The sequence below is a fragment of the Herbaspirillum rubrisubalbicans genome, assembly GCF_003719195.1.
GTDB lineage: Bacteria > Pseudomonadota > Gammaproteobacteria > Burkholderiales > Burkholderiaceae_D > Herbaspirillum > Herbaspirillum rubrisubalbicans.
Genome location: NZ_CP024996.1, coordinates 2,414,261 through 2,471,295, shown reverse-complemented (window position 1 = coordinate 2,471,295; position 57,035 = coordinate 2,414,261). Strand labels below are relative to the sequence as shown.

53 protein-coding genes (1 of these 53 cut by a window edge) are annotated in these 57,035 nt (G+C 62.2%); 16 read left to right on the top strand and 37 right to left on the bottom strand.

Annotated features, from left to right (window positions below; genetic code table 11):
* Positions 1-94: 94 nt before the first annotated feature.
* The gene (locus tag RC54_RS25615) at positions 95-556 is read right to left on the bottom strand and encodes a hypothetical protein (RefSeq protein ID WP_208652675.1); all 462 of its coding nucleotides are present in this window, start codon (positions 554-556) and stop codon (positions 95-97) included.
* On the opposite strand from RC54_RS25615, the gene RC54_RS11175 reads away from it, so the two are divergent.
* Positions 555-2,216: an MFS transporter gene (locus tag RC54_RS11175; RefSeq protein WP_058895323.1), complete on the top strand. Its 1,662-nt coding sequence runs from the start codon at positions 555-557 to the stop codon at positions 2,214-2,216. The genes RC54_RS25615 and RC54_RS11175 overlap by 2 nt on opposite strands.
* 42 nt (positions 2,217-2,258) lie before the next feature.
* Here RC54_RS11175 and RC54_RS11170 read toward each other — a convergent pair whose 3' ends face one another.
* Positions 2,259-3,248 (bottom strand): LysR family transcriptional regulator, encoded by a 990-nt coding sequence (locus tag RC54_RS11170; protein ID WP_058895322.1) that lies wholly within the window; start codon positions 3,246-3,248, stop codon positions 2,259-2,261.
* Positions 3,249-3,444: 196 nt separating this feature from the next.
* On the opposite strand from RC54_RS11170, the gene RC54_RS11165 reads away from it, so the two are divergent.
* The 6 genes from RC54_RS11165 to RC54_RS11140 all read left to right on the top strand — a co-directional run bounded on the left by RC54_RS11165 (position 3,445) and on the right by RC54_RS11140 (position 12,059).
* Positions 3,445-4,746, top strand: coding sequence for a CitMHS family transporter (locus RC54_RS11165; protein ID WP_058895321.1), 1,302 nt, complete (start codon positions 3,445-3,447; stop codon positions 4,744-4,746).
* A gap of 42 nt (positions 4,747-4,788) precedes the next feature.
* Positions 4,789-6,153, top strand: coding sequence for an acyclic terpene utilization AtuA family protein (locus RC54_RS11160; protein WP_061789195.1), 1,365 nt, complete (start codon positions 4,789-4,791; stop codon positions 6,151-6,153).
* 1 nt (position 6,154) lies between these two features.
* Positions 6,155-6,454 (top strand): AtuA-related protein, encoded by a 300-nt coding sequence (locus tag RC54_RS11155; protein WP_061789196.1) that lies wholly within the window; start codon positions 6,155-6,157, stop codon positions 6,452-6,454.
* A gap of 277 nt (positions 6,455-6,731) precedes the next feature.
* Positions 6,732-7,943, top strand: a complete 1,212-nt coding sequence (purT, locus tag RC54_RS11150) for a formate-dependent phosphoribosylglycinamide formyltransferase (RefSeq protein ID WP_061789197.1) — start codon at positions 6,732-6,734, stop codon at positions 7,941-7,943.
* Positions 7,944-8,158: 215 nt separating this feature from the next.
* A complete protein-coding gene (gene nadB / locus RC54_RS11145) occupies positions 8,159-9,763 on the top strand; it encodes an L-aspartate oxidase (protein ID WP_061789198.1) in 1,605 nt (534 codons plus the stop codon).
* Positions 9,764-9,797: 34 nt separating this feature from the next.
* Entirely contained in the window at positions 9,798-12,059 is a 2,262-nt protein-coding gene (locus RC54_RS11140; protein ID WP_058895318.1) for a patatin-like phospholipase family protein, read from the top strand.
* 24 nt (positions 12,060-12,083) lie between these two features.
* Here the strand turns inward: RC54_RS11140 and nadC are convergent, their stop codons facing one another.
* The 3 genes from nadC to RC54_RS11125 are packed head-to-tail and all read right to left on the bottom strand — an operon-like array spanning position 12,084 to position 15,761.
* Positions 12,084-12,989 carry a carboxylating nicotinate-nucleotide diphosphorylase gene (gene nadC / locus RC54_RS11135; RefSeq protein WP_058895317.1) on the bottom strand — a complete coding sequence of 302 codons (906 nt, stop codon included), beginning with the start codon at positions 12,987-12,989 and terminating at the stop codon, positions 12,084-12,086.
* Complete coding sequence (gene nadA / locus RC54_RS11130; protein ID WP_058897547.1) at positions 12,986-14,125, bottom strand: quinolinate synthase NadA; 1,140 nt, start codon at positions 14,123-14,125, stop codon at positions 12,986-12,988. Before nadA ends, nadC begins: the two co-directional genes overlap by 4 nt.
* 37 nt (positions 14,126-14,162) lie before the next feature.
* Positions 14,163-15,761, bottom strand: coding sequence for an ABC-F family ATPase (locus tag RC54_RS11125; protein ID WP_082686021.1), 1,599 nt, complete (start codon positions 15,759-15,761; stop codon positions 14,163-14,165).
* Positions 15,762-16,008: 247 nt separating this feature from the next.
* Between RC54_RS11125 and RC54_RS11120 the strand changes: the two genes are divergently transcribed.
* A complete protein-coding gene (locus RC54_RS11120; RefSeq protein WP_058895315.1) occupies positions 16,009-16,581 on the top strand; it encodes a DUF1439 domain-containing protein in 573 nt (190 codons plus the stop codon).
* Between the two features lie 38 nt (positions 16,582-16,619).
* On the opposite strand, the gene ldcA is transcribed toward RC54_RS11120, so the two are convergent.
* From ldcA to RC54_RS11095, 5 genes are all read right to left on the bottom strand, one after another.
* Positions 16,620-17,624 carry a muramoyltetrapeptide carboxypeptidase gene (gene ldcA / locus RC54_RS11115; RefSeq protein ID WP_061789199.1) on the bottom strand — a complete coding sequence of 335 codons (1,005 nt, stop codon included), beginning with the start codon at positions 17,622-17,624 and terminating at the stop codon, positions 16,620-16,622.
* Positions 17,621-18,178 (bottom strand): tRNA adenosine(34) deaminase TadA, encoded by a 558-nt coding sequence (gene tadA / locus RC54_RS11110; RefSeq protein WP_058895313.1) that lies wholly within the window; start codon positions 18,176-18,178, stop codon positions 17,621-17,623. The genes ldcA and tadA overlap by 4 nt, the downstream gene beginning before the upstream one ends.
* Positions 18,178-18,624 carry a 6-carboxytetrahydropterin synthase QueD gene (queD, locus tag RC54_RS11105; protein ID WP_013234189.1) on the bottom strand — a complete coding sequence of 149 codons (447 nt, stop codon included), beginning with the start codon at positions 18,622-18,624 and terminating at the stop codon, positions 18,178-18,180. The genes tadA and queD overlap by 1 nt, the downstream gene beginning before the upstream one ends.
* Before the next feature lie 95 nt (positions 18,625-18,719).
* Positions 18,720-19,355 (bottom strand): 7-carboxy-7-deazaguanine synthase, encoded by a 636-nt coding sequence (queE, locus tag RC54_RS11100; RefSeq protein ID WP_061789200.1) that lies wholly within the window; start codon positions 19,353-19,355, stop codon positions 18,720-18,722.
* A gap of 153 nt (positions 19,356-19,508) precedes the next feature.
* Complete coding sequence (locus RC54_RS11095; RefSeq protein ID WP_061789201.1) at positions 19,509-20,423, bottom strand: DUF72 domain-containing protein; 915 nt, start codon at positions 20,421-20,423, stop codon at positions 19,509-19,511.
* A 133-nt stretch (positions 20,424-20,556) separates the two neighbouring features.
* On the opposite strand from RC54_RS11095, the gene RC54_RS11090 reads away from it, so the two are divergent.
* Positions 20,557-20,922, top strand: coding sequence for a cupin domain-containing protein (locus RC54_RS11090; protein ID WP_058895310.1), 366 nt, complete (start codon positions 20,557-20,559; stop codon positions 20,920-20,922).
* Between the two features lie 9 nt (positions 20,923-20,931).
* A complete protein-coding gene (locus RC54_RS11085) occupies positions 20,932-21,153 on the top strand; it encodes a hypothetical protein (RefSeq protein WP_061789202.1) in 222 nt (73 codons plus the stop codon).
* A gap of 190 nt (positions 21,154-21,343) precedes the next feature.
* Here the strand turns inward: RC54_RS11085 and guaA are convergent, their stop codons facing one another.
* The 4 genes from guaA to RC54_RS11065 all read right to left on the bottom strand — a co-directional run bounded on the left by guaA (position 21,344) and on the right by RC54_RS11065 (position 25,382).
* On the bottom strand, positions 21,344-22,936 hold the full coding sequence (gene guaA, locus RC54_RS11080; RefSeq protein WP_017451091.1) for a glutamine-hydrolyzing GMP synthase: 1,593 nt from the start codon (positions 22,934-22,936) through the stop codon (positions 21,344-21,346).
* Between the two features lie 105 nt (positions 22,937-23,041).
* Positions 23,042-24,511 carry an IMP dehydrogenase gene (gene guaB, locus RC54_RS11075; protein ID WP_017451090.1) on the bottom strand — a complete coding sequence of 490 codons (1,470 nt, stop codon included), beginning with the start codon at positions 24,509-24,511 and terminating at the stop codon, positions 23,042-23,044.
* A gap of 141 nt (positions 24,512-24,652) precedes the next feature.
* Positions 24,653-24,958 carry an RnfH family protein gene (locus tag RC54_RS11070; RefSeq protein WP_058895308.1) on the bottom strand — a complete coding sequence of 102 codons (306 nt, stop codon included), beginning with the start codon at positions 24,956-24,958 and terminating at the stop codon, positions 24,653-24,655.
* A complete protein-coding gene (locus RC54_RS11065; RefSeq protein ID WP_017451088.1) occupies positions 24,951-25,382 on the bottom strand; it encodes a type II toxin-antitoxin system RatA family toxin in 432 nt (143 codons plus the stop codon). Before RC54_RS11065 ends, RC54_RS11070 begins: the two co-directional genes overlap by 8 nt.
* 67 nt (positions 25,383-25,449) lie before the next feature.
* Between RC54_RS11065 and smpB the strand changes: the two genes are divergently transcribed.
* The gene (smpB, locus tag RC54_RS11060) at positions 25,450-25,899 is read left to right on the top strand and encodes an SsrA-binding protein SmpB (RefSeq protein WP_008328521.1); all 450 of its coding nucleotides are present in this window, start codon (positions 25,450-25,452) and stop codon (positions 25,897-25,899) included.
* A gap of 105 nt (positions 25,900-26,004) precedes the next feature.
* On the opposite strand, the gene RC54_RS11055 is transcribed toward smpB, so the two are convergent.
* Positions 26,005-27,591, bottom strand: a complete 1,587-nt coding sequence (locus tag RC54_RS11055; RefSeq protein ID WP_061789203.1) for a tetratricopeptide repeat protein — start codon at positions 27,589-27,591, stop codon at positions 26,005-26,007.
* A 380-nt stretch (positions 27,592-27,971) separates the two neighbouring features.
* Between RC54_RS11055 and RC54_RS11050 the strand changes: the two genes are divergently transcribed.
* Both RC54_RS11050 and RC54_RS11045 read left to right on the top strand, forming a co-directional pair.
* Positions 27,972-28,661 (top strand): response regulator transcription factor, encoded by a 690-nt coding sequence (locus RC54_RS11050; protein WP_017451085.1) that lies wholly within the window; start codon positions 27,972-27,974, stop codon positions 28,659-28,661.
* Between the two features lies 1 nt (position 28,662).
* A complete protein-coding gene (locus RC54_RS11045) occupies positions 28,663-30,087 on the top strand; it encodes an ATP-binding protein (RefSeq protein WP_061789204.1) in 1,425 nt (474 codons plus the stop codon).
* A gap of 26 nt (positions 30,088-30,113) precedes the next feature.
* On the opposite strand, the gene RC54_RS11040 is transcribed toward RC54_RS11045, so the two are convergent.
* From RC54_RS11040 to RC54_RS11020, 5 genes are all read right to left on the bottom strand, one after another.
* Positions 30,114-31,394, bottom strand: a complete 1,281-nt coding sequence (locus RC54_RS11040) for a serine hydrolase domain-containing protein (protein WP_061789205.1) — start codon at positions 31,392-31,394, stop codon at positions 30,114-30,116.
* A gap of 3 nt (positions 31,395-31,397) precedes the next feature.
* Positions 31,398-32,309: an SPFH domain-containing protein gene (locus RC54_RS11035; RefSeq protein WP_017451082.1), complete on the bottom strand. Its 912-nt coding sequence runs from the start codon at positions 32,307-32,309 to the stop codon at positions 31,398-31,400.
* Between the two features lie 54 nt (positions 32,310-32,363).
* The gene (locus RC54_RS11030) at positions 32,364-32,798 is read right to left on the bottom strand and encodes an NfeD family protein (RefSeq protein ID WP_017451081.1); all 435 of its coding nucleotides are present in this window, start codon (positions 32,796-32,798) and stop codon (positions 32,364-32,366) included.
* 147 nt (positions 32,799-32,945) lie between these two features.
* Positions 32,946-35,300, bottom strand: a complete 2,355-nt coding sequence (ppsA, locus tag RC54_RS11025; protein ID WP_058895305.1) for a phosphoenolpyruvate synthase — start codon at positions 35,298-35,300, stop codon at positions 32,946-32,948.
* Between the two features lie 10 nt (positions 35,301-35,310).
* Positions 35,311-35,598, bottom strand: coding sequence for a hypothetical protein (locus tag RC54_RS11020; RefSeq protein WP_244216468.1), 288 nt, complete (start codon positions 35,596-35,598; stop codon positions 35,311-35,313).
* A gap of 66 nt (positions 35,599-35,664) precedes the next feature.
* Between RC54_RS11020 and ppsR the strand changes: the two genes are divergently transcribed.
* The gene (gene ppsR, locus RC54_RS11015; RefSeq protein ID WP_061789207.1) at positions 35,665-36,519 is read left to right on the top strand and encodes a posphoenolpyruvate synthetase regulatory kinase/phosphorylase PpsR; all 855 of its coding nucleotides are present in this window, start codon (positions 35,665-35,667) and stop codon (positions 36,517-36,519) included.
* On the opposite strand, the gene RC54_RS11010 is transcribed toward ppsR, so the two are convergent.
* The 17 genes from RC54_RS11010 to rpsB all read right to left on the bottom strand — a co-directional run bounded on the left by RC54_RS11010 (position 36,500) and on the right by rpsB (position 53,206).
* Entirely contained in the window at positions 36,500-37,003 is a 504-nt protein-coding gene (locus RC54_RS11010; RefSeq protein WP_061789208.1) for a DUF6314 family protein, read from the bottom strand. The two genes, ppsR and RC54_RS11010, sit on opposite strands and share 20 nt — an antisense overlap.
* 14 nt (positions 37,004-37,017) lie before the next feature.
* Positions 37,018-37,809 (bottom strand): TrmH family RNA methyltransferase, encoded by a 792-nt coding sequence (locus tag RC54_RS11005; RefSeq protein ID WP_058897545.1) that lies wholly within the window; start codon positions 37,807-37,809, stop codon positions 37,018-37,020.
* An 11-nt stretch (positions 37,810-37,820) separates the two neighbouring features.
* A complete protein-coding gene (gene rnhB / locus RC54_RS11000) occupies positions 37,821-38,453 on the bottom strand; it encodes a ribonuclease HII (protein WP_017451075.1) in 633 nt (210 codons plus the stop codon).
* A 60-nt stretch (positions 38,454-38,513) separates the two neighbouring features.
* The gene (gene lpxB / locus RC54_RS10995; RefSeq protein WP_058895300.1) at positions 38,514-39,689 is read right to left on the bottom strand and encodes a lipid-A-disaccharide synthase; all 1,176 of its coding nucleotides are present in this window, start codon (positions 39,687-39,689) and stop codon (positions 38,514-38,516) included.
* Entirely contained in the window at positions 39,673-40,461 is a 789-nt protein-coding gene (gene lpxA, locus RC54_RS10990) for an acyl-ACP--UDP-N-acetylglucosamine O-acyltransferase (RefSeq protein WP_058895299.1), read from the bottom strand. Before lpxA ends, lpxB begins: the two co-directional genes overlap by 17 nt.
* A 145-nt stretch (positions 40,462-40,606) precedes the next feature.
* Positions 40,607-41,071: a 3-hydroxyacyl-ACP dehydratase FabZ gene (gene fabZ, locus RC54_RS10985; RefSeq protein ID WP_017451072.1), complete on the bottom strand. Its 465-nt coding sequence runs from the start codon at positions 41,069-41,071 to the stop codon at positions 40,607-40,609.
* Entirely contained in the window at positions 41,064-42,152 is a 1,089-nt protein-coding gene (lpxD, locus tag RC54_RS10980) for a UDP-3-O-(3-hydroxymyristoyl)glucosamine N-acyltransferase (protein ID WP_061789209.1), read from the bottom strand. The genes fabZ and lpxD overlap by 8 nt, the downstream gene beginning before the upstream one ends.
* A 129-nt stretch (positions 42,153-42,281) precedes the next feature.
* On the bottom strand, positions 42,282-42,791 hold the full coding sequence (locus RC54_RS10975) for an OmpH/Skp family outer membrane protein (RefSeq protein WP_231739064.1): 510 nt from the start codon (positions 42,789-42,791) through the stop codon (positions 42,282-42,284).
* A 45-nt stretch (positions 42,792-42,836) separates the two neighbouring features.
* Positions 42,837-45,218 carry an outer membrane protein assembly factor BamA gene (gene bamA, locus RC54_RS10970; RefSeq protein WP_061789210.1) on the bottom strand — a complete coding sequence of 794 codons (2,382 nt, stop codon included), beginning with the start codon at positions 45,216-45,218 and terminating at the stop codon, positions 42,837-42,839.
* A 187-nt stretch (positions 45,219-45,405) separates the two neighbouring features.
* Positions 45,406-46,779 carry an RIP metalloprotease RseP gene (gene rseP, locus RC54_RS10965; protein WP_061789211.1) on the bottom strand — a complete coding sequence of 458 codons (1,374 nt, stop codon included), beginning with the start codon at positions 46,777-46,779 and terminating at the stop codon, positions 45,406-45,408.
* On the bottom strand, positions 46,776-47,948 hold the full coding sequence (ispC, locus tag RC54_RS10960; protein ID WP_061789212.1) for a 1-deoxy-D-xylulose-5-phosphate reductoisomerase: 1,173 nt from the start codon (positions 47,946-47,948) through the stop codon (positions 46,776-46,778). The genes rseP and ispC overlap by 4 nt, the downstream gene beginning before the upstream one ends.
* Positions 47,949-47,974: 26 nt before the next feature.
* The gene (locus RC54_RS10955) at positions 47,975-48,802 is read right to left on the bottom strand and encodes a phosphatidate cytidylyltransferase (RefSeq protein WP_058895294.1); all 828 of its coding nucleotides are present in this window, start codon (positions 48,800-48,802) and stop codon (positions 47,975-47,977) included.
* Positions 48,802-49,560, bottom strand: a complete 759-nt coding sequence (gene uppS / locus RC54_RS10950) for a polyprenyl diphosphate synthase (protein WP_017451065.1) — start codon at positions 49,558-49,560, stop codon at positions 48,802-48,804. Before uppS ends, RC54_RS10955 begins: the two co-directional genes overlap by 1 nt.
* Positions 49,561-49,762: 202 nt before the next feature.
* Positions 49,763-50,323, bottom strand: coding sequence for a ribosome recycling factor (frr, locus tag RC54_RS10945; protein WP_017451064.1), 561 nt, complete (start codon positions 50,321-50,323; stop codon positions 49,763-49,765).
* 116 nt (positions 50,324-50,439) lie between these two features.
* Complete coding sequence (gene pyrH, locus RC54_RS10940) at positions 50,440-51,156, bottom strand: UMP kinase (RefSeq protein ID WP_017451063.1); 717 nt, start codon at positions 51,154-51,156, stop codon at positions 50,440-50,442.
* A 284-nt stretch (positions 51,157-51,440) separates the two neighbouring features.
* A complete protein-coding gene (tsf, locus tag RC54_RS10935) occupies positions 51,441-52,328 on the bottom strand; it encodes a translation elongation factor Ts (protein WP_061789213.1) in 888 nt (295 codons plus the stop codon).
* A 137-nt stretch (positions 52,329-52,465) separates the two neighbouring features.
* Positions 52,466-53,206: a 30S ribosomal protein S2 gene (gene rpsB, locus RC54_RS10930; RefSeq protein ID WP_017451061.1), complete on the bottom strand. Its 741-nt coding sequence runs from the start codon at positions 53,204-53,206 to the stop codon at positions 52,466-52,468.
* 353 nt (positions 53,207-53,559) lie between these two features.
* On the opposite strand from rpsB, the gene map reads away from it, so the two are divergent.
* Positions 53,560-54,384, top strand: a complete 825-nt coding sequence (gene map, locus RC54_RS10925; RefSeq protein ID WP_058895293.1) for a type I methionyl aminopeptidase — start codon at positions 53,560-53,562, stop codon at positions 54,382-54,384.
* A gap of 147 nt (positions 54,385-54,531) precedes the next feature.
* Positions 54,532-57,035: the 5' portion of a [protein-PII] uridylyltransferase gene (locus RC54_RS10920; RefSeq protein WP_058895292.1), read on the top strand. The gene runs 49 nt beyond the window's last position; only the first 2,504 of its 2,553 coding nucleotides appear in the window; its start codon is at positions 54,532-54,534; the stop codon falls past the right edge of the window.

The following is a 57,035-nucleotide window of genomic DNA, read 5'->3' as shown; positions in this document are numbered from 1 at the left end:
TTGACTGCGGTTGTACCCGGTACGGTGGCCAACGCTGCCGTACCGCCTCGTAGCCACCCATCTGATCTGCCCTTGCGGCCAATAGGGCAACCCGCTAAGCCGCCTGTTTGGCAAGATACTTCACTTGCCCACCTTCATTCCTGACAGAAAATTTTTTTCTGGCATCTTTTCCCAACGCGCAATCACTCCCGCATGTCGCTGCGGCGCAATATCCCCCGACACCCGCAAAGCCTTGGTAGAAGCGGCTTTCCCTGCTGCGTCGCAACCGAAAACAGGCTTGCTGCGCTGTAAGCTTGTGTAAGTTTGGAGCAAGTCCTGCGTAAGCTTGGCGTCGCACACTCGGCGCATGGACAAGTGGGTCCTTACGCAAGCAATGCGAAGCCAATATCGCGGTTTGTGTCAGACCGGGGAAGCCAGGGGGTGTCGGTTCTTCAAACTCTGCTCTTCCGGTGCGTTCTTGCATAACGCCCCATTCGACCATCTGTTGCATCGTTGCCCGAGTACCTGGTTGCACACCATGCATGAGCACATTCATTAAAACCAAGGAGACAAACATGACCACAGCATCCGTCAATACGACGACGCGCGGCATCACCAAGGAGGAAAAGAAAGTCATCTTCGCCTCGTCGCTAGGCACCGTTTTCGAATGGTATGACTTCTATCTCTACGGCTCGCTGGCCGCCATCATCGCCAAGCAGTTCTTTGCCGGCACCGATCCCAATACCGCCTTCATCTTCGCCCTGCTGGCCTTTGCCGCCGGCTTCATCGTGCGCCCGTTCGGCGCGCTGGTGTTCGGCCGCCTGGGTGACCTGGTCGGTCGTAAATACACTTTCCTGGTGACCATCCTCATCATGGGTGCCTCGACCTTTATCGTCGGCGTACTGCCCAACTACAACTCCATCGGCATCACCGCCCCGATCATCCTGATCATCCTGCGCATCCTGCAGGGTCTGGCGCTGGGCGGCGAATACGGCGGTGCGGCCACTTACGTGGCCGAGCACGCACCAGAAGGCCGCCGCGGCTCCTTCACCGCCTGGATCCAGACCACTGCCACGATGGGCCTGTTCCTGTCGCTGCTGGTGATCCTGGGCGTGCGCACCTCGGTGGGTGAAGCCGCCTTTGCCGACTGGGGCTGGCGCATTCCCTTCCTGGTCTCGATCCTGCTCTTGGCCATCTCGGTGTGGATTCGCATGTCCATGAACGAGTCGCCGGCCTTCCTGAAGATGAAGGCTGAAGGCAAGACCTCCAAGGCACCGCTGACCGAAGCCTTCGGCCAGTGGAAGAACCTGAAGCTGGTGATCCTGGCGCTGGTGGGTCTGACCGCCGGTCAAGCCGTGGTGTGGTACACCGGCCAGTTCTACGCCCTGTTCTTCCTGACCCAGACGCTCAAGGTCGATGGCCCCACCGCCAACCTGCTGATCGCCGCTGCTCTGCTGTTGGCCACGCCCTTCTTCCTGTTCTTCGGTTCACTGTCCGACAAGATCGGTCGCAAGCCCATCATCCTGGGTGGCTGCCTGATCGCCGCCGTAACCTACTTCCCGATCTTCAACGGCCTGACCCACTTCGCCAACCCGGCGCTGGAAGCCGCCCTGCAAAAGTCGCCGGTGATCGTCACCGCTGACCCGGCCAGCTGCCAGTTCCAGTTCAACCCGACCGGCACCAAGAAGTTCACTTCCTCGTGCGACATCGTCAAGGCCAAGCTGTCGGCTGCTTCGGTGAACTACCAGAACGTGGCTGGTGCCCCGGGTTCGGTGGCCACCGTCAAGATCGGCGAGCGCATCATCACCTCCTATGACGCTACCGGCCTGTCCAAGGAAGAAGCTGCCGCCAAGGACAAGGAACTGTCCAAGGCTCTGGCTGACGACATCAAGGCCGCAGGCTACCCGGCCAAGGCTGATCCGGAGCAGATCAACAAGCCCATGGTCTTGCTGCTGCTGTTCATCCTGGTGATCTACGTGACCATGGTCTACGGCCCGATTGCCGCCTGCCTGGTGGAAATGTTCCCGACCCGCATCCGCTACACCTCCATGTCAATGCCCTACCACATCGGCAACGGCTGGTTCGGCGGCCTGCTGCCCACCACCTCCTTCGCGCTGGTGGCCTTCAAGGGCGACATCTACTACGGCCTGTGGTATCCGATCGTGATCGCCCTGATCACCTTCGTGATCGGTATGCTGTTCGTCAAGGAAACCGTGCGTAACAATATCCACGACTGACCGCATCAGACCTGACTGCAACAAGCCTGGACCGGACGGAAATCATTTCCGCCCGGTCTTTTTCATGGCCCCGCGCCTGGTCGCGGGGCTTTTTGTTGGGGCATCGCCCTTGTCATTGCGGCCGTCATCGCCCGGCGCACGTCCTTCCGCCTTCTGCCGCACCAGCTCCAGCAAGCCCTGCGCCGCCATCGACAAGCTGCGTTCCTTGGGCGTGACGATCAAGAGCGGCCGCCGCAATTCCGGTGCCTCCAGCGGGATCGCCACCAGCTTGGGCAGGCGGAACTGGAACAGGGTCAACTCCGGCACCACGCTCACCCCCAGGCCGCTTTCGATGAGGGCCGCGACGGTGGCCAGGTGCTCCACTTCCAGCCCGGTATGGATCACGCCACCGGGGCGCAGTACTGCATCCAGATGCTGGCGCACACTGGTGGAGCGGGCCAGGTGGATCATCTCGCAACCGGCCAGTTGCGCCACCTTGATACGGCGCTTGCCGGCCAGCTTGTGGTCCTGGCGGCAAACCAGGTAGAACGGGTCCGAACAGAGCGCACGGGTATCGAACTCCACCAGATTTGGCCCCGCGGCGGTGAGGGCGATATCGGCCTTGCCCTGGCGCAGCAGGTCCAGGCAATGATCAGAGATGGCGTCGAACAATTCCACGGTGACGCCCGGATAGCGCTGCCGATAATCGGCCAGCACCGGCGGCAACCAGCCCGCCGCCAGTGAGGGCAAGGCGGCAATGGCCACCCTGCCCTTGCGCCGGGCCACGTAATCGCTCATGTCAGCCAAGGCGGCTTCAATGTCCGTCACCAGTTGGCGCGCGACCTGTACGAACAATTCACCTTCGGGGGTCAAGCTTACATTGCGCGTGTCGCGTTCGAACAGGCGCGCACCGGTCGCGGCTTCCAGCTTCTGGATCATGGCGCTGAAGGCCGATTGCGAGACGTGGCAGCGCTCGGCCGCGTGGCCGAAATGGCGGCAATCAGCCAGCGCCAGGAAGGCTTGCAGCAGGCGGGTGGAGATGTTGGATTGCATGGTGTCGGGGCCGGGATGATTATGCGTAAAAGCCGGTCAATCAATCGAAAAAAGCGACTTTACAACAAAATCCACCGCCACCTACACTCGCCCTGCTCACTTCCCGCAGCTCCTAACGGAACCAAGCCGAGAACAACAAACGGCGTGCTGGATGTGCTGACACAACAAGAACATCACACAAAAAACGGAGACACGCATGTTAGCCCTGCTCGGCTTTGTCACGATCGTATCCTTGTTCACGGCCATCCTCACCAAGAAGATGTCGCCGCTGGTGGCGTTGATCGCCATCCCCATCATCGCCGCGCTGGTCGGCGGTTTCGGCTTGCAGACCTCGAAGTTCATCGTGCAGGGCGTGACCGCCATTGCGCCGGTGGCGGGCATGTTCGTCTTCGCCATCCTGTTCTTCGGCATCGTCACCGATGCCGGCATGTTGGACCCCATCATCAGCCGCATCCTCAAGACGGTGGGCAGCCGCCCGACCCGCATCGTGCCGGGTACCGCATTGCTGGCCCTGCTGATCCACCTCGATGGCTCCGGCGCGGTGACCTTCCTCATCACCATCCCGGCCATGCTGCCGCTCTATACGCGCCTGGGCATCGACAAGCGCATCCTGGCCTGTGTGGCCTCGATGGCGGCCGGCGTGAACTTCCTGCCCTGGACCGGGCCGATGATCCGCGCCTCGGCCGCGCTGCACATCCCGGTCTCGGATATCTTCACGCCGCTGGTGCCGGTGCAACTGGTGGGGCTGGCGTTCGTATTCATCGCCTCCTACCTGCTGGGCCTGAAGGAAGAACGCCGCCTCGGATTGGGCCAGGGCGCCACGGTGGACTTCGTGCAGCAGCATGAGCTGACCGAGGCCCAACTGAAGATCCGCCGCCCGCAGAATTTCTGGGCCAACATCGTGCTCACCCTCTTCGTGCTGGGCGTAATGATCAGCGGCAAGGTCGATCCGGTGGTGATGTTCATGATCGGCGTGGTACTGGCACTGATGCTCAACTATCGCGACGTGGCCCAGCAGCGCGAGCGCATCGATGCCCACGCCAAGGCCGCCTTGCTGATGGCCAGCATCCTGTTTGCGGCGGGCGTGTTCACCGGCATCATGACCAAGTCGGGAATGCTCTCGGCCATGGCCAAGACGGCGGTCGGTTTCGTGCCGCCCGAGATGGCGGGGCATATCCCGGTGGTGCTGGGCTTGCTGTCCATGCCGCTGTCACTGCTGTTCGACCCCGATTCCTTCTACTTCGGCGTCTTGCCGGTGATTGCCGAAGTCAGCCACATGCTGGGCGTGCCCACCCTGCAGGTGGCGCAGGCGGCGCTGTTGGGACAGATGACCACCGGCTTCCCGGTCAGCCCGCTGACCCCCGCCACCTTCCTGGTCTGCGGCCTGGCCGGCATCGAACTGGCCGACCACCAGAAATACACCATCCCCTTCCTCTTCGGCGCCTCGGTGGTGATGACCATTGCCTGCGTGGTGCTGGGTCTGTTCCCGCTGTTCTGAAGCACGACCCGCGATGAGCACTGACATCTTTTGGAGCATTGCATGACCCACGACCCGCAACGTAGCGTGCGTACCATCCGTATCGGCGCCGGTGCCGGCTACTCGGGCGACCGCATCGAACCGGCCGCCGAACTGGCCGAGAAAGGCCAGCTGGATTACCTGATCTTCGAATGCCTGGCCGAGCGCACCATCGCCATCGGACAGCAGGCGCGCCTGGCCGACCCGAGCAAGGGCTACGACCCGCTGCTGGCCGAGCGGATGCACGCAGTCCTGAAGACCTGCGCCCACCAAGGCGTGCGCATCATCACCAACATGGGCGCCGCCAATCCCTTGGCCGCCGCCCAACGCATCCGCGAGATCGCCCGCGAACTGGGTCTGGCAGGGTTGAAGGTGGCTGCGGTGATCGGTGACGATGTGTTGCAGGCAGTACAAGAGGGCGACTTCAGGATCGAAGACAATGGCCAGCCGGTGGCGAGCCTGGGTGACCGGCTCATTTCGGCCAATGCCTATCTGGGCAGCGCCCCTATCGTAGAGGCCCTGCAAGCCGGTGCCCAGGTCATCGTCACCGGCCGTGTCGCCGATCCGGCGCTGGTGCTGGCGCCGCTGGTGCATGAATTCGGCTGGGCCATGGATGACTGGGACAAGCTGGGCCAAGGCACGCTGATCGGCCATCTGCTGGAGTGCGCCGGCCAGATCACGGGCGGGTATTTCGCCGACCCTGGCAAGAAGGATGTGGCCGCTCTGGCGCGCCTGGGCTTTCCCATCGGTGAAGTGCGCGCCGATGGCAGTGCCGTCATCACCAAGGTCGCCGGCTCCGGCGGCCAGGTCACGGCGCAGACCTGCAAGGAACAACTGCTCTATGAAATCCACGATCCCAGCGCCTATCTCACGCCGGACGTGATCGCCGACTTTTCGCAGGTACAGATCACCGAACTGGGCGCGGATCGCGTGGCGGTGACGGGCGCACGTGGCCGCGCGCGACCGGCGACCTTGAAGACCACACTGGGCTATCGCGACAGCTTCATCGGCGAAGGCCAGATGTCCTATGCCGGAACGGGCGCCCAGGCGCGCGCGCAACTGGCGGCCGACATCGTGCGCGAGCGGCTGGCGCTGACCGGCGTAGAGACACAGGAACTGCGCTTTGACCTGATCGGCGTCAATGCCATCGGCGGCCCGGCCAAGCCAGCTGCCGCGCCGGAACCGAATGAAGTCCGGCTGCGCGTGACCGGCCGCACAGCCAGCATGAAGCAGGCGCTACGCATCGGCAATGAAGTCGAAACGCTCTACACCAATGGCCCGGCCGGCGGCGGCGGCGCCACCAAGTCGGCGCGCGAAGTCATCGCGGTGCTGTCGCTGCTGCTGCCGCGCACGCTGGTACACACATCCGTTCATATCGAGGAGGCTTGAGATGCTGCTCAGAGACATCGCCCACGCACGCGCCGGGGACAAAGGCGACATTTCCAATATTTCCGTCATCGCCTACCGCATCGAAGACTACGCCCGGCTGGAAAGCGCACTGAGCGCCGAGCGGGTGCGGGCGCATTTTGCGGCAATCGTGCAGGGGGAAGTGGTGCGCCATGCCTTGCCACACCTTGGAGCGCTCAATTTCGTCATGCAGCGCGCGCTGGGCGGGGGCGTGACCCGTTCATTGGCGCTGGATGCGCATGGGAAGGCTTTGTCGGGGGTGATGCTGGAAATCGAACTCTGAAGGACGCTGACAATCGACCCCTCATTCCCACGCAGCGGGATCGATTGAATTAGACATATTTAGGCAAATTTATTCTCTTTACGCTGCTTTATCTAAGAAGTTTCTGACATCACGCGGGAAGAAGTTTCCGAAAGGAAAAATAGGCAATTTTTCGCCAATTTCCTTCCCCAAAACAAGCCGCATTGCGTCTGTCCAAAAGGGGCAAGATTTGGTATCGTCCGCCCGTGATTCAATTCTCGCACTGCATCAGCGCCCCCGCTGACTCTTTCCCCCTGCTATGAAAAAACCAACCCGACTCGGCACACCGCTGTCCCCCTCCGCCACCAAAGTCATGCTGCTGGGCTCCGGCGAACTCGGCAAGGAAGTCATCATCGCCCTGCAACGCCTGGGCGTGGAAGTGATTGCCGTTGACCGCTACGAAAACGCGCCCGGCCAGCAGGTCGCGCATCGTGCCCATGTCATCAACATGACCGATGGCGCCGCCCTGACCGCATTGATCGAGCAGGAGCAACCCGACCTGATCGTGCCCGAGATCGAGGCCATCGCCACCGAAACCCTGGTCAAGCTGGAAGAAGCCGGCCGTGCCCGCGTCATCCCGACCGCGCGCGCCGCCTGGCTGACCATGAATCGCGAAGGCATCCGTCGCTTGGCCGGTGAAACCCTGGGCCTGGCGACCTCGCCCTACCGCTTCGCTGACAGCCTGACAGAACTGAAGGCTGCCATCGACCAGATCGGCTTCCCATGCGTGATCAAGCCGGTCATGTCGTCTTCCGGCAAGGGCCAGTCCAAGATCGATGGCGCCGATGAGATCGAAGCCGCCTGGAACTACGCCGCCGCCGGTGGCCGCGTCGATTCCGGTCGCGTGATCGTGGAAGGCTTCATCGACTTCGACTACGAGATCACCCTGCTGACGGTGCGTTCCTTGAACGAGAACGGCGACACCATCACCAGCTTCTGCGACCCCATCGGTCACGTACAGGTCAAGGGCGACTATGTCGAGTCCTGGCAACCGCACCCCATGCCCAATGCGGCCCTGGAAAAGGCTCGCGACATCGCCCGCAAGGTCACCGAAAACCTCGGCGGTCTGGGCCTGTTCGGGGTGGAATTGTTCGTCAAGGGCGACATGGTCTGGTTCTCCGAAGTCAGCCCGCGTCCGCATGACACCGGCATGGTCACCATGGTCAGCCAGGTACAGAGCGAATTCGAACTGCACGCCAAGGCCATCCTCGGTCTGCCCGTCAATACCGCCCTGAAGACCCCGGGTGCCTCGGCCGTGATCTATGGCCAGCATGAAGCCCGTGGCATCGCCTTCGATGGCGTGGCCGATGCGCTGCGCATTCCGGGTGCCGACATTCGCCTGTTCGGCAAGCCCGAGTCCTTCGCCCGCCGTCGCATGGGCGTGGCCCTGGCCTCCGGGGACAACGTCGAGACCGCCCGCATCCGTGCCAAGCAGGCTGCGGCCAAGGTCAAGCCGGTCATTCCCGAATAACACCCGGCCATCCACCAGTAGGGCCTGTTCCCATTCAATCTGCGAGTGCGATTGAATGGGAACAGGCCCTAGGCAGGCTCCGATGCAAATCGGGGCCTGCTTCGTTTAAGGCCTCCTGTGGCCCATCGTTGGCTTCAAAACGATATAAACGATATGAACGTCACGACTGGTTATAATCGACGTCTCCCTCCACAACAGCAGCTTTGCTCACGATCATGAAGTGCGATGTCGCCATCCTCGGCAGCGGTCTGGCCGGTCTTTCCGTAGCACTCCATCTGGCCGAGAAGTACCAGGTGGTGGTGGTCTCCAAGGGTGAACTGCTGGATGGTGCCAGCAACTGGGCCCAGGGCGGCATTGCCGCAGTGCTCGATTCGAGCGACAGCCACGCCCAGCACATCGATGACACGCTGGTGGCCGGTGCCGGTCTGTGCGATGAAAGCGCCACCCGCACCATCGTCGAACATGGACGCCAGGCCATCGAATGGCTGATCGCCCAGGGCGTGCCCTTCACCCGCGACGACAGCGCCGAACTGGGCTATCACCTCACCCGCGAGGGCGGCCACAGCCAGCGGCGCATCATCCATGCTGCCGACGCCACCGGCCACGCGGTGCAGGTCACGCTGGAACAGCGCGTGCGTGCGCACCCCAACATCACCCTGCTGGAACATCACTGCGCCATCGACCTGATCCATGCCCGCAAGCTCGATCCCAAGGCCGAGCCGCGCTGCCTGGGCGTGCACGTGCAGGATACCGCCAGCGGCCGGGTCATCGCCATTGCCGCCGCACGCACGGTGCTGGCCACCGGCGGCGCCGGCAAGGTCTACCTGTACACCTCCAACCCGGATTCGGCCACCGGCGACGGCATCGCCATGGCCTGGCGCGCCGGCTGCCGGGTGGCCAACATGGAATTCATCCAGTTCCACCCGACCTGCCTGTATCACCCCTATGCCAAGTCCTTCCTGATCAGCGAGGCGCTGCGCGGCGAAGGCGCCCTGCTCAAGCTGCCGGCCTCGGCCGGGGCGGCAGCAGGCCAGCGCTTCATGCCGGAGCACGACGAGCGCTGCGAGCTGGCCCCGCGCGACATCGTGGCGCGCGCCATCGATTTCGAGATGAAGAAACGCGGCCTGGATCACGTCGATCTCGATATCAGCCACCAAAGCCCGGCCTTCATCGCCGAGCACTTCCCGACCATCCAGGCGCGCTGCCTGGAGTTCGGCATCGACATCACGCGCCAGCCCATTCCGGTGGTGCCGGCCGCGCACTACACCTGCGGCGGCGTGGTCACCGACATGGCCGGGCGCACCGACCTGCCGGGCCTGTACGCGGTGGGCGAGACGGCCTACACCGGCCTGCATGGCGCCAACCGGCTGGCCAGCAATTCGCTGCTGGAATGCCTGGTGCTGGGCCGCTCGGCGGCCGCGGATATCGAGCAGGAACTGGCCGCCGGCACCTGGCGCCTGACCGAGGTGCCGCAGTGGGATGAGAGCCGCGTCAGCGACGCCGACGAAGAAGTGGTGATCGCCCACAACTGGGATGAACTGCGCCGCTTCATGTGGAACTACGTCAGCATCGTGCGCACCGACAAGCGTCTGGAACGTGCCCAGCACCGCATCCGGCTCCTGAAGGAAGAGATCGATGAGTACTACGCCAATTTCCGCATCTCGCGCGATCTGCTGGAGTTGCGCAACCTGGTGGACGTGGCGCAATTGATCGTCTCCAGCGCGCTGACGCGCAAGGAAAGTCGCGGCCTGCACTTCAGTCAGGACTACCCGCGCACGCTGCCCCGTGCCACGCCGACCATCCTGCCTGGCCGACAGTGAGATCGTGCGCAATTCCCTCCGGCTACCGCCGCAGATGCTGATGCGCCCTGCCCTGTGCGCATTGCTGCTGGCAGCTATTCTGCCCTCGGCGCGTTCGGCCGAGCCGTCAGCGCCGCCAGCCACCAGCACCGGAGCACATCGGCCGCGCGTGTGCCTGGTGCTCTCCGGTGGCGGTGCCCGCGGCTATGCCCACCTGGGCGTGCTGCAATATCTGGAGCAACTGCACATCCCCATCGATTGCATCGCCGGCACCAGCATGGGCGCGCTCATCGGCGGTCTCTACGCCAGCGGTCTGAGCGCCGAAGAACTGGAACACCGCCTGGCCGTCACCAATCTCTCCGACATCGCCTTCGACCGCACGGAGCGCTCGCGCCTGCCGCAATCGCAGCGGGAAGACGATTTCCAGTACCCGATCTCGCTCTCAGCCGGCCTCGATGACGGCAAGCTCAAGCTGGCCTCCGGGCTGGTTCAGGGCAACAACCTGCTGGCCCTGTTGCAGAACTGGACCGCGCAACTGCCGGCCAACATCGACTTTGCCCGCCTGCCCATCCCGTTCCGGGCGGTGGCTACCGATCTGAGCCTGGGCACCGAGGTGGTGCTGGACCACGGCTCCCTGCCGCGCGCCATGCGTGCCAGCATGGCCGTACCAGGGCTGTTTGCGCCCTTCAGCATCGACCAGCGCACCCTGGTCGATGGTGGGCTGGTGAGCAATCTACCGGTGCAGACGGCACGCGACATGGGGGCCGACGTGGTGATCGCAGTCAACATCGCCACGCCGCTGCAGGACGCCGCGCAACTGCAATCGCCTACTGCGGTGGCGCAGCAGATGGTGGGCATCCTGATTCAGCAGAACGTCAAGGCGCAAAAGGCCTTGCTGGGTGCGCAGGATATCCTGATCGAACCGCAGATGACGGGCATGTCCTTTACCGACTTCGCACGCGGCAAGGATGGCATCAACGCCGGCTGGGATGCAGCGCAACGCCAGAATGCGCGCCTGCTGCAACTGTCGCTGACGCCACAGCAATGGCAGGCCTACCTGCAGACACGCAGCCACAGCAGCCTGGCGCTGGCCGCCGATACCCGCATCGACGCCATCGAGATCCGCACCGGGGGCCATATTCCGGCCAGCTATGTGCGCAGCCGCCTCGATGTGAAGGAAGGCGACCGCTACGATGGCCAGCAGATCAACCAGGAACTGACGCGACTGTCCACCCACGGCGACTTCAACAACGTCACCCAGGAACTGGTGACCCGTCCCGATGGCCGGCATGTGCTGGTGATCGATGCCGAAGAAAAATCCTGGGGACCGCAATACCTGCTCTTCGGACTGGGTATCTCGAACAGCTTCAATGGCCAGGGCGGCTTCAACCTGCAGATCGGCCACCGTTATCCCTGGATCAACGACAGTGGCCTGGAGTGGCGCAATGACCTGGTGCTGGGCAACAAACGCGCCAGCCTGCAAAGCGAACTGCGACAGCCGATCTGGGGTAGCTACGGCGCCTATTTGGCGCCCTACCTGGAACTGAGTCGCCGCTACGTCGACATCTACCTGGACGGCAGCGACGTCAAGGCCTCGCCCGTGAACCAGTACCGCATCGACTCGGCCATCGGCGGCATGGACCTGGGCCTGCCCTTGTCGCGCCTGGGTGAGTTGCGCCTGGGCATGAGCTACCAGCACGTCAAATATTCACCCACCTACAACCTGCCGCCCAACAGCGGCCTGCAATTCGCCTCCTACCAGAGCAGCCAGCCGGTGGCGCGCATGAGGCTGACCATCGATCAGCTGGATGACGTGCTCTTCCCGCGCCAGGGTTACTACCTGTCGGCAGAAGCCAATCGCGGCTTCGGCAGCCAGGAGCGGCGCTTCTCCAACGCCCAGGCGCGCACCCTGTGGGCCGTCAGCCGTGACCGCAACACTCTCAACCTAGCCCTGGAGGCAGCCAGCAGCCTGTCGGCCAACAGCGCCGGGTTGGGCTTCACACTGGGCGGTTTCCAGCATCTCTCGGCCTACGCACCTGAACAATTCTTCGGCAATTACCTGCTGTACGGCCGCCTGACCTGGCTACGCGACCTGGCCGACTACAGCCTGCCTGGGCTGCGCAAGCCGGTACTGGGAGCGAGCCTGGAAGCGGGCAACGTCTGGCAGAGCCGCGACGCCTTCGGCGATGGCCCCTACAAGAAAAGCATGAGCCTGTTCCTGGGCGGCACCAGCCCGATCGGCCCGCTCTATTTCGGCGTGGCGCTGGGGCAGCAAGGGGTGTGGAATGTGTATCTGCAATTGGGGCGGGTGTTCTGATTATTCTGATCCGCCCCGCGGTGATTAGCTGATTACACGCAGCGAAAAATCGGTGGCCTGGATATCCTTGGTCAGGCTGCCGATGGAGATACGATCCACGCCCGTCTCGGCGATGGCGCGCACGGTCTGCATGTTGATGCCGCCCGAGGCTTCCAGCAGCGCCCGCCCCGCATTGAGCGCCACCGCCTGGCGCATCATCTCCAGCGAGAAGTTATCCAGCAGGATGGATTGGGCCCCGGCCTGCAGCGCTTCATCGAGTTCGGCAATGCTCTCCACCTCGACCTGGATGCTCACGCCGGCATTGAGCTTGAGCGCGGCCGCCACCGCGGCAGTAATACCGCCAGCGGCAGCGATGTGGTTTTCCTTGATCAGGATGCCGTCATACAGCGCCAGGCGCTGGTTCGCGCCGCCCCCCACCCGCACCGCGTACTTCTGCGCCAGGCGCAGGCCCGGCAGGGTCTTGCGGGTATCGAGGATGGCCGCCCCCGTACCCTGCACCACCTCCACGTAGCGACGGGTAGCCGTGGCCACACCCGAAAGCAGTTGCAGGAAATTGAGCGCGCCACGCTCGGCCGTCAGCAAGGCGCGGGCTGGGCCTTCGATGCTGCACACTTGGCTGTCGGCGGCCATCAGGTCGCCTTCGGCATAGGCCCAGCTGACTTGCAGACGCGGATCCAAGCGGGTCATGACGGCTTCGAACCAGGGCGCGCCACACAGCACAGCCACTTCGCGCACGATCACGCGCGCCTTGACGAATTCGTTTTCGGGCACCAGCAGGCCGGTGTAATCGCAATCGCCCACGTCCTCGGCGATGGCCTGGTTGACGTTGGCGTCGAAGGCCGCGTGCAAGGCAGCATCGAAGGGGCCGAAGGGATTGCGCAGGTTGCTGGCGGCAATGGTCGAGGCCGATTTGAGGGCGTGAAGAGTCATGCGGGGCCGATTCCTGCAAACAGTTGCTGTTCGTCTTCAAGGCGTGCTGAGGGGCGTACCTTGGCCTTGCGCTGGGCGGCAAAGTCCAGCATCCGGTCGATGCAGAGCACCGCTTGCTTGCCCACGGCGGGATCGACGTGGATTTCGTTGGCGCCGGTTTCCAGCACGTGCAGGAGGTTCTGCAAGCCATTCATGGCCATCCACGGGCAATGCGCGCAACTCTTGCAGGTGGCGCTGTTGCCGGCCGTGGGAGCATCGATGAAACGCTTGTCGGGCGCGGCCATGCGCATCTTGTGCAGGATGCCGTTGTCGGTGGCGACGATGAAGGCCGGGGCCGCCGAATTCTGGACGGCGGCGATCAGTTGCGAGGTCGAGCCGATCACGTCGGCCTGCGCCACCACTGCCTCGGGCGACTCCGGGTGCACCAGCACCAGGGCGTCGGGATGCTCGGCGCGCATCAACTCCAGTTCCACTCCCTTGAACTCATCATGCACCAGGCAGGAACCCTGCCACAGCAGCATGTCGGCGCCGGTCTGCTTCTGGATGTAGCTGCCCAGATGCTTGTCTGGCGCCCACAGGATCTTCTTGCCCTGAGCGTGCAGGTGCTGGACGATTTCCAGACCGATGCCGGAGGTCACCATCCAGTCGGCGCGCGCCTTCACGGCAGCGCTGGTATTGGCATAGACCACCACGGTGCGGTCCGGGTGCTGGTCGCAGAAGGCGGCGAACTCATCGGCCGGACAACCCAGGTCGAGCGAACAGGTCGCGTCCAGGTCGGGCATGAGGATGCGCTTTTCGGGGCTGAGGATCTTGGCGGTCTCGCCCATGAAGCGCACACCGGCCACCACCAGGGTCTGGGCGGCGTGGTCACGGCCGAAACGCGCCATCTCCAGCGAATCCGAGACGCAGCCGCCGGTTTCCTCGGCCAGGTCCTGCAGGTCGCCATCGACGTAGTAGTGCGCCACCAGCACCGCCTGCTTTTCCTTGAGCAGTTGGCGGATGCGCGCTTTCAACTGCGCGCGTTCCTCGGGGCTGGGCGTGGCCGGTACCTTGGCCCACGCATTGGCGGTACAACTGCCACCGCTCTCCATTTGCGGTCGCTCGAACTCGACGACCTTGGTTACTGTTGCTTGCATGGCGGTCAACAATACGGTGCTGATGCGGTTACGGGGATTATTCGATGCCCTGGCTGGCCAGGTAGTCTTCGTAGCTGCCTTGGAAGTCGATCACCTGGCCATCCTTGACTTCAAGGATGCGGGTGGCCAGCGAGGACACGAATTCACGGTCATGCGACACGAAGATCAGGGTTCCGGCATACTTTTCCAGCGCGATGTTGAGCGACTCGATGGATTCCATGTCCATGTGGTTGGTCGGTTCATCCATCAGCAGCACATTGTGACGGCCCAGCATCAGCTTGCCGTACATCATGCGGCCCTTCTCGCCACCGGAGAGCACCTTCACCGATTTCTTCACATCGTCGCCCGAGAACAGCAGACGACCCAGGATGCCGCGCACGGCCTGGTCATCGTCGCCTTCCTGGGTCCACTTGCCCATCCAGTCGGTCAGGGTTTCGCCGCCGGCGAATTCTTCGGTCGGATCCTGCGGCATGTAGCCGACATTGGCGTTCTCGGCCCACTTCACCTCGCCCGAATCGGGATGCAGACCAGCCACGTCGCCGCCGATGCTACGCAGCAAGGTGGTCTTACCGGCACCGTTGGCGCCGATGATGGCGATCTTTTCGCCGGCTTCGACCATGATGCTGAAGTTCTTGAAGATGTCGCGGTCGTAGGTCTTGGTGATGCTCTGGGTTTCCACAGCCAGGCGGTGCAGCTTCTTCTCGCCTTCGAAGCGCACGAACGGATTCACGCGGGAAGACGGCTTGATGTCCTCGACCTTGATCTTGTCGATCTGCTTGGCGCGCGAGGTGGCCTGGCGGGCCTTGGACTTGTTGGCCGAGAAGCGGCGCACGAAGTCCTGCAGTTCAGCCACCTTTTCCTTGGCCTTGGCATTGGCGGCCAGTTGCTGGGCGCGCGCTTGCGAGGAAGCCAGCATGTAGTCGTCGTAGTTGCCCGGATAGATCTTCAGGGTGCCATAGTCCATGTCGGCCATGTGGGTGCAGACCTGGTTCAGGAAGTGGCGATCGTGGGAAATGATGATCATGGTGGAATTGCGCTCGTTGAGCACTTCTTCCAGCCAGCGGATGGTGTTGATGTCCAGGTTGTTGGTCGGTTCGTCCAGCAGCAGGATGTCCGGGTTGGAGAACAGGGCCTGCGCCAGCAGCACGCGCAGCTTCCAGCCGGGCGCCACATTGCTCATCGGGCCATTGTGCTGCTCGATGGGCACGCCCACGCCCAGCAGCAGCTCGCCGGCACGTGCTTCGGCGGTGTAGCCGTCGTATTCGGCGAACTTGGCTTCCAGGTCGGCGGCCTTCATGTAGTCGTCGTCGGTGGCATCCGGGTTGGCGTAGATCGCATCACGCTCGGACATGGCCGCCCACATCTCGACGTGGCCCATCATGACCACATCCAGCACGCGCATTTCTTCATAGGCGAACTGGTCCTGGCGCAGCTTACCCAGACGCTCGTTGACGTCCAGGCTGACGTTGCCGGCCGAAGGTTCCAGGTCGCCGCCCAGAATCTTCATGAAGGTGGACTTGCCGCAGCCATTGGCGCCGATCAGGCCATAGCGATTGCCATCGCCGAACTTGACGGAAATGTTCTCGAACAACGGCTTGGCGCCGAACTGCATGGTGATGTTTGCGGTGGATAGCACTGCGAAAACCTTTTCAAAAATGTAACTTGCGTGCGCAAACCGAGGCCGATGCCGTGGCACGCGAAACGGCGGATTTTACCACTGCGCGCCCGCTACGGCTTGCCTTGCCGCCGTGGCGGGCGGGTAAAAATTGTCAAAAACCAATCTTTGCGACTCCCGGAGAGCGCATGGAGACTTACAATTGCCCGGGATTTTTAGCCCAACGATGGGGCTCTCACCTACTTTGTTCACTTTGGAAACCGCAAGCATGAAGCGAGTCATCACCTACGCCGCGGCCGCCCTGGCCTTCTCCACCCTGGCGCTGGGCACTACGAGTGCGGCCGAGACCGGCTACAACGTCTGGACCAATGAATACACCGTGTCCAAAGCGCAACTGCAAAGCGCCCTGGCGCCGCAATTCCCGCGCAAGCTGCGCTACATGGACATCTTCGATGTCACCTTCAGCAATCCGCGCCTGGGCATGTTACCCGCCGACAATCGCATGAATACGGTGGTCGATGCCCAGATCGCCAATCCGCTGCTGTTGCAGCGCCCGGTCAATGCCGTGCTGACCTTGAGCAGCGGCTTCAAGTACGACCCGGCCACGCGCTCGCTGCGACTGGACGCGCCCAAGGTGGACAAGGTCGACAGCAGCGACCTGCCACCGCAGTATGCCCAGCAGTTGACCGCCCTGGGCAATGCCGCAGCCGACCAGTTCCTGCGCGACTATGCGCTCTATACCTTCAAACCCGAGCAATTGCAGATGAATGGCAAAAGCTTCGAGCCGGGCAAGATCACCGTGGAGCAGGACGCGGTAAAGGTCGAAATCAAGGAAAAGTGAAGCTTAATCCAAGCCACCCCGCCCGGCCGCCTGCACCCTCATGTGCGGGATAGGGTCGGGTAATCCGATAAGGTCAATGTGAAGCCTTCTGCGCCCCGGGCATCGAGCACCGCGTGGGCGCCCAGCGGCAGCGTGACCAAGTCGCGCACGTGGCCGAACGGCAGGCCGGTGACAATAGGCGTAGCGATGCGCCGGCGCAGGTAGGCCAGCATTTCGGTGAAGTCATAGCCATTGTCGATCTCCGCCAGGCGATAGGCCGAGAAATCGCCCAGCAGGATCGCCTTCTGTCGGGCCAGCACGCCGGCCTGCTCCAGTTGCAGGATCATGCGTTCGACCCGGAACGGGTGTTCGTTCACATCTTCCAGGTACAGGATGCCACCATCGATGGGCGGGAACTGCGGATGACCGACCATGTGCGCCACCATCGCCAGGTTGCCGCCCCACAGCTTGCCGGTGCAATGCACCACCGGGCTCAAGGGATCGGTACGGCGATCACCATTGGGGGCGCGGTCGGCGCCGGCTTGGCCCTGGTAATTGCGCACCACCACCTGCGGCGAAGTCAGCGTGCGCCACAGGGTCGCCAGGGCCTGCCAGTCGGGGTTCTCGGCACCGAAGTCACCACTGAGCATCGGCCCCTGGAAACCGGCATATCCCGTTTGCGCCAACATGCAGCATTGCAGCGCCGTGAAGTCGCTATAACCGACCAGCAGCTTGCCGCTGCGCGCCAAGGCCGCAATATCCAATGCCGGCAGGATGCGGCTCATGCCATAGGAGCCGCGCAGGCCCAGAATCACGTCGATCTCGGGATCGGCGGCCGCTTGCATCAACTGCGCGGCGCGCTGCTCATCGGTGGCGCCGAAACGCTGGTAGCGCTGCGCATGATCGTAGAAATTGCGCACCCGGCAACCCAGCGACTCCAGCAAGGCTACCCCACGCTGCACCCCGGCCGGATCAAGGCCGGCATGACCGCAGGGCGCGACGATGGCCACACCCGTGCCGGGTGGAACCAGTCCATCAAGAAGTGCACGGCCTTGCGTTGTCATGTCGATTCACCTGATTGATCGGATTGTTCAACTTCGCCCTGGACGGCGGCTTGCAGGCGCTGTTGCTTCACCTGTTCGCGCCGCATGGCGAAGAATTCTTTCAATAACTGACCGCACTCCTCGGCCATCACGCCGCCCAGCAACGCGGTGTGATGGTTCAGCCTTTCCTGTTCGAACAGGTTCACCACCGAGCCGCAGGCCCCGGTCTTGGGGTCGGCCGCGCCATAGACCACCCGCGCCAGGCGCGCGTGCATCATGGCGCCGGAACACATGACGCAGGGTTCCAGCGTCACATACAGTTCGCAACCGGGCAGCCGATAATTGCCCAGCTTTTCGGCGGCGCGGCGCAGCGCCATGATCTCGGCATGGGCGGTGGGATCATGCTTGCCGATGGGCTGGTTGAAGCCGCTGGCGATGACCACGCCATCCTTGACCACCACCGCCCCCACCGGTACCTCGCCCAGCGCCCAGGCGTTATTGGCCTGGTCGAGCGCGGCCCGCATGTGGCGCAGGTCGGCCTCGGTGATGGCTTGCGGGAGCACAGCGCCGTCCATCAATCCGCCGTGATCTCGGCCCAGCAATTGGGCGTTTCGTGCAGCACCAGCTTTTGCAGGTGCAGGCCGGTACCGTAGCGGTCCTTGTAGGCCGCCTTGAGGATGGCGAAGGCTTCACGGGCCAGGTTTTCCACGGTCGGGATGCTGCCGATGATGACCGTCTTGTGGCCCGGCAGGCTGGCCAGGAAGTCGCGCACCGGCGTGTCCTTTTCGTAGACCAGGAAAGCATGATCCCAGACATCGACCAGATGCTCCTTGGCCAGGGCCTTGATGTCGGAAAAGTCCATGATCATGCCGTTGTCGGAATTGCCCTCGATGTCGATGACCGCGCCGGTCAGGGTGATTTCCAGCGTATAACGGTGGCCGTGCAGGTTGCGGCACTGGCTCTTGTGGTCGGGGATGCGGTGGCCGGCATCGAATTCGAGTTTGCGGGTAATGGTGAGCATGAATGTTTCTTCTTAGAGACTCGCCGCGACAGGCGTGCGGCGGGCTTGGCGTATGTCATTGTAATCACGCGGCAGGCAGCCGCATGAAGAATAATTCAAGGAATATTGAGCAGCTTGTGGGTCTGGATACTCAGTTTCCACTTGGGATTGTGCTTGACCATCTCGATGGCCAGGCGCGTGTTGGCAGCGGCCTGCGGGCCATCCATCGGTTGCAGCAGGAAGTGCTGGAAATCCAGCGTTTCATAGTGCGCCAAGGGCTGGCCGGCTTGCGGCACCACCACTTTCAGTTCGCTGCCGCGCGTGACCTTGAGCTCCGCCCCCATCTTGGGGCTCACGCAAATCCAGTCCACGCCCTCCGGCACGGCAATGGTGCCATTGGTTTCGATGGCGATCTCAAAGCCGACCGCGTGCATGGCCGCAATCAGGGCCGCATCCAGTTGCAGCAATGGCTCGCCCCCGGTGAAGACCACATATTTGCTGGGCGCATAGGTGGCCGGCCAGAGGCTGTCGATCTTGGCCGCCAGTGCGTCGGCGGACTTGAACTTGCCGCCGTTCTCGCCATCGGTGCCGACGAAGTCGGTATCACAGAACTGGCAGATGGCGCGGGCGCGGTCTTCTTCGCGGCCAGTCCACAGGTTGCAGCCGGAAAAACGGCAGAACACCGCCGGGCGACCGGCGTGCGCGCCCTCGCCCTGCAAGGTATAGAAGATTTCTTTGATGCTGTAAGTCACGATAAGGGATAGCCGGCCGGGCAGCCGAAAACAGAAGGGGTCGGACGACGCCAGCACCGACGTAGGACTAAGTCACTGATATTGCAGCCGATTTTGCTGGCGTCCAGGGGCAGTATTATAGCCGGTCGGCGCCTTCATTGAGCTCAATGACGCTCATTGATCCTCCTCCAGCATCAGGCCCGGTGCCGGCAGGTCCAGCTTCAGTCCCAGGCGCGCGATGAGACGACGGGCGTCAAAGGGCGCCTTGACCTTCATATCGTTATCGAAATAACAGTAGATATCCCGACTGGCGCGCTGGCGTGGGCCTGCCGCTGAAATGCGCGGCCCTTCTTGCGGCTGCCCGCCCCCGGCCCAGGTGCGGATGCGTTCGGCCCAGGCGTCGATGGCCTCATCGCTGTAACCGCTCTGGTAGAGGCGCTTGTCGCCGTGCAGGCGCAGGTACATGAAGTCGGCGGTGATGTCTTCCTGATAGGGCCACTTCTTGGGCGCATCGGCGATCACCAGCGCAACCTGGTACTTGCGCAGCAGCTTGATGAAGCTTTCATCGACGAAACTCTCATGGCGGATTTCCATGGCGTGGCGCAGCTTGCGCTTCTTGTCGATCTCCAGCGCCACCCTGCCCTGCATCCGCGGCTCATGCCCTTGGGCCAGCGTCTGGGCGGCGTGGGTATCGTGCGGCAACAGGCTCAGGAAGTGTTCCAGCAGCTCGGGTTCATAGCGAAAACTGGGCGGGAACTGCCACAGGAAGGGGCCGAGCTTTTCCTTCAGGTTGAAGACACCGGAGGCGAACACATTGGCCAGAGCCCCATCAACATCCTGCAGGCGCCGGGTATGGGTGATAAAGCGATGGCCCTTGTGGCTGAACAGAAAACCGGGCGGCGTCTGCTGGTACCAGCGCTGGTAACTTTCCGGGCGCTGCAGGGCGTAGAAGGAACCGTTGAGTTCGATGCTGGGCAACACCCTGGAGGCATAGTGCAGCTCATCATCCTGGCGCAAACCCTTGGGGTAGAAACTGCCGCGCCAAGGCGCGTAACGCCAGCCGGAAATGCCGATCCAGATCTTGCCCATGCCTGTCTCCTGGTTCACCTATACTGGCGTGTGACTGAAGACCGGGCACTTGGTGCCAGCCAGCACGACAGTAGCGGCGCGGCTGCTGTTACACTGCTGCCCTTCGAAATGACCGTGCCATGCCTGTCCTGCCATGACTGCCATTACCCAATTCCGCCTCGGCGCCCCCACTCCAGAATACGACCACCCACGCGAGGAGCGCCGGCTGGAAGGCAATCCCCTGCGCACCACCTGGAACCACTTCACCAGCGCCAGCGGCGAGATGAATGCCGGCATCTGGGCCTGCGAAAAAGGTAGCTGGCGCATCGCCTTCGCCCCCAACAAGGATGAATATTTCTGCGTACTGGAAGGCCGCTGCCGTGTCATCGATGAGCAAGGCAACGCGGCCGAAGCCGGCCCGGGCGATGCCCTGGTGATCCCGGCCGGGTTCAAGGGGGTATTCGAGGTGCTGGAGCCGGTACGCAAGCATTACGTGATCGTCGAACGCGCTGTGGCCTGATCGTCTGCCTTGCTCCCGCCAGCGGTCTCTGCTGACCGGATTCTGGCCGCTACCCTGCAGCACTACAATGCCGGCCGCTTCCCGGAGGCCGAACAGGCCAGCCGGGCCTTGCTGGCCTTGGTACCGCAGCACCCCGCTGCGCATCAATTGCTGGTCATGCTGGCGCTCAACCGCCAGGATCTAGCCATCTCGCACGCCAAGCGCGGACGCGGCACATCTCAATTTTTATAATTCCCTTATTCTGCATCTTATATGCAAATATTCACCTTCCAACAACATTATGATGGAGTTATCGGAGTTGAATAGTCCCGGATAATTTGCAAAGACTACACCGAACTGCAATAAAAAATGCCATCGACAATGACTGGCATTGTTGATGGCATCAGTTCGACCGTTTAATTCAGTGGATCGCCGGAACTGCTCACTCCCACTCAATCGTCGCCGGCGGCTTCCCCGAAATGTCATACACCACCCGGTTCAAGCCCCGCACCTCATTGATGATGCGATTGGACACCCGCCCCAGCAGTTCATGCGGCAGATGCGCCCAATGCGCAGTCATGAAGTCCTGAGTCTGTACGGCACGCAAGGCCACCACGTATTCGTAGGTACGACCATCGCCCATGACACCCACCGACTTCACCGGCAGGAACACGGCAAACGCCTGGCTGGTCTTTTCGTACCAGGTCTGGCCATCTTCATCCTTGGTATTGCGCAGCTCTTCGATGAAGATCGCATCCGCACGGCGCAGCAGGTCGGCATATTCCTTCTTCACTTCACCCAGGATACGCACGCCCAGGCCAGGTCCGGGGAACGGGTGACGGTAGACCATTTCAGGCGGCAACCCCAAGGCCACGCCCAGTTCGCGCACTTCATCCTTGAACAGTTCGCGCAGCGGCTCCAGCAGCTTCAGGTTCAGCGTTTCCGGCAGGCCGCCGACGTTGTGGTGGCTCTTGATGGTGTGGGCGGTCTTCTTGCCCTTGCCGGCGCTTTCGATCACGTCCGGGTAGATGGTGCCCTGGGCCAGCCACTTGGCGCTGGTCAGCTTGGCCGATTCGGCCTGGAATACTTCGACGAACTCGCGGCCGATGATCTTGCGCTTGGCTTCGGGATCGGTCACGCCCGCCAGGTGGCCCATGAACTGCTCAGTGGCGTCGACGTGGATCACCTTCACACCGAGGTTCTTGGCAAACATTTCCATGACCATCTTGCCTTCGTCCAGGCGCAGCAGGCCATGGTCGACGAACACACAGGTCAGCTGGTCGCCGATGGCGCGGTGGATCAGGGCGGCAGCCACGCTGCTGTCCACACCGCCCGACAAGCCCAGGATGACTTCATCGCTGCCCACTTGCTGGCGGATCATCTCGACAGCTTCGGCGATGTAGTCCGGCATGTTCCAGTCCGACTGGCAGCCACAGATCTCGTGCACGAAGCGGCCCAGCATGGCCTTGCCCTGCACGGTATGGGTCACTTCCGGGTGGAACTGCACGCCGTAGAAACGACGCTCTTCGTCGGCCATGCCGGCGATCGGGCAGTTGCCGGTGGAAGCCATGAGCTTGAAGCCGGCCGGCATGTCGTTGACCTTGTCGCCGTGGCTCATCCAGACCTTCAACATGCCGTGGCCCTGGGCGTTGGTGAAGTCGCTGATGTTGTCCAACAGCTTGGTGTGGCCGTGGGCGCGCACTTCGGCGTAGCCGAATTCACGCAGATGGCCGTTCTCGACCTTGCCGCCCAGTTGCTCGGCCATGGTCTGCATACCGTAGCAGATGCCCAGCACTGGCACGCCCAGCTCAAACACGGCTTGCGGGGCGCGCGGGGTGTCGCCTTCGGTGACGCTGTTGGGGCCACCGGAGAGGATGACGCCGGCTGCGCCGTAGTTGCGCACGAATTCGTCGGTCACATCATGCGGGAATACCTCGGAAAACACACCGGCTTCGCGCACGCGGCGAGCGATGAGCTGGGTCACCTGGGAACCGAAGTCGAGGATCAGGATTTTCGAATGCGAATGCGTGGACATGGGCAGTGAGGTCTGGCTACGTTAAAAATGGACTTCTGAAAAGATCAACAGCCCGACAGCCTGGCATGACGCCGATGGACTGTCGGGCTGTGGCCGCATCGAACATTACTCGGCGCGGTAGTTCGGGGCTTCCTTGGTGATCTGCACGTCGTGGACGTGCGACTCGCGCATACCGGCGGCGGTGATCTCGACGAACTCGGCACGCTCGCGGAAGTCGTCGATGGAGGCGCAACCGCAGTAACCCATGGAGGAGCGCACACCGCCCACCAACTGGTACAGGATGGCGACCACCGAGCCCTTGTAGGCGACGCGGCCTTCGATACCTTCCGGCACGAACTTGTCGGCGGTGTTGTCGCCGTCCTGGAAGTAGCGATCCGCCGAACCGTCGGCCATCGCACCCAGCGAACCCATGCCGCGGTAGGACTTGTAGCTTCGGCCCTGGTATAGGATCACTTCGCCCGGGGCTTCTTCGGTGCCGGCGAACATGCTACCCATCATCACGGCCGAAGCGCCGGCAGCCAGTGCCTTGGCGACGTCGCCCGAGAAGCGGATACCGCCGTCGGCGATCACCGGCACGCCAGTGCCCTTGAGCGCTTCAGCAACGTTGGCGATGGCCGAGATCTGCGGCACGCCTACACCGGCAACGATACGGGTGGTGCAGATGGAGCCGGGGCCGATACCGACCTTGACGGCATCGGCGCCATGCTCGACCAGCGCCTTGGCGGCAGCGGCGGTGGCGATGTTGCCGCCGATGACTTCGACGTGCGGGTACTTGGTCTTGACCCACTTGACGCGGTTCAGCACGCCAGCGGAGTGGCCATGGGCGGTGTCGACCACGATCACGTCCACGCCGGCGGCCACCAGCAGTTCGATGCGTTCGTCATTGTCCGGGCCGACGCCGACGGCCGCGCCCACGCGCAGCTTGCCGTGCACGTCCTTGCAGGCGAACGGGTGTTCGGTGGATTTCTCGATGTCCTTGACGGTGATCAGGCCACGCAGCTCAAACGCGTCGTTGACCACCATCACGCGCTCCAGGCGGTGCTTGTTCATCAGGCGCTTGGCTTCTTCAGGATCGGCGCCGGAGCCGTTTTCCTTGACGTAGACCAGCTTCTCGCGCGGAGTCATCTTGGCGCGGACTTCAGCGTCCAGTTCTTCTTCGAAGCGCAGGTCGCGGTTGGTGATGATACCGACCAGCGCCTTGCCTTCGACCACCGGGAAGCCAGAGATGCCGTGCTGCTTGGACAGCGCGATCACGTCACGGATCTTCATGGTGGGGGGAATGGTGATGGGGTCGCGGACCACGCCGGACTCGAAACGCTTGACCTTGGAAACCTCGCGCGCCTGTTCCTTGGGCGTCAGGTTCTTATGGATGATGCCGATGCCGCCTTCTTGCGCCATGGCAATGGCCAGGCGCGCTTCGGTGACGGTATCCATCGCCGCCGAGACCAGCGGAATGTTCAGCGAGATGTTGCGCGTCAGGCGCGTGGTCAGGGAAGTGTCTTTGGGGAGGATGTCCGAGAAGGCCGGAACGAGCAGCACATCATCGAACGTGAGTGCTTTTTGGAGAAGACGCATAGTGTTTCCTATAGGCGCAAAAGCGAATTATACAGAAAAGCTGATCCTGCGTCTTGCTCTACTTGCGTTTCTCCCTCCGGGCGTCGTAAAAATGCCGGAAGGCTCTCTCATCGTGTCTACATCTGGCCACAAGCTGCAAGCTCACTGGCCATCCACGCGCTCCTGGTGCGCGGCACGGCGGCGGCGCGATTGCTTGGGGTCGGCGATCAGGGGCCGGTAGATCTCGATGCGGTCACGCTCGCGTACGGGCGTCTCCAGGGTCTTGACCTTGCCGAAGATACCGACCTTGCAGACCGACAGGTCGATGGTCGGTTCTTGCCGCAACAGGCCACTCTGCAAAATGACTTGCTGGATGGTGCAACCCTGCTCGACCTGCAGGTCCACCAGGATCTGCAGGCCGGGCGCGGCGTAGCAAAGCTGGACTTGCAATTCTGCCGGGTCAGCCATATATCTGTTCGGCTCGCTTGCAGAAGGAATCGACGAAGCTGTTGGCGATCATGCTGAAGACCGGGCCGATCACGCTCTCCAGGATGCGGCTGGAAAACTCGTATTGCATGTCGAACTCAATCTTGCAGGCATCCTCGCGCAGTGGCTTGAAGGTCCAGCGACCTTCGAAATGCTTGAAGGGGCCTTCCACCAGGCGCATGGTCATGCTGGTGGGACGCACATTGGTATTCTGGGTGCTGAAGGATTGCTTCAAGCCGTGATAGCTGATCTTGATCTTGGCCGTCAGACTCTCATCACTGCGTTCGGACACCTCGACACCGCCACACCAGGGCAGGAATTCAGGGTAATCCTCAACCTTGTCGACCAGGTTGAACATCTGCTCCGCGCTATAGTTGATCAGGACGGTTTTGTGAACGACTGCCATCGAGGGTGATCCGTTTGATAAAATCGCAAAAGCACAATTTTAACCGACGAGACGAATTTTTATTTAGATGAGCATTATTGATAACAAAAAGGCCTTTTTCGATTACTTCATCGAAGAGCGATTCGAAGCAGGTCTCGTCTTGCAAGGTTGGGAAGTCAAATCGATCCGCGCCGGCCGCGTGCAGTTGAAGGAAGCCTACGTCATCGTGCGCAATGGCGAGGTCTACCTGTTCGGCTGCCACATCAGCGCGCTGACCAGCACCTCCACCCACGTGCACCCGGAAACCACCCGTACCCGCAAGCTGCTGTTGAATGCGGCGGAAATCAGCAAGCTGATCGGCAAGGTGGAGCGTTCCGGCTATACCTTGGTGCCGCTGAACCTGCACTACAGCAAAGGCCGCGTCAAATGCGACATCGGCCTGGCCAAGGGCAAGAAGCAGCACGACAAGCGCGAGACCGAAAAGCAGCGCGACAGCCAGCGCGAAATACAGACGGCAATGAAGCAGCATCGCCGCTGATCGCTTTGCTTCCGCTTTCCTTCATATTTTCCACTGCGACCACGGCTGCCCAAGGCAGCCGTTTTCATTTCCCTGCCGCCCTAAGGGCCCATCCACCCGGCAGCCTTACGAGCACTGGGAAAAACGTTCATAGCAGGCCGCAACCAGCGCCTGCACCACGTGCGACCAGTCACCCCGCACCTGCTGGCGCAACAGTCGCAGCGAGGGATACCAGGGGCTGTGCGCGCCCTGCACGCCCCAACGCCACTCGCCTTCCAGCCGCTGCAGCAGGAAACACGGCAAGCCCAGGGCGCCGGCCAGGTGGGCAACGGCGGTATCGACACTGATCACCAGATCCAGCGCACAGGCCAGCGCCGCGGTATCTGCCCAATCGGTCAGGGGCAGCATAGGCAGCCGGCCTCCCAGGGACTCATAGAGCGCCTGGTCAGCCAGCGGAATCTCGACTTGCAGGCTGACGAACTCAGCCGGCAAGTCCAACAGCGGCAACAAGGCGGCCAGCGGCACGTCGCGGCTGTGATGGATCGCGCCGTATTGGCGTCCAGCCCAGACCAGACCGATGCGTGGGCGGCGCGGCACGGCGCTACCCTGCTGCGCCAGGCGCGTTTGCCACTGCTGCACGCGCCCAGGATCCGCGTACAGATACGGCGGCTGCGGCCCCTGGCTGGGATCAGGCAGGTCCAGCAACAGCGGCAGGCTCAGCAAGGAAGCCTGGCAGTCATGCGGCCCAGCCTCCTCTACACTGGAAACACAGCGCACCTGCGGCAAGGACGGCACCAGCAGCGGCAACAGCGACGCCGGCGCGCACAGGGTGACTTCGGCTGCGCGTTGCGCCACCCATGGCAGATACCGGACGAACTGCAAGCTATCGCCCTGCCCTTGCTCGCTCCAGAGCAGAACGTGCTTGCCGCCCACATCCTCACCGGGCTGCCAGCGCGGGCGGGTGCTCGGGCTGGCCATGCCAAGCCGGGCCAGGTCGGCCATTTCAAAGCGGGCCTCGTGCGCCAGCCAGCCTTGCGCATAGTCTTGCCGGGTCAGGAGCATGTGGGCGCGCCCCACCTGGGCTTCGGGAAAATCGGCGTGGCAGCGCAAGGCTTCTTCATAGCCGGCTTGCGCCTCATCGATGCGCCCCATGCGGCGCAGGATGTCGGCGCGATTGAAGGCGACCAGGGCGCGCGTGACCTCATCGGTCGCGCTGCCGGAATAGCAGTGCAAGGCCGCTTCGTGACGATTCAGGCGCAGCAGGATATTGGCATGAAGCACCTGGTGTTCCAGGCGGGTCAGCGGCAGGACCGCTTCGATGGCGGCCAGAGCCTGCTGCGGCTGGTCCAGCTTGTAGCAGACCTGCGCCAGCGTGATGGCCCGCTGGGGATCGCCCTGATGCTCTGCGACAAGCTCCGCCTGCAGGCTGGCGGCCCATTGTGCCAGCACGGCTCGATAGGCCAGGCGCGCCTCTTCATAGTCCGGCGCCAGTGCCAGGCAGGCTTCATAGGCGGCGACCGCATCAGCAAGGTCATTCATCTCCAGCAGCAGATCGGCGCGCTGCATGTGTAGTGGCAGGAAAGCCGGGTCCAGCGCCAGAGCCTGGTCCAGGGCGGCCAGGGCCGGTGCCGGCTGCTGCGCGCCGCGCAATGCGATGGCCTCGCACATCAGGCCAATGATGCGCGACAGTTTGGCGGGGTCGGAAGAAATCATGGGCGGCAGCTTATCACGGCCTTCCGCCGGCTCGGCACCCGCAGCTCGGGCTAGCAGTGTCCTGATCGCGGTCCACAATGCTTGCCATCAAGACGTGTTAAGTTCACGCCAGCCATACAAAGCGGAGTAAAGTTTTGTCAGGTCGAGGCGCTCGGCTGCATTGGCCCCGGCTAGGCTCAACAACAGGCAAATATGAAGTTTTGTGAGGAAAAATGCGAATCCCAGGCGCTTGGAAAGGTTCGGACAATTGCAGTAAATGAATGTAAAGATGCAATTGTAAAGATGGCTGGAAACACTTCTGCAAAACCTTTTACGGCATATTACGGGCTGCCGACGCCCTGCGGCCTGGAGGCAGGGCAATTCAAGAATGGAACGCAGCAATGTCAAAAGTGCTTTTGATCGACGATGACGTCGAACTGGTCGAGATGCTCAAGGAATACCTGGAGCAGGAAAAATTCGAAGTCAACGTTGCCTACGACGGTGAAGCCGGTGCTGCCGAGGCGCTCTCGGGCCAGTACGCCATCGCCGTGCTGGACGTGATGATGCCGCGCCTGAACGGGGTGGACACGTTGCGCCGCATTCGCGCCAAGAGCAACATGCCGGTCGTGATGCTGACCGCCAAGGGCGATGACACCGACCGCATCATCGGCCTGGAACTGGGCGCCGACGACTACGTGCCCAAGCCCTGCACGCCGCGCGAGATCGCTGCGCGCATCCGCGCCATCCTGCGCCGCGCCTCGGCCGAAACCAGCGAACAAGCGCCCTACTCGCCGCTGGCCGTAGGTGCGCTGTCGATGTGGCCGGAACAGCGCCGCGCCACCTGGAGCGGGCGACCGCTGGAATTGACCAGCAGCGAATTCAACCTGCTCGAAGTGCTGGCGCGCAATGCCGGCAAGCCGGTCAGCAAGCAGATCCTGTCGGAACAAGGGCTGGGTCGTCCGCTGGCGCGCTTTGACCGCAACATCGACGTCCACCTCTCCAGCATCCGCCAGAAGATCGCCGCGCTGGGCAGTGACAAGAGCTGCATCCAGACCGTCTACCGCCTGGGCTACCAGTTCATCAAGGAATAAAGTGGGTCGGTTATTCTGGAAGTTCTTCTTCTTCATCGCGATCGCCCAGATCACCGCCACCTTCGGCGTGGGCGTGCTGTTCTGGGTCGAGAACCTGGAACGCAGCAATCGCAATGCAGAAATCGACAGCAGTCCGCCGGCCTCCTTCATGATCCGTGCGGCCGCTGCGACCTTGCAGTTCGGCGGCCCGGAAGCCTTGCGCAGCCTGATCAACGAAGGCCGGCCGCATCGGATGCAACTGTATGCGGTCAATGAAGAAAACCAGGACCTGATGGGCCGCGAAGTCCCCCAGCATCTGGTGGAACAGGCGCGTCATCTGCTGACCACGGAAAATGAGCGGCGCGTAGTGGAACTGGTCAAGGCGGCCAACGGCCACAGCTACCTGATGTTCATCCAGCTTCCCACCGATGAATTCGGACGACCACCGGACGACGGCATCTTGCAACATGAAGCCCGCTACATGAAACGCCACGGGGTCAAGCCGCTCTTCTTCCCGACCATGCCCATTGCCGTGGCCCTGGTGGCCAGCCTGGTGTTTGCGCTGTTGCTGGCGTGGTATTTCTCGCACCCGATCCGGCATCTCAAGAATGCCTTCAACCAGGCCGCCAATGGCAACCTGGACCTGGCGCTGGAACCGGTGATGAATGCCCGCAACGATGAACTGGCCGACCTTGGGCGCGACTTCGATGCCATGACCGCCAAGCTGCGCACCTTGATGGAAAGCCAGCGGCGGCTGCTGCACGATGTCTCGCACGAATTGCGCTCGCCCATTGCGCGGCTGCAGATGGCCATCGGCCTGGCGCGGGTGCAGGACAAGGACAAGCTGGAGCTGACCCTGGAGCGCATCGAACGCGAAAGCGTGCGCATGGACAAGCTGGTGGGGGAATTGCTGACCCTCTCACGCCTGGAAGCCAATGTCCCCGGCTCGATGGAGGAACCCATCGCCATCCAGGCCATGCTGGCCGACATGACCAACGATGCCAGCTTCGAAGCCGAAGCTCTGGGCAAGCGGGTCGAGAGTCACATCGACTGCCGGGTGCAGGTCAAGGGCAATCCCGAACTGCTCTATCGCGCCATCGAAAACGTGCTGCGCAACGCCATCAAGCACACCGCTCCCGAGACCGCGGTGCAGTTCGTGGCCGAGATCGATGAATTCAACAAGCTGCTGCACCTGTCCATCCTGGACCGCGGACCGGGCGTGCCAGAAGAGGAATTGAACAGCATCTTCGAACTGTTCTTCCGCAGCAGCCGCACCAAGAGCAACAGCGCCGGCCACGGCCTGGGGCTGTCGATTGCGCGGCGCATCGTGGAGGCGCACCAGGGCTTCATCCACGCTGCCAACCGCAATGATGGCGGCCTAAGGGTGGACATCACCCTGCCCTTCATGGCCGATGAACCGGTGCGCGGACAGACCCTGGAAAGCTGAACGCGGCCAGCCTGCAGTGCTGCGCCCTACTGCGCAGCGGCTGCCGGCACGACAGGCACGATGACGTTCATCAGGCCACGCTGTACCGCCACCTGGAAGGCTTGCAGTTCACTCACACCCTGCTCCGGCGGATAGGGAATCGGCAAGCGATTCATCAGCACCGCCCAGGTCCAGCCATCGGCGCGCGATTGCAGATAGGCATAGGTGCCGGTGGTGAGCGCACCGCTGTGGGAGAGGATTTCCATGCCATTGCTGCGCGTGACCACCCAGCCCAGGCCATAGTTGTTCTCAGCCTGGGTCGGATTGCGATGCTTCATCAGCGCCAGCGTGGACGGCTGCAGCAAGGCCGGCCCGCCACGCCCCTGGGTGACATCGGCAAAGCGCACCAGATCGGCGGCGGTGGCCACCCAGCCGGCGCTGGCATCCATGGCCTTGAAATGCAGTGCGAAATACGATTCCGGCCCCATTGCCCCGCTGCCATCGCGATCGGCCACGGCAGGCCAGCGCGGATCGTCATAGTAGCCACTCTCGTTGGCTGCACGCTCGCTGCGGCGGTCACCGGCAATACGCGCATCGTCGATGCCGGCCGGCTTGAACACCAGCGCCTGCACCGCTTGTTCGTAGGGCAGGCCCGACTTGTGCTCGATGATGCGACCCAGCACGTTGTAGGCGAAATTGCTGTAGAAGAATTCCGTGCCCGGCGCCGCATCCAGCAGTCGCTCCTTGAGCATGAAGGCGATCACGTCGCGCGCCGAGGCCGGGGCCGCCACCTGGCGTGCCTTGGCGATATTGACCAGATCGTATTGCGGATCGTAGTCGCTGCCGCCCCAGCCGCTGGTGTGCTGCAACAGCTCACGCAGGGTGATCTTCAGCACGCGCTGGTCCAGCGGCTGGGCGAACTCGGGATAGGCGGCGTCCGGCAGCAGACCCTCCGGCCCGAAGACGGGCTGGTCCAGCACCTGCGGCAATTCATTTTCGAACAGCTTTAGCACCGCCACCGCCGTCACCACCTTGGAGACGCTGCCGATGCGAAAGCGCGTGATGGGCGTAACCGGCGTATCGGATTCGGTCACCGCCAGGCCATACCCCCGCTGGTAGACCAGCTTGCCCTGATAAGCGATGGCGATGCTGGCGCCGGGCACCGGATACTGGCCCAGCAATTGCTCCATCTGGGCATCCACCCGTGCCGCCAGGGCGGCCTCGGAGGCTTGTTGCGCCTGGGCGCTGATGGCGGCCAGCAGCAAAGAGGCGGCCAGCAGGAAGGCTCTCGGTTGAAACGCGGGAATACGCAAGAAACGTCGTGTCATGGCTTATTTCTGTTGCTTGACCACTTGCAGGGCCGAGGCGATCAGCCCGCTCATGTCCGACAGGTTGGCTGGCACGATGATGGAGTTATTGGCCTTGGCCAGCTTGCCGAAGGCATCCACATATTGCTCGGCCACCTTCAGGTTGACGGCGTCCGAACCGCCCGGTTGCTGGATCGCGGCAGCGGTCTTGCGGATGGCCTCGGCACTGGCTTCGGCAATGGCGAGGATGGCAGCGGCCTGGCCTTGGGCGCGGTTGATGGAAGCCTGCTTCTCGCCTTCGGAACGGGCGATGGCGGCTTCGCGCTCGCCGGTGGCGATGTTGATCTGTTCCTGCTTGCGGCCTTCGGAGGCGGCGATCAGGGCGCGCTTCTCGCGCTCGGCGGTGATCTGGGCCTGCATGGCGTGCAGGATTTCCTTGGGCGGAGTCAGGTCCTTGATCTCGTAGCGCAACACCTTCACGCCCCAATTCTCGGCCGATTCATCGATGGCGCTGACGATGGCGGTGTTGATGTGGTCGCGTTCCTCGAAGGTCTTGTCCAGTTCCATCTTGCCGATCACCGAACGCAGCGTGGTCTGGGCCAGTTGCGTGATGGCGGCGATGTAGTTGGACGAACCATAAGAGGCGCGCATCGGATCGGTGATCTGGAAATACAGGATGCCATCCACCTGCAACTGCGTGTTGTCCTTGGTGATGCAGACCTGCGGCGGCACATCCAGCGGAATTTCCTTGAGCACGTGCTTGTAGGCCACGCGGTCGATGAAGGGCACCACGATGTTCAGGCCCGGTGCCAGCGTGGCGTGGTATTTACCCAGGCGTTCGACCACCCAGGCGTGCTGCTGCGGGACCACCTTGACCGTCTGCACGACGAAGACGATGGCGAGGAAGAAGATGACCAGAGTGACGCTGCCCAGCATGGAATTCTCCTGAAAACGAGGGGGGGGGGAAGAAAACGGTACCAATCAGTCAAATCAGCGTGGCGCCACCAGCAGGCGGCTGCCACGGATTTCGCGGATGACGTAGCTGCCCGGCAGCGCATGATGGCCGGGCAAGAGCTCGACATCCCATTGCGCGCCGCGATACGGCACGCGGGCGAGATATTGCTGGCCATGGGCTTGCCAGGCCGGCACCTCGATGCTCTGGCCGATATCCAGCAAGACATTGGGATCGTCATTGGCGCTACTGCGGCGCAGGCGGCCATAAGGACTGTGACGCAAGCCCAGCACGGCGGCCACACCCACCACGGCCGCCACCAGCAACTGCCACTCCAGCATCAGCCCGCACCAGGCCGCGATGGCGCCGGCCACCAGGCCCAGCGCGATCATGAGCAGGTAAAAGCTGCCTGTGAAGAGTTCTGCACCCAGCAGCCCGCCGGCCAGCACCAGCCAGAGTGACCAGTCCGTCATTGTCGAATCCCCATGAAGAAAACTGCAAAGAACACAAGTCTACCGCAGCTTGAGAACATAGGACTCTCGCAAAAACAAAGGCGCGGACATTTCTGCCCGCGCCTTGTACTTCTTTACAGACTGTCTTCAGTGACGCCTAAAGCTGCATCACTTCTTGGCCAGTTGCTGCCAGGTGTCGATGACGGTATCCGGGTTCAGCGAGATGGACTCGATGCCCTGCTCCATCAGCCACTGTGCGAAGTCCGGGTGATCCGAAGGACCTTGGCCGCAGATACCCACGTACTTGCCCTTTTCGCGGCAAGTGGTGATGACCTTGGTCAGCAAGGCCTGCACGGCCGGATCGCGCTCATCGAAGTCCGCCGCCAGCAGTTCCATGCCGGAATCGCGGTCCAGGCCCAGGGTCAGTTGGGTCAGGTCGTTGGAACCGATGGAGAAGCCATCGAAGTGCTCCAGGAACTGATCGGCCAGGATGGCGTTGGACGGCACTTCGCACATCATGATGACGCGCAGGCCGTTCTCGCCACGCTTGAGACCATACTTGCCCAACAGACCAATGACCTTCTCGGCCTGGCCCAGGGTACGCACGAAGGGCACCATCACCTCGACGTTGGTCAGGCCCATGTCTTCACGCACACGCTTCATGGCCTGGCATTCCATCTGGAAGGCTTCGGCGAAGTCGTGCGCCAGGTAGCGCGCGGCGCCACGGAAGCCCAGCATCGGGTTTTCTTCGTCCGGCTCGTAGCGCGAACCGCCGATCAGCTTCTTGTACTCGTTGGACTTGAAGTCCGACAGGCGCACGATCACCGGCTTGGGCCAGAAGGCCGCGGCGATGGTGGCGATACCTTCAGCCAGCTTGTCGACGTAGAAGGCCTTGGGTGAGGCATGGCCACGGGCTACCGATTCGACGGCCTTCTTCAGGTCGGCGTCGATGTTCGGGTATTCCAGGATGGCCTTGGGGTGCACGCCGATATTGTTGTTGATGATGAATTCCAGACGCGCCAGGCCGACACCGCCGTTGGGGATCGACTGGAAGTCGAAGGCCAGTTGCGGGTTGCCCACGTTCATCATCACCTTCAGCGGGATCGGCGGCAGTTCGCCACGGGCCACTTCGGTCACTTCGGTTTCCAGCAGGCCGTCATAGATCTTGCCTTCGTCGCCTTCGGCGCAGGAGACCGTCACCAGGTTGCCATCCTTCAACACTTCGGTCGCGTCGCCGCAACCAACCACGGCCGGCACGCCCAGTTCGCGGGCGATGATGGCGGCGTGGCAGGTACGGCCGCCACGGTTGGTGACGATGGCCGAGGCGCGCTTCATGACCGGCTCCCAGTTGGGGTCGGTCATGTCGGCCACCAGCACGTCGCCGGGTTGCACGCGTTCCATTTCAGCCGGATCGCTGATGACGCGCACCGGACCGGCGCCGATCTTCTGGCCAATCGCACGGCCGGTGGCCAGCACGGTGCCCGAGCTCTTGAGCTTGAAGCGCTGCTGGGCATCGGTGGCCTTTTGCTGCGACTTCACGGTTTCGGGACGGGCCTGCAGGATGTAGAGCTTGCCGTCGCGGCCGTCCTTGCCCCATTCGATGTCCATCGGACGCTGGTAGTGCTTCTCGATGATGGTGGCGTACTTGGCCAGTTCCACCACTTCGGCGTCGGTCAGGGAATAGCGGTTGCGCAGTTCCACCGGCACGTCCACGGTCTTGACCGAACGGCCGGCCTTGGCTTCGCCGGTGAATTCCATCTTGATCAGCTTGGAACCCAGGTTGCGGCGGATCACCGGCTGCTTGCCCAGTTCCAGCATGGGCTTGTGGACGTAGTATTCGTCCGGGTTGACGGCGCCCTGCACCACGGTTTCGCCCAGGCCATAGCTGGAGGTGATGAAGACCACATCCTTGAAGCCGGATTCGGTGTCGATGGTAAACATCACGCCAGCGGCGCCCACATCCGAACGCACCATGCGCTGCACGCCAGCGGACAATGCCACTTCGGCGTGGGTGAAGCCCTTGTGGACGCGATAGGAGATCGCGCGGTCGTTGTAGAGCGAAGCGAAGACATGCTTCATGGCTTCGAGCACGTTGTCGATGCCGACCACGTTCAGGAAGGTTTCCTGCTGACCGGCGAAGGACGCGTCGGGCAGGTCTTCTGCGGTGGCGGAGGAGCGCACGGCGAAGGACATCTCGGCGGTCGAATCGGCCACCAGCTTGTCGTAGAAGGCACGGATTTCCTGGTCCAGGCGCGGCTGGAACGGGGTCTCGACGATCCATTGGCGGATCTCGGCACCGGCTTGCGCCAGTGCACGCACGTCATCGATATCCAAGCCTTCGAGACGCTTGGCGATACGGGCGGCCAGGGTCGGGCCGCCATCGGCGCTGTGCTCCAGGAAATCACGGAAAGCTTGCGCAGTCGTAGCGAAACCGCCCGGCACGCGCACACCCGCGCCGGCCAACTGGGAGATCATTTCACCCAGCGATGCGTTTTTGCCACCGACGGACTCGACGTCCGTCATGCGAAGATTTTCAAAGGAGGCTACGTATACCGCCCCCTGGGTGTTTACTGCGTTGGACATGACAACCCCTAGCTTGATGATAAGAAATCTTCGCGGGCGCGGCATGGGTCGGTTTATTTTTGTTATTCTGCGACGGTTGCGGCAGCAGGTGCGGCTTCGAGGACCAGCCCAGGGACAGCATCCGGCGCACGCAGGCAGCGAGGACGTTTGCCAGTGCAAACATCATCAGGAACTCGGGCAAATTGCGCGGCGGCATGACGGTCATCAAGATGGGCTTCTCGAAATTGTTGCCAAGCATTGTACCGCGTGAAATCATTTTTGTTATTAGCACCCAACACTTTTTCTATTTTTCAAAAGACAAGACATGCTCGACCCCATGCCGATCCCGCACCCTTCCCCTCTCCTGGCCGCCAACCGCACCGTGTTCTTCGTCTCCGACGGCACCGGGATCACGGCGGAGACCTTCGGGCACTCGGTGTTAAGCCAGTTCGAGCTGCGTTTCAAGCAGGTGCGTCTGCCCTTCATCGACACCCTGGAAAAGGCGCACGACGCCACCCGCAAGATCAACGAAGCCTATTCGGTGGATGGCAAGCTGCCCATCGTCTTCTCGACCCTGGTGAAGTCGGAGCTGTCTTCGGTGATCCGCCGCGCCAAGGCCATGCACATGGACCTGTTCCAGACCTTCGTGGAGCCGCTGGAGCAGGAGCTGGAAATGAAGTCCACCCACACCATCGGCCGCAGCCACAACACCACCGACTCCGAGGAATACCGCAACCGCATTGAAGCCATCAACTTCTCGCTGGCGCACGATGATGGACAATCAAACAAGAACCTCTCGGAAGCGGATGTGATCCTGGTGGGCGTGTCGCGCTCGGGCAAGACCCCCACCAGCCTGTACCTGGCCATGCAGTTCGGCATCAAGTGCGCCAACTATCCGCTGATCCCGGAAGACTTCGAGCGCGACAAGCTGCCCAGCGGGCTGGTGATGCACAAGAAGAAGATCTTCGGCCTCACCATTGCCGCCGAACGGCTCTCGGAAGTGCGCAATGAGCGTCGTCCGGGCAGCAAATATGCAGCGCTGGAAAATTGCCGCTATGAAATCAATGAGGCAGAGAAGATGATGCGGCGCGAAGGCATTCGCTGGATGTCCTCCACCACCAAGTCCATCGAGGAAATCGCCGCCACCATCCTGCAGGAAATCAAGCTGGAGACGCGCTGAGCGAAAGTCGGCGTGAAAATTCACTCCGCACGCGTGTACATTTCTTGGGGCCGTTGATGGTGGTCTCCATAGTGAAGCAATCTTCACTATGGGCTGTATACACCGCGTTATAGCAATCCGCGCCGCACAGGTGATCGGCGGCCGGCACCAGTTCCACCCCTTGCAGCAGGTAGTCCTGGTAAGGCTGGCCGATGCGCTCGCCATCGGCGAACAGCACCGCCAGGCGATCTGCGCCGAAGCGATAGTCAAAGACGCGGGAAAACGGGATCAGACGGTCAGGCGCACCGACCATGCGCAACTGGCCATGCTCGCGATAGATCAACTGGCCAGGGAGCGTGCCGGCAGTGAAGCTCAGTTCACCAGTCGCCGTAGCCTGGGGGGTGTCGCTGCCCTCCCAGATGGTCCGGGTGAAGATCCATTCCCCCAAGAAGTAGTCGGCCAGGGCGGCCATGTCGGCCATGTGGCGTGGCGGCAAGACGGCCATGGTGGGCGTCGCCGTCAACGCCCGACGGTGCGCTGGCGCAGTTGTTCGAACAGGCAGACCGCAGCAGCGGCAGCGACGTTGAGCGACTCCATCTCGCCCAGGTGCGGAATCACCACTTCATGCGTGGCCGCATCTTGCAAGGCCGCTGACACCCCCTGCCCTTCATGCCCCAGCAGCCAGGCCACCGGACCGGACAGGTCGCAGTCATAGATGGTCTGGGCCGCGTGCGAGCTGGTGGCCAGCAAGGGGATGCGACTGGCGGCGCACAGGGCGACCAGATCGGCATTCTCGAAGATATCCAGCACGAAGTGCGCGCCCATACCGGCACGCAAGACCTTGGGCGACCAGGCTGCCGCCGTACCGGGCGAACAGAACACCTGCTTCACGCCCGCCGCAGCTGCGCTGCGCAGGATGGAGCCGAGATTGCCCGGATCCTGCAGGCCATCAAGCAGCACGGCCGATTCCTTCAAGGACGTGGGCGCAGCAGGCTCTGGTGTGGTCACCAGCAGCAGCAAGCCCACGCCATTTTCGACCGTGCTGATGGCGTCATAGAGCCTGTCGGCCAGCACCAGGCATTGTGCGTGCAAAGCTTCACATTGCGCCAGGATGGGAGCCACCTCAGGGTGATACTGGGCGCTCTCAGCCACCACGCACACCTGCGGCGCGCCACGATGTTGCAGCCAGGCCTGCGCCAGGTGTACGCCATCCAGCAGGCTCTGGCCGGCACGGCGGCGGGCCTGGCTGCTGGTGGCCAGTTGCTTCAAGTCCTTGAAGACCGGATTGTCCTTGGAGGTGATCAGTTTCATGCTCATCTCGTTCACGCCGGTATCACGGTCTGGGCAGACAGCAAGGCCCTGACCGGCGCATAGGAACGGCGATGGACCGGCGAGACGCCATGCAGGCGCAGCATTTCCAGATGCAAGGGGGTCGGATAGCCCTTATGGCGGTCGAAACCGTAGTGCGGATAGGTGTCGTGCAAGACCATCAGCGCGGCGTCGCGGGCAGTCTTGGCGAGGATGGAGGCGGCCGAGATGGCCGGCACCTTGTCGTCGCCCTTGACGATGGCTTCGGAACGGATGCTCATGACCGGGCAGCGGTTGCCATCGATCAAGGCCAGCGTGGGCAGCGTCGAGAGCGATTCCACCGCGCGCCGCATGGCCAACATGCTGGCGTGCAGGATGTTGAGTTCGTCGATTTCCTGCTCGTTGCAGGAAGCAATGGCCCAGGCCAGTGCCGATTCCTTGATTTCCAGCGCCAGGCTGTCGCGCGCGGCTTCGGAGAGTTTCTTGGAATCACGCAAGCCCTTGACCGGACGCGCCGGATCGAGGATCACGGCGGCCGCAAAGACGGGGCCGGCCAGCGGACCACGGCCGGCCTCATCGACCCCGCAGATGATCTCGCCGGTATAGTCGTCGAATAAAGCCAGGGTCTGGGGCGCCGCCTTGGGCATAGCAATTTCCTTCATCAAACTTATAAACCGATCGCCGCAGCGATTCTTCATTCCTGCACGTCAACGGCGTCTTGCACCCATGACTTCACATACCGCGTTGGCGCTCTCCCGGCTGGTATCGCGCAGCAGGGACTGATGCAGGTCGGCAAAGCGCCGCGCCAGGCGTTGCTGGTGCGCGTGATCTTCCAGCTGGAACCACATGGCATCGGCCAGCGCCTGGGGCGTGGCCTGGTGCTGCAGCAGTTCCGGCACCAGGAATTCGCGTGCCAGGATATTGGGCAGGCCAACCCAGGGCTGATAAGCCATGTGCCGCATGATCTGGTACGAGGCCCAGTTGACCTTGTAGGAGATCACCATCGGCTTCTTGTACAGCGCCACCTCCAGCGAGGCCGTGCCGGAGGCCACCAGCACTGCATCCGAGGCCTCCATGGCGCTGTGCGATTGGCCACGGATCACGCTGATGCCCAGATCTTCATATCCACCCTGGCGAATCTGCTCTTCAAAGAAGGCCATCTGGCGCTCACCCGCCATGGGCGTGACGAACTGTAATTGCCCATCGCGTTGCTGCAAGAGCCGCGCTGCGGCCAGGAAACCTTCGCCATTTTGCTTCAATTCGCTCATGCGGCTGCCGGGCAGGATGGCCACCACCCTGCCCGGCCCGGTCAAGCCCAGGCGCTGGCGTGCGCCCGGCGTATCGGGTTGCAGCGGGATCACCTCGGCCAGCGGATGGCCGACATAGGTGACCGGCACGCCGGCCTGGCGGTAGATGCTTTCCTCGAAGGGGAAGATCACCAGCATGTGCGACACCGCACGCTGGATCTTCTTGATGCGCCAGCCGCGCCAGGCCCAGATCTGCGGACCGATGAAGTGGATGGTCGGGATGCCGGCCTTCTTGAGCTGCTCTTCCAGGCCCAGGTTGAAGCCGGGGTAATCGACGCCGACGAAGACATCCGGCCGGTCGGCCAGCAACTTGTCGCGCAGCGCATCCTGGATGCCCTTGATCTCGCGATAGCGCGGGATCACCTCGAACAGGCCGCGCACGGTGAGCTTGTCCATCGGCCAGTCGCTGGTAAAACCCTGCGCCATCATGTGCTCGCCGCCGATGCCATGCAGGCGCACCTCGGGCAGGCGCTCGCGCACCCCGGCCAACAGGCGACTGCCCAGCAGGTCGCCCGAACTTTCGCCGGCTACCAGTGCGATCGACTGGCGGCGCGTGATGTCAGCGGATGATGCCACGGGCCGAAGCCTCGATGAATTCGCGCAGCAGGCGAATGTGCTCGGCACTGTGGGCCGACTTGGCTTCCATCTCGGCCAGTTGCTGCTTGGCTTCTTCCAGCGGCAGGCCGGCGCGGTAGATCACCTTATAGGCGCGTTTGATCTCCATGATCTGCTCGCTGCTGAAGCCACGGCGGCGCAAGCCTTCGCTGTTGATACCGGAGGGTACTGCGCGGTTGCCAGCGGCGGTCACGAAGGGAGGCACGTCCTGGCTCACGGCAGCAGTGAAGGCGGTCATCGCGTGCGCACCGATGTGGCAGAACTGGTGAACGGTAGTGAAACCGCCCAGGAAGACGTGGTCGCCCAGATGCACGTGGCCGGCCAGGGTGGCATTGTTGGCCAGGATGATATGGCTGCCCAGCTGGCAGTCGTGCGCCAGGTGAACGTAGGCCATGATCCAGTTGTCGTTGCCGATGCGGGTAGCGCCCGCATCCTGGACGGTGCCACGGTTGAAGGTGACGAATTCGCGGATGGTGTTGCGGTCGCCGATTTCCATCGTGGTGGGCTCGCCCGCATACTTCTTGTCCTGAGGCGCAGCGCCGATGGAGGCAAACTGGAAAATTTCGTTGTCGCGGCCGATGCGGGTATGGCCTTCGATCACCACGTGGGGACCGATGCGGGTGCCGGCGCCGATGCGCACGTCAGGGCCGATGACAGCATAGGCGCCGATCTCGACGGAGTCATCGATCTGTGCTCCGGGAGCAATTACTGCGCTTGGATGGATCTTGGACATATCCTGTGCTTCGATTGGGTTCGCAAAATGTGCATATTACATTGTAGCAATGTGCACAATGAATCAGGCCCGGTGCGACCTTGCCGATCGCCACCGGGCCTGGCTTGCAGCCTCAAGCCGTGCAGACTGGACTGCTTGGAGGCGTTCAGGCGCCCTGGCTGGCGTCGGCGGCGCTGCGCATGGTGCACATCAGGTCGCCTTCCACCGCCACCTGGCCGTCCACCGTAGCCACGGCGCGGTACTTCCAGATACCACGGGCACGACGGGTGATTTCCACTTCCATCTTCAACTGGTCGCCTGGCTCCACCGGACGCTTGAAGCGGGCGTTGTCGATGCCGACGAAATAGACCACGGTGTTTTCATCGGGCTTGCGGCCTTCGGTCAGGAAGGACAGCAGCGCGGCGGTCTGGGCCAGTGCCTCGATCATCAGCACGCCCGGCATCACCGGCTTGTGGGGGAAGTGTCCGTTGAAGAATTCTTCATTCACAGTCACATTCTTGATGGCGGTGATCGTCTTGCCGCTCTCCCAGTTCAGCACGCGATCGACCAGCAGCAGCGGGTAGCGGTGCGGCAGGTACTGTTTGATTTGATTGATGTCGAGGCTATTCATTCTCTTCTTGATTCTCTGAAAGCGAGGCTTGGCCCGCTTGTTCTTGTGTCAACGTTTTAAGCGATTTTTCCAACGCCCGGATTTTCTCACGCATCGTGCCCAGATTGCGCACCAAGGCAGCGGATTTTTCCCAATCGCGGTGTTCCGTGATGGGGTAGAAGCCGGTGTACTGGCCCGGCTCCAGGATGGAACGCAAGGCCAGCGTACCGGCCGACACGTGCACTTTGTCCACGATGGTGATGTGGCCATGGATCATGGCGGCGCCACCGATGGAGCAATATTTGCCGATTTTCGCGCTGCCGGCGATGCCGGCACAGGCGGCAATGGCGGTGTGCGCGCCGATGTGGCAGTTGTGGGCGATCTGGATCTGGTTGTCGAGCTTGACGCCCTCCTCGATCACGGTGTCGGCCAGGGCACCGCGGTCGATGGTGGTATTGGCGCCGATTTCGACATCATCGCCGATCATCACGCGCCCTACCTGCGGGATCTTGATCCATTGCCCGGCTTCGTTGGCAAAACCGAAGCCATCCGCACCGATCACCGCGCCCGAATGCACGATGCCGCGCGCGCCGATCTCACAGGCGTGATGCAGGGTGGCGCGGGCATGGAAATGGGTATCCTCACCGACCTTGGCGTGGTGACCGATGAAGCTGCCGGCATCAATGCGGGCACGGGCGCCGATGACGGCACCCGCCTCGATCACCACCAGCGGGCCGATCACGGCATCGGCGGCCACCTGGGCAGAAGGATCGACTACGGCGCTCGCGTGGATGCCGGCGGGAGCACGAACTTCGGCCTCGGCCTGGAACAACTGGGCAGCACGGGCGAAATAGGCGTAGGGGTTGCGGGTAACGATACGGGCGCCGGCGTAGCCCTGCACCTGGGCATCGTCAGCCTCGGACAGGATCAGCGCCGCCGCCTGGGTCGCTTCGGCTTGTGCGCGGAACTTGGGATTGGAGAGGAAGGTGATGTGGCTGACACCTGCGGCGTCCAGCGGCGCAATGCCCTGGACCGCGATGGTCGCATCACCCTTCAACTGTCCGCCCAGGCGCTCGACCAGTTGCTGCAGTCGAATACTCATCTTGGCTTTTCCGAATGATAGGCGTTGCTTGGTGTGACGGTAAAACAAAGGCCACCAGCATGGCAGCCCCTGAAGCGACATGCGGGCGCCAGGGTGTTGCCACCCTGCGCCCGCACGGCAATACGGCAATTACTTGGCCAGTTCCTTGAGCACCTTGTCGGTGATGTCGATGCGCTTGGAAGCATAGACAGCTTCCTGGAACACGATGTCGTACTTCTCGGACTCGGCGATCTGGCGGATCACCTTGTTGGTGCGTTCCAGCACCACGGCCAGTTCTTCGTTGCGACGCTGGTTCAGGTCTTCACGGAATTCACGCTGCTTGCGCTGGAATTCCTTATCCAGGTCGGACAGGTCACGCTGGCGCTTGGCGCGGTCGGAGTCCGACAGCACGGCAGCATCCTTGTCCAGCTTGTCGGACTGTGCCTTCAGGCGTGCGGCCATGTCTTGCAGATCGCGGTCGCGCTTGGCAAACTCGGCTTCCAGCTTGGCTTGTGCCGCCTTGGCGGGCGCCGCTTCGCGGAAGATGCGTTCGGTGCTCACGAAAGCGATTTTGGAGCTTTCCTGCGCATGGGCAGGCGCAAAGCTCAACAGGCAGGCCGCCATCACGATGGTCTGCAGGGACAGGAACGATTTGGTCATGAACTTCAAGATTACTCTCCGTATTACGAATCAATGATGACCGCTTTAGAAGCCGGTACCCAGTTGGAACTGGAAGGTTTGAGACTTGTCACCCGTCTTCAGGTTCAGTGGCTTGCCGAAGCTGAGCTTCAGCGGACCAATCGGCGACACCCAGCTGATACCGACACCGGCCGAATAGCGCAGGTCGTTCAACTTGATGTTCTCGCCATCGGCGAAGACGTTACCGCCGTCAAAGAAGGTGAACCAGCGCAACGTGCGATCCTGGCCGGAGCCGGGGAACGGGAATTGTAACTCCACGTTGCCATACAGGCGAGACGCGCCGCCCATGGAGTCGCCGTACTGGTCCTTGAGGTTACCCAGCGAAGATGCTTCGTAGCCGCGCACGGTACCGATACCACCGGCATAGTAGTTCTTGAACACCGGATAGGGCTTGCCGCCGATACCGCGGCCATAATCGACTTCGCCATTCAAGGCCAGGGTCACTGCCTTGCTGAAGAAGGGCTGGAAGTACTGGTGCTGGTAGCTGGCGCGGTAGTACTTCAGGGTGCCCAGGTACGACACTTCCAGGTTGGCGCGCTGGTAGCGGCCAGAGGTGGGAACCAGGGCCGAGTCACGGCCGTCGCGCTGCCATGCCACGGTCAGCGGGATGCTGGTGGTACGGGCGCTGCCGATACCGCAAGTGGCGGTCGAGGAAACGTCGGTCACATCGCAACCGGCGCTGCCGGCACCGCCGAAGTCGCGCACGTACTGGCGATACAGCGAGGGGCTGGTGCTGTCGGTGCTGACGTCGGTGTTTTCGACGCCGATACCGAAGAACACGCGGTCCAATTCCGAGAACGGCACACCGAACTTGATGCTGCCACCCAGCGTCTTGACGCGGTAGTCACCGGTCGTATAGACCGAGGGACGAATCGTGCGCAGGTAGACTTCGTAGGTGCGGCTGATGCCGTCATCGGTGAAGTACGGGTTGGTGGTCGACACCGAGATGGTGCGGTAGCGCGAGCTGGTGTTGATGTCGATGCCCACGGTGTTGCCGCTGCCGAAGGCGTTTTCCTGCGAGATCGAGCCGGTCAGGCTCAACTTGTCCGATTGCGAGAAACCGGCACCGACCATGATGTTGCCGGTGGGCTTTTCCTCGACCTTCATGTTCACATCGACCTGGTCGCTGGTGCCCGGTACTTCCGGCGTATCGACGGTGACTTCCTTGAAGTAGCCCAGACGGTCCACGCGGTCGCGCGAGAGCTTGATCTTCTCGCCGTCGTACCAGGAATCCTCGAACTGGCGGAATTCGCGGCGGATCACTTCATCGCGGGTCTTGGTGTTGCCGGCGATGTTGACGTGACGCACGTAGACGCGCTTGCCCGGGTCGACCATGATGGAGAAGGAAACTTCCTTCTTCTCGCGGTCCACATTGGGGTTGGCATTGACGTTGGCGAAGGCATAGCCGAAATTGCCCAGGCGCTCGCCGATCTTCTTGGTGCTCTCGGTGAGCTTGGCGCCGGAGTAGACGTCACCGGCCTTCAACTGCACCAGCTTGGCCAGTTCCGGCTCCATGCCGAACATCTCGCCTTCCAGCTTGACGCCGGAGACGGTGTACTTCTCGCCTTCCTTGATGTTGACGGTAATGTAGATGTCTTTTTTGTCGGGCGTGATCGACACCTGGGTCGATTCGACCTGCATCTCCAGGTAACCGCGGTCCAGATAATAGGAGCGCAGGGTTTCAATGTCGCCCTGCAGCTTTTCCTTGGAATACTGGTCGGCCTTGGTGTACCAGGTGAACCAGCCGGGCGTGGTCAGCTTGATCTGGTCGCGCAGGGTGCTGTCGGAGAACACCTTGTTGCCGACGAAATTGATCTGCTTGATGCGCGAGACTTCACCTTCGTCCACCGAGAAGGTAATGGCCACGCGGTTGCGTTCGACCGGGGTGACGGTGGTGGTGACCTTGGCGCCATACAGGCCGCGCGAGAGGTATTGGCGCTTCAGTTCCTGTTCGGCACGATCGACCTGCGAGCGGTCGAAGATGCGCGACTCGGCCACGCCGATTTCCTTCAAGGCCTTGGTCAGTTGCTCCTTGTCGAACTCCTTGATGCCGGAGAAATCGACGCTGGCAATGGCCGGACGCTCGACCACCTGCACCACCAGCACGTCGCCTTCGGCTTCGATGCGCACGTCACGGAAGAAACCGGTGGCGTACAGCGCCTTGATGGCGGCGGTGGCCTTTTCATCGTTGAAGGTGTCGCCCACGCGCACCGGCAGGTAGCTGAAGACGGTGCCAGCCTCGGTACGCTGGATGCCTTCGACGCGGATATCCTTGACCACGAAGGGTGTGATCGCCATGGCCTGGCTGGAGCACAAGGCAAAGGCGGCTGCGGCGATCAAGCGACGGGAAAAGGTCGGAATGGGATGTTGCGCAGGGTGTAATTTCATCTATCGTTCATCAACAGTTTTTCGCCGCGGCACTGACAAGATGCTGGTAAGAAATTGAGAACGGATACCTGATCCATTGCCAATTGCTTAACAACTGCCGTCGGGGTTGGCCGGCAAATGTAAAAAATCCGGTCTTTCTCGCCGCCCCGCCGCATTGCTGCTCGCCGGGGCCGGCATCAGGCCGGATTCATCCTTGGAACATCAGTCGCACGATATCGTTGAACGCGGCAACGAGCATCAGCGCCATCAGTAATCCCAGGCCGGCGCGCTGCGCGATTTCCCCAAACCGCTCGGAAACGGGCCGCCCTGTCAAAATCTCCAGCGCATAATACAGCAAATGACCGCCGTCTAAAACCGGGATTGGTAACAGATTCATCACGCCCAGGCTGATACTGATGAAGGCCAGGAAGCTCAGATAGCTCACCAGGCCCACGCGGGCGGTCTGTCCGGCATAGTCAGCAATGGTGATGGGGCCGGTGATGTTCTTCAACGAAACCTGGCCGACGATCATCTTGCCGATCATCTTGATGGTCATCACGCTGGTATCCCAGGTGCGCTGCGCGCCCTTGGCCACGGCCGTAAAGGGAGCATCGCTGATGGTGGCCATCTCGGGCGCCAGCGGCACCTCGACCTTGATGCGGCCGATACGCTTGCCGCTTTCGCCCTCTTCCACCGTGTCGGGCGTGATCCGCACCTGCAGCGGCATGGTGCCGCGCAATCCCTGCAACACCAGCGGCTTGCCGGCCGATTCGCGGATTTTTTCGACGAAGGCCAGGCCATCCTGAACCGGCACGCCGTCGATGGCGGTGATGCGGTCGCCAGTCTGCAGACCGGCCGCCTTGGCCGGCCCATCCAGTATCTGGCCCAGGATCGCCGGCGGACGCGCCAAGGCCAGGCCCAGCTTGGCCAGGAAGTCGCCCTCCAGTTCATTGCTGTCGATGCCGCCCAGGCGCAGTGTCACGGTGTCGAGCAGCTTGCCATTGCCGGCAGGATTGGGGCGCTCGACGTCGATGCGGGCATCGGCCTTTTCCAGCACCAGTTGCATCAGTTTCCAGCGCACTTCCGACCAGACCTGCACCGGCGCGCCATTGATGGCGGTGATGCGGTCACCCGCGCGCAAGCCGGCCTGGTAGGCGGCACTCTGCTCGGTTGCGCCCCGCAGCACCGGCACCGGTTCGGGCACGCCGTGCATGTACAGGCCGGCAAAGAGCAGGATCGCCAGCAGGAAGTTGGCCAAGGGGCCGGCGGCCACGATGGCGATGCGACGCCAGACCGACTGGCGCGTGAATTCACGCTTGAGGTCGGCGGCGGGGATGTCTTCCAGGGGTTGCTCGCGGGCGTCCAGCATCTTCACATAGCCGCCCAGAGGCAAGACCGAAATGGCCCATTCGGTCTGGTCGCGGCCGAAGCGGCGCGACCAGATCACCCGGCCCATGCCCACCGAAAAACGCAATACCTTGACCCCGCACCAACGCGCCACCAAGTAGTGGCCCAGCTCATGGACCACCACCAGGGTGCCCAGGGCAACGAAGAAAGCGATCAGGGTATGCAGCAGGTTCATCGTGAAATCAGTGTGCAGGCGTGGTCACGCGCCTGTCGGTCCTGCTCCAGCAGGGCCGCGATATCGTCGGCTTGCCGGTTGGGAATGGCAGACATGACCTCTTGGATCAGGGGAGCGATCTTCCCGAAGCCGATACGGCGGTCCAGGAAGGCTTGCACGGCGACCTCATTGGCGGCATTGAGGATGGCCGCCAGCGTACCACCGGCTCGCAGGGCATCATACGCCAGTTTCAGGCAGGGGAAGCGCGTGAAGTCAGGCGGGAAGAACGATAACTGCGCAATCTGCGCCAATTCCAGCGGTGCCACGCCCGAGGCGATACGCTCGGGATAGGCCAGCGCATTGGCAATCGGGGTGCGCATGTCGGGGTTACCCAACTGTGCCAGCACCGAGCCATCCGCATAGGACACCATGGAATGGATCACGCTTTGCGGGTGGATCACCACCTCGATCTTGTCGGCCGGTGCACCGAAGAGCCAGTGCGCCTCGATCACTTCCAGCCCCTTGTTCATCATGGTCGCCGAATCCACCGAGATCTTGCGGCCCATCACCCACTTGGGATGAGCCACCGCCTCTTCCACCGTGACCTGGTCGAAGGTAGCCACGTCACGCGTGAGGAACGGGCCGCCAGAGGCGGTCAGCAGGATCTTTTCGACGCCATGGGCCGGCATGGAGCGAGTGTAGCCGGCCGGCAGACACTGGAAGATGGCATTGTGTTCACTGTCGATGGGCAGCAGGCTGGCGCCGTGCGCCTGCACCGTATCCATCAGCAACTGGCCGGAAATGACCAGGGCTTCCTTGTTGGCCAGCAGGATCTTCTTGCCGGCACGGGCCGCAGCCAGCGTGGAGGCCAGGCCGGCCGCGCCGACGATGGCTGCCATGACCATGTCGCAGCCGTCAGCCGAGGCGACGTCGCACAAGGCTTGCGGTCCATAGGCCACTTCGGTGCTCAGACCCGCGGCGCGCAACAGCGTCTGCAATTGACTCGCCGCCTGTGCCGAACCGACCACTGCCACCTGTGGACGGAAGCGCTGGCATTGTTCGGCCAGTTCGACCACGCGGGCATGGGCGCTCAGAGCAAAGACGCGATAACGGTCGGGATGACGGGCCACCACGTCCAGCGTGGACACGCCAATGGAACCGGTGGCACCGAGAATACTGATGGACTGCATGGAATTTCCAGGAGGAAAGCGGTGGCTCAGGCAGCCGCCAGCCAGAGGTCGACCAGCGCTGCCAGCGGCAGCACCGGGATGAGTGCGTCGATGCGATCGAGTACGCCGCCGTGGCCGGGCAAGAGATTGCTGCTGTCCTTCATGCCGGCACGGCGCTTCAATTGCGACTCGAACAGGTCACCCACCACGCTGGCCACTACCATCAGGGTCAGGATGCCGACGAAGCCGCCCCAGCCCCAATGGCTGTAGAGATGATACTGGAAGGTCTCGCCGCCGCTCATGGACATGGCCACCGCCGCCGACATCACCAGCACGGCCAACCAGCCGCCGATGGCCCCTTCCCACGACTTGCCCGGAGAAATGCTAGGCGCCAGCTTGTGGCGGCCGAAACCCTTGCCGGAGAAATAGGCCCCGATATCGGCCACCCACACCACCGCCATCACCGACAGCAGGTACACGGGAGAATGCCGGAACAGATCGGCGATGGCTACGAAGCAACCCAGAATGGAAAGCATGTAGGTGCCATTGAGCAGGCGGTTGCCGAACGCTTCCACCTTGGGCAAGCCCATTCCCAGCGCCGGTATGAAGCGTAGCGCCCACAACAGCACGCACAAGACGTAGAGCGAGCGCACGCTGGGCAAGCCACTGAAGAAAAGGATCACGCTGAACACCAGCGTCCAAACGGCCGCCCACAGCGTCGGGCGCGGGCTCTTGAAGAGGCGGAAGCATTCCCAGGCACCAGCGGCGAAGAACACCAGCGCCGCCATGGCAAAGGCCGGGAAGTAACCGAAATACAGGATGGGCAACAGGATTGCCAGCAGGATCAACGCCGTGATGACACGCGTCTTGAGCATCAGGAAGCCTTTTTCTGGTCCAGCACCTGGGCGCTGGTGCGCCCGAAGCGGCGCTCGCGTTGTTGATAGGAGCCGATGGCCTGATCGAGCGCCTTGGCATCGAAATCGGGCCAGAAGGTCTCGGTAAAATACAGTTCGCTATAGGCCAGTTGCCACAGCAGGAAATTGGAGATGCGCTGCTCGCCACCGGTACGGATGAAGAGATCGGGCTCGGGAGCGTAGGCCATGGCCAGGTAAGGGGCCAGCTCTTCTTCGCTGTAGTCGGTCACGCCCGGCTTGTCCTTGACCATCTTCGAGACCGCCTGCATGACATCCCAGCGCCCGCCGTAGTTGGCACAGACAGTAAGCGTCAGACGGCTGTTGCCTGCAGTCTGGGCCTCGGCCCTGGCGGCCATTTCCTGCAATTTGGGATCGAAACGACTCATATCGCCGACGATCTTGAGGCAGATGCCATTGCTGGCCATCTTGCCCACTTCGCGCTCCAGCACCGTCATGAACAGGCGCATGAGCACCGACACCTCATCGGCAGGACGGCGCCAGTTCTCGGAACTGAAGGCAAACAGGGTCAGGAATTCGATGCCGCGTTCGGCGCAGGCCTCGACGATGGACCGTACCGCGTCCACGCCCTTGGCATGTCCAGCCACGCGCGGCAGGAAGCGCTTGGTCGCCCAACGACCGTTGCCGTCCATGATGATGGCAACATGGCGCGGAACCGCGGAAGTCTCCGGAACCGCAAGAGTTGAGCTTTGATGCTTCATGAAAATAATTTATTGCATTGGCGTGCGTGGGACAGCAAGCGCATCATGGTAGCGGGCCGCAGCGGCTTTGACAAACCGTCTGGCCGCACCACCTCGTTGCACCCCCTTCCCACGCACATTTTTTGTCTTTGACTTGTCGTGCTGCGCGGCTGCCATGGCCGCCGCGCCTGGGTCCTGCAGGACTGCTGCCCGGCCGGACGGCTTACACCGTCATCACTTCCTTTTCCTTCTCGGTGACCATCTTGTCGATGTCAGCGACGAACTTGTCGGTCAGCTTCTGGATCTCGTCCTGGCCGCGACGCTCATCGTCTTCCGAGGCGACCTTGTCCTTGACCAGCTTCTTCAAGCCTTCATTGCCTTCACGGCGGATGTTGCGCACCGCGATCTTGGCATCTTCGGCTTCGCTCTTGACCAGCTTGACCATTTCCTTGCGGCGCTCTTCGGTCAGCGCCGGCATCGGCACGCGGATCAGGTCGCCGTGGGTGGCCGGGTTCAGGCCCAGGTCGGCTTCACGGATGGCCTTTTCGATGACGGCAGCCATCTTCTTTTCATAGGGCTGCACACCGATGGTGCGGGCATCGATCAGGGTCAGGTTGGCGACCTGCGACAGGCCAGTGGGCGAGCCGTAGTATTCGACCATGACCTGGTCCAGCAGGCCGGTATGGGCACGGCCGGTGCGGACCTTGGCCAGGTTGGCCTTGAGGGTTTCGATGGACTTGGCCATCTTCTGTTCGGTATTTTTCTTGACGTCAGCGACACTCATGCTGCTCTCCTAACTTTGGTGCAATAACTTGGCTTGTCTTGATGGCAAATGCCTGAAAGAGGGGCATTGTAAACGGGAATGCCGGCCTGCGGCCGGTTTCTGCGCTGCAATATGACTCAGACGTGGACCAGGGTGCCTTCGTCTTCGCCCATGACCACGCTCTTCAATGCGCCCGGCTTGACGATGGAGAACACCTTGATCGGCAGCTTCTGGTCGCGGCACAGTGCGAAGGCGGTGGCGTCCATCACCTGCAGGTGCTTGGAGATGGCTTCATCGAAGGAAATCGACTGGTAGCGGGTAGCCGAGGGGTCCTTCTTGGGGTCGGCGGTATAGACGCCGTCGACCTTGGTGGCCTTCAACACGATCTGGGCACCGATTTCCGAGCCACGCAGGGCGGCGGCGGTGTCGGTGGTGAAGAAGGGATTGCCGGTACCGGCGGCAAACACCACGACCTTGCCTTCTTCCAGGTATTGCAGCGCCTTGGGGCGCACGTAGGGTTCGACCACCTGTTCGATGCCGATGGCCGACATCACGCGTGCGGTCAGGCCAGCCTGGCGCATGGCATCGGCCAGGGCCAGCGAGTTCATCACGGTGGCCAGCATACCCATGTAGTCGGCGGTCGCACGATCCATGCCCTGGGCGCCTGGCGCCACGCCGCGGAAGATATTGCCACCACCGATCACGATGGCCAGTTCCACGCCCAGTTTGCTGATTTCTGCTACATCCGCGACCATGCGTTCGATGGTCGCGCGATTGATACCATAGGCGTCGTCGCCCATGAGTGCTTCGCCGGAGAGTTTGAGGAGTACGCGCTTGTAAGCTGGTGTTGTCATTGCAGGGCTCCGTGTTCTTTCCGAGGTTGAATTACGTATTGACGCGTCGGCACTTGCTGTCGCCCGACGAAATGGCGCGCTTTCGTCATCAGGGTGAAGCCCGAACGCTTGAGGGGATGACTGCTGCGCCCTACTCTATTTCTATTGACCGCTGATACATCTTGTACTTCCGTCACTTCCAGTACTGCTGATGCTACAGATGCAACTACTGCCGAAAGTTCCCGAAGGTTCCAGGAAACCAGCTTAAAAAAACGGGCCTCTCGGCCCGTTTTTTCTTGCGACGCTTACTGAGCTTGTTTCGCTGCAGCCACTTGCGCTGCCACTTCGGCGGCAAAGTCGTCCTGCTTCTTCTCGATGCCTTCGCCCACCACGTACATGGCGAACGACTTGACGGTGGTATTGGCCGCCTTCAACATCTGTTCGACGCTTTGCTTGTCGTTCTTCACGAAAGCCTGGTTGAACAGCGACACTTCCTTCAGGAACTTCTGCACCGAACCGTCCACCATCTTGGCGACGATATCGGCCGGCTTGCCCGATTCTGCAGCCTTCAGGGCGGCAACCGAACGTTCCTTTTCGATCAGGTCGGCCGGCACTTGCTCGGCCGACAGGGCGACCGGCTTCATGGCGGCGATGTGCATGGCCACGTCCTTGCCCACTTGCTCCTCGGCACCGTCGAACTCGACGACCACGCCGATGCGGGTGCCGTGCAGGTAGGAAGCCAGCTTGCCGCTGGTTTCGAAACGCTGGAAGCGACGGAAGGACATGTTTTCGCCGATGCGACCGATCAGTTCGGTACGCAGCTCTTCCAGGGTCTTGCCGTCGGGCAGCTTGCAGGCGCCCAGGGCGGCCACGTCGGCCGGGTTCTGTTCGACCACCAGCTTGGCAGCGGCCTCAACCAGACCGATGAACTCATCGTTCTTGGTCACGAAGTCGGTTTCGCAGTTCACTTCGACCAGCGCGCCGACGTTGCCAGCGATGTAGGTCGAGATCACGCCTTCTGCGGTGATGCGGGAAGAGGCCTTGGAAGCCTTGCTACCCAGCTTGACGCGCAGGATTTCTTCGGCCTTGGCCATGTCGCCATCGGCTTCGGTCAGCGCCTTCTTGCATTCCATCATCGGCGCGTCGGTCTTCGCACGCAGATCGCCCACCATTGCTGCGGTAATTGCCGCCATACTTTTCTCCTGACTTGGAGGCATCCCGCATCACGCGAGACGCCTGAAACTCGAAAATTGAATCAAAAAAAAGGGGCCACTGCGTCACTACCCGCTGTCACCCCTTTTTCTACTACCGTACTACCGGAAGAGCAGAATCAAGCCTGCTCGACCTCGACGAATTCATCGCCCTTGACTGCTTCGACGACGTCATTGACGGCGTTGGCACGGCCTTCCAGGACGGCATCTGCCACGCCACGAGCGTACAGCGAGATAGCCTTGGCGGAGTCATCGTTACCCGGGATCACGTAGGTGACGCCTTCGGGCGAGTGGTTGGTATCGACCACGCCGATGACCGGAATGCCCAGCTTGGCGGCTTCGGTGATGGCGCCCTTGTGGTAGCCGACGTCGATGACGAAGATGGCGTCAGGAATGCCGCCCATGTCCTTGATGCCGCCGATGGCCTTCTGCAGCTTTTCCAGTTCGCGACGGAACAGCAGACCTTCCTTCTTGGACAGCTTTTCGACCGAGCCGTCTTCGATCGAGGCTTCCATTTCCTTCAAGCGCTTGATCGAGGTCTTGATGGTCTTGAAGTTGGTCAGCATACCGCCCAGCCAACGCTGGTCGACGTAGGGCACGCCAGCGCGTTGCGCTTCGGTGGCCAGGATTTCGCGGGCTTGACGCTTGGTACCGACGAACAGGATGGTACCGCGGTTGGCCGACAGTTGACGCACGTACTTCAGCGCCTCCTGGTACATACCCAGGGTCTTTTCCAGGTTGACGATGTGAATCTTGTTGCGATGACCGAAGATATAGGGGGCCATCTTGGGGTTCCAGAAGCGGGTTTGGTGACCGAAGTGGACACCGGCTTCCAGCATTTCGCGCATGGTAACGGACATGAATTTCTCCAGGGTTAGGTCTGGAATCCGCTCGGTCATCCGGCTCATGCAGCCAGACACCCTTTTAGCGAACGGATTCGCGTTTCAAAAAAGATTTTTACAAACTTAACAACACTTATTGCCAAACAGACATGAAGAATCATTCCGCACACCAGCTTCAGCAACCGACCTGAGGCTTTCAGATCAGCCCGGCATTCTACTCGAAGCCGCCCCTTTGTTCAAGTAGCACATGAACCTGCCCTGTGCAGCCCAGGCAAAGCCGCAGTGCCCAGGCCCGGGGGGGCCGGCAAAACAGAAAGCCCCCCGTCGTCTATAATTGCGCATTAACGATTTCTAGCGAATTGCGATTCATCATGGGCAACATCACCATCAAAACCGCCGAAGACATCGAAGGGATGCGCGTGGCCGGCCGCCTGGCCGCCGAAGTGCTGGACTACATCACTCCCTTCGTCAAACCCGGCGTGACCACCGGCGAGATCGACCGCCTCTGCCACGAGTACATGACCAATGTGCAAGGCAGCATCCCGGCCCCGCTGAACTACTGCCCACCTGGCTACACTCCCTACCCCAAGGCCATCTGCACCTCACTCAACGACGTGATCTGCCACGGCATCCCGGGCGACAAGGTGATGAAGAACGGCGACGTGCTCAATATCGACGTGACCATCATCAAGAACGGCTACCACGGCGACACCAGCCGCATGTTCTACCTGGGCGAACCCTCCATCCTGGCGCGCCGCCTCACCGAGATCACCTATGAATGCATGTGGCTGGGCATCTCCAAGATCAAGCCCGGCGCGCATCTGGGCGACATCGGCCACGTCATCCAGCAGCACGCCGAAAAGGCCGGCTACAGCGTGGTGCGCGAATTCTGCGGTCACGGCATCGGCAAGGTGTTCCACGAAGAGCCGCAAGTGCTGCACTATGGCCGTCCCGGCACGCTGGAAAAGCTGGAAGCCGGCATGATCTTCACCGTCGAACCCATGATCAACGCCGGCCGCCGCGAGATCCGCGAAATGGGCGACGGCTGGACCATCAAGACCAAGGATCGCAGCCTGTCGGCACAGTGGGAACATACCGTGCTGGTCACCGAAACCGGTTTCGAGGTGCTGACCGTCTCACCGGGAATGCCCGCGCCACCGGCCTTCATCCAGAACCAGGTCGCCACCCCGGCGTAATCCTGATGAGCGCAAACCTGTGCCCGCCCCCTGCTGGTACAAAGTTTCCGGCATGACATCTGTTTGGGGCGCAAAGCCGCATGGGGATGCGGCTTTGTTCATATAGGCGCCGCCCCGCCGCCCCGCTTGCTCTGATTGCCTACCACGATGCCCACACTCGCCATCACGCTCAAGAAACAGCTCAAGGCCGCGCGCCAGCAAGCCATCGAGGTGTTCCAGTCCAACCACAAGACCGAACAGTTGCTGGCCCAATTGCGCCGCAACGTCGATGAAGCGCTGACCCAGGCCTGGGAAGAACTGGGCATGTCCGGCAATGCCGCGCTGGTGGCCGTGGGCGGCTATGGGCGAGGCGAACTGTTCCCGCATTCCGACGTGGATGTGCTGATCCTGCTGGACAAGACCCCGGACGCTGCCAAGAAGGAGAAGCTGGAATCGCTGGTGCAACTGTTCTGGGACATCGGCCTGGAAATCGGCCACAGCATCCGCACCATCGACGAATGCCTGGACGAATCCGCGGCCGACATCACGGTCCAGACCAGTCTATTGGAAGCGCGTCTGGTGACCGGCAACCGCGCCCTCTTCAAGCAATTGCAGGAACGCTACCAGGCCGCACTGGACCCGCTGGCCTTCTTCCAGGCCAAGACCCTGGAGATGCGCCAACGCCACGTCAAGTACGAAGACACGCCCTACAGCCTGGAACCCAATTGCAAGGAAAGCCCGGGCGGCCTGCGCGACCTGCAGGTGATCCTGTGGGTGGCCAAGGCGGCCGGCCTGGGCAACTCCTGGGCCGAACTGGCCCAGCACGGCATGTTGACCTCCACCGAAGCGCGCCAGTTGCGCCAGAAGGAACGCGCCTTCAAGGACATCCGCATCCGCCTGCACATCCTTACCGACCGCCGCGAAGACCGCCTGGTATTCGACATCCAGACCCCGATTGCGGAAACCTTCGGCTTCAAGACCACCGACACCCGGCGCGCCAGCGAATACCTGATGCAGCGTTATTACTGGGCAGCCAAGGCGGTCACGCAATTGAATACCATCCTGCTGCAGAATATCGAAGCCCACCTGTTCCCCCAGCAATCGGTGCCACGCCCGCTCAACGAGCGCTTCAGCGAGGTCAACGGCTTCCTCGACATCGCCCACGACAATATCTTCGAAGAGACCCCTTCGGCCATGCTGGAAGTGTTCCTGATGCTCTCCGAACACCCGGAACTGAAGGACATGTCGGCACGCACCCTGCGCGCGCTGTGGCACGCCCGCTTCAAGATCGACAATGCCTTCCGCGCCAACCCGGAAAACCATCGCCTGTTCATGCAGATCATCCAGAGCAAGCGCGGCATCACCCACGCCCTGCGCGGGATGAATGCCACCAGCGTGCTGGGCCGCTACCTGCCGAACTTCCGCCAGATCGTCGGCCAGATGCAGCATGACCTGTTCCACGTCTATACCGTGGACCAGCACATCCTGATGGTAGTGCGCAACGTGCGCCGCTTCACCATGAGCGAACACGCGCATGAATATCCCTTCTGCAGCCAGTTGATGGCCAACTTCGGCCAGCCCTGGGTGCTGTACGTGGCCGCCCTGTTCCATGACATCGCCAAGGGCCGCGGCGGCGACCATTCCAAGCTGGGCATGGCCGATGCACGCGCGTTCTGCGTGCAGCACGGCATCTCGGAAGAAAATACCGAGCTCATCGTGTTCCTGGTCGAGCAGCACCTGGCCATGTCGCACGTAGCACAGAAGCAGGACATGTCGGACCCCGACGTGATCACCGCCTTCGCCCAACTGGTCAAGGACGAACGCCATCTGACCGCGCTCTACCTGCTGACGGTGGCCGACATCCGCGGCACCAGCCCCAAGGTCTGGAATGCCTGGAAGGGCAAGCTGCTGGAAGACCTGTACCGCATGACCCTGCGCGTACTGGGCGGCGAAGCCCCCTCGGCCGACCGCGAACTGAAGAACACCCAGCAGGAAGCCATCAAGACCCTGCGCCTGTACGGCTTGCCGGCCGATGCCCACGAGCCCTTGTGGAAGCAACTGGACGTGGCCTACTTCCTGCGCCACGACGCCTCCGACATCGCCTGGCAGACACGCTGCTTCTACGACAAGGTCGACACCGGCGTGCCGCTGGTGCGATGCCGCCTGGCGCCCATAGGCGAAGGGGTTCAGGTGGCGGTCTACACGCCCGACCGCCCCGACCTGTTTGCGCGCATCTGCAGCTACTTCGATGAAAAAAGCTTCAGTATCTTCGACGCCAAGATCCATACCACCCGCAACAATTACGCGCTGGATGCCTTCCTCATCAATGCGCCGGTATTCGCCAAGAACTACCGCGACATCATCAACCTGATCGAACACGAACTGGGCGCCCTGCTGCAATCGGACGCCCCGCTGCCGCCGCCCTCCAAGGCTAGGCTGTCGCGCCTGTCGCGCACCTTCCCGGTCAATCCCGCGGTGGACCTGCGCCCCGATGAACGCGGCCAGTACTACCTGCTGTCAGTGTCGGCCAATGACCGTGCCGGGCTGCTGTATTCGATCTCCAACGTGCTGGCCAAGTACAAGATCAACCTGCATACCGCCAAGGTGATGACCCTGGGCGAGCGGGTGGAAGACGTGTTCCTGATTGATGGCCCCGGTCTGTCCCAGCCGCG

Excerpts from the sequence above, each read along its gene's own strand:
- RC54_RS11055 (WP_061789203.1), bottom strand. The coding sequence starts at position 27,591 with ATGATTTCTTCCGACCCCGCCAAACTGTCGCGCATCATTGGCCTGATG.
- ppsR (WP_061789207.1), top strand. The coding sequence starts at position 35,665 with ATGCTCGACCCCATGCCGATCCCGCACCCTTCCCCTCTCCTGGCCGCC.
- purT (WP_061789197.1), top strand. The coding sequence starts at position 6,732 with ATGAAAAAACCAACCCGACTCGGCACACCGCTGTCCCCCTCCGCCACC.
- lpxD (WP_061789209.1), bottom strand. The coding sequence starts at position 42,152 with ATGAGTATTCGACTGCAGCAACTGGTCGAGCGCCTGGGCGGACAGTTG.
- map (WP_058895293.1), top strand. The coding sequence starts at position 53,560 with ATGGGCAACATCACCATCAAAACCGCCGAAGACATCGAAGGGATGCGC.
- rpsB (WP_017451061.1), bottom strand. The coding sequence starts at position 53,206 with ATGTCCGTTACCATGCGCGAAATGCTGGAAGCCGGTGTCCACTTCGGT.
- RC54_RS11050 (WP_017451085.1), top strand. The coding sequence starts at position 27,972 with ATGTCAAAAGTGCTTTTGATCGACGATGACGTCGAACTGGTCGAGATG.
- nadC (WP_058895317.1), bottom strand. The coding sequence starts at position 12,989 with ATGACTCTTCACGCCCTCAAATCGGCCTCGACCATTGCCGCCAGCAAC.
- pyrH (WP_017451063.1), bottom strand. The coding sequence starts at position 51,156 with ATGACAACACCAGCTTACAAGCGCGTACTCCTCAAACTCTCCGGCGAA.
- frr (WP_017451064.1), bottom strand. The coding sequence starts at position 50,323 with ATGAGTGTCGCTGACGTCAAGAAAAATACCGAACAGAAGATGGCCAAG.
- RC54_RS11095 (WP_061789201.1), bottom strand. The coding sequence starts at position 20,423 with ATGGGCAAGATCTGGATCGGCATTTCCGGCTGGCGTTACGCGCCTTGG.
- RC54_RS11160 (WP_061789195.1), top strand. The coding sequence starts at position 4,789 with ATGACCCACGACCCGCAACGTAGCGTGCGTACCATCCGTATCGGCGCC.
- RC54_RS11070 (WP_058895308.1), bottom strand. The coding sequence starts at position 24,958 with ATGGCTGACCCGGCAGAATTGCAAGTCCAGCTTTGCTACGCCGCGCCC.
- RC54_RS11170 (WP_058895322.1), bottom strand. The coding sequence starts at position 3,248 with ATGCAATCCAACATCTCCACCCGCCTGCTGCAAGCCTTCCTGGCGCTG.
- ldcA (WP_061789199.1), bottom strand. The coding sequence starts at position 17,624 with ATGACAACGCAAGGCCGTGCACTTCTTGATGGACTGGTTCCACCCGGC.
- nadB (WP_061789198.1), top strand. The coding sequence starts at position 8,159 with ATGAAGTGCGATGTCGCCATCCTCGGCAGCGGTCTGGCCGGTCTTTCC.
- RC54_RS11155 (WP_061789196.1), top strand. The coding sequence starts at position 6,155 with ATGCTGCTCAGAGACATCGCCCACGCACGCGCCGGGGACAAAGGCGAC.
- nadA (WP_058897547.1), bottom strand. The coding sequence starts at position 14,125 with ATGCAAGCAACAGTAACCAAGGTCGTCGAGTTCGAGCGACCGCAAATG.
- queD (WP_013234189.1), bottom strand. The coding sequence starts at position 18,624 with ATGCTCACCATTACCCGCAAACTCGAATTCGATGCCGGCCACCGCATC.
- rseP (WP_061789211.1), bottom strand. The coding sequence starts at position 46,779 with ATGAACCTGCTGCATACCCTGATCGCTTTCTTCGTTGCCCTGGGCACC.
- tadA (WP_058895313.1), bottom strand. The coding sequence starts at position 18,178 with ATGGACGGCGCTGTGCTCCCGCAAGCCATCACCGAGGCCGACCTGCGC.
- RC54_RS11140 (WP_058895318.1), top strand. The coding sequence starts at position 9,798 with ATGCTGATGCGCCCTGCCCTGTGCGCATTGCTGCTGGCAGCTATTCTG.
- RC54_RS11175 (WP_058895323.1), top strand. The coding sequence starts at position 555 with ATGACCACAGCATCCGTCAATACGACGACGCGCGGCATCACCAAGGAG.
- ppsA (WP_058895305.1), bottom strand. The coding sequence starts at position 35,300 with ATGACGGACGTCGAGTCCGTCGGTGGCAAAAACGCATCGCTGGGTGAA.
- RC54_RS11010 (WP_061789208.1), bottom strand. The coding sequence starts at position 37,003 with ATGGCCGTCTTGCCGCCACGCCACATGGCCGACATGGCCGCCCTGGCC.
- guaA (WP_017451091.1), bottom strand. The coding sequence starts at position 22,936 with ATGTCCACGCATTCGCATTCGAAAATCCTGATCCTCGACTTCGGTTCC.
- rnhB (WP_017451075.1), bottom strand. The coding sequence starts at position 38,453 with ATGCCCAAGGCGGCGCCCCAGACCCTGGCTTTATTCGACGACTATACC.
- RC54_RS11065 (WP_017451088.1), bottom strand. The coding sequence starts at position 25,382 with ATGGCAGTCGTTCACAAAACCGTCCTGATCAACTATAGCGCGGAGCAG.
- ispC (WP_061789212.1), bottom strand. The coding sequence starts at position 47,948 with ATGCAGTCCATCAGTATTCTCGGTGCCACCGGTTCCATTGGCGTGTCC.
- RC54_RS11020 (WP_244216468.1), bottom strand. The coding sequence starts at position 35,598 with ATGCTTGGCAACAATTTCGAGAAGCCCATCTTGATGACCGTCATGCCG.
- guaB (WP_017451090.1), bottom strand. The coding sequence starts at position 24,511 with ATGCGTCTTCTCCAAAAAGCACTCACGTTCGATGATGTGCTGCTCGTT.
- RC54_RS25615 (WP_208652675.1), bottom strand. The coding sequence starts at position 556 with ATGTTTGTCTCCTTGGTTTTAATGAATGTGCTCATGCATGGTGTGCAA.
- smpB (WP_008328521.1), top strand. The coding sequence starts at position 25,450 with ATGAGCATTATTGATAACAAAAAGGCCTTTTTCGATTACTTCATCGAA.
- RC54_RS11165 (WP_058895321.1), top strand. The coding sequence starts at position 3,445 with ATGTTAGCCCTGCTCGGCTTTGTCACGATCGTATCCTTGTTCACGGCC.
- RC54_RS10955 (WP_058895294.1), bottom strand. The coding sequence starts at position 48,802 with ATGCTCAAGACGCGTGTCATCACGGCGTTGATCCTGCTGGCAATCCTG.
- fabZ (WP_017451072.1), bottom strand. The coding sequence starts at position 41,071 with ATGAATAGCCTCGACATCAATCAAATCAAACAGTACCTGCCGCACCGC.
- lpxA (WP_058895299.1), bottom strand. The coding sequence starts at position 40,461 with ATGTCCAAGATCCATCCAAGCGCAGTAATTGCTCCCGGAGCACAGATC.
- RC54_RS11030 (WP_017451081.1), bottom strand. The coding sequence starts at position 32,798 with ATGACGGACTGGTCACTCTGGCTGGTGCTGGCCGGCGGGCTGCTGGGT.
- bamA (WP_061789210.1), bottom strand. The coding sequence starts at position 45,218 with ATGAAATTACACCCTGCGCAACATCCCATTCCGACCTTTTCCCGTCGC.
- RC54_RS10975 (WP_231739064.1), bottom strand. The coding sequence starts at position 42,791 with ATGACCAAATCGTTCCTGTCCCTGCAGACCATCGTGATGGCGGCCTGC.
- RC54_RS11040 (WP_061789205.1), bottom strand. The coding sequence starts at position 31,394 with ATGACACGACGTTTCTTGCGTATTCCCGCGTTTCAACCGAGAGCCTTC.
- RC54_RS11035 (WP_017451082.1), bottom strand. The coding sequence starts at position 32,309 with ATGCTGGGCAGCGTCACTCTGGTCATCTTCTTCCTCGCCATCGTCTTC.
- RC54_RS11120 (WP_058895315.1), top strand. The coding sequence starts at position 16,009 with ATGAAGCGAGTCATCACCTACGCCGCGGCCGCCCTGGCCTTCTCCACC.
- uppS (WP_017451065.1), bottom strand. The coding sequence starts at position 49,560 with ATGAAGCATCAAAGCTCAACTCTTGCGGTTCCGGAGACTTCCGCGGTT.
- RC54_RS11090 (WP_058895310.1), top strand. The coding sequence starts at position 20,557 with ATGACTGCCATTACCCAATTCCGCCTCGGCGCCCCCACTCCAGAATAC.
- tsf (WP_061789213.1), bottom strand. The coding sequence starts at position 52,328 with ATGGCGGCAATTACCGCAGCAATGGTGGGCGATCTGCGTGCGAAGACC.
- RC54_RS11005 (WP_058897545.1), bottom strand. The coding sequence starts at position 37,809 with ATGAAACTGATCACCTCCAAGGACAATCCGGTCTTCAAGGACTTGAAG.